Below are 57,671 nucleotides of genomic sequence, written 5' to 3' on the forward strand. Positions count from 1 at the left end.
TTTGAAATATGGCTGAATTTGTTGTTTACATTCTTTATTCTGAAAAATTTAAGAAAAATTATACTGGTTTTACTTCCAATTTAATCGAAAGATTTAAATCTCATAATGTTCTTGAAACAAAAGGTTACACTCTAAAATTTAGACCATGGAAAGTAATTTATGTTGAATTTTTCGATGCAAAAGCTGAAGCTATCAAAAAAGAAAAATATTTAAAAACTGGAATTGGAAGAGAATTTATTAAAAATTTGATTCTCAACAATTAACTCGTCGGGCTCATATCCGCCGCGGCGGACACAGGTTCGAGTCCTGTTCCCGCTACTAAGTAAAAGCTTCAGAGAAATCTGGAGCTTTTTTGTTTTTAAATACTTTGAAACAACTCTTCGTGATAACTCTCAGAAAATTGGATGATCGAATTTCTATAAAGGAATTTAAAACATCAAAAAATATATTTCTTGATAGTATTTTTACTATCTTCGAATTGTGTTTATAAAAACTTGTTCTATGAAATCATCGGAGTTACATCGCCAAATTAAGAAATGTGGTTGGATGTTTTTGAAGGCAGAAGGTAGCCACTACATCTACGAAAAAGATGGTAGAAAATACCCCGTACCATTTCATGGTGCAAAAGAAATTGGAGAAGGATTAAGAAAAAAAATGTTAAAGAAATGGGATTATAAATGATCACGGTTGATTTAGAATGTAACAGAATGCAAAATCAACTATCATTATTATTTTAAAGATAAAGAACAGAGACTGAAAATACTCTACTGAAGTACGGAAAACCGCAATAGAGAAAGAAACACATATCACACATATCACATACATTATACTTAAGTTTTATATATCATGAGAGCAATTAAAATAATAATCGAAAAAACGGATAATTTATTTTCTGCTTACGCAGTCAATGTTGAGGGAATTTACGCCGGAGGAGAAACTGTAGAGGAGGTCAAAAAATCAGTTTTAGATTCTATTCGTTTAATTAAAGAATATAATACATCCGAAAATATACCTACAGTTTTAAAAGGTGACTATGAAATAGTATATCAATTTGATACTGTAAGTTTATTAAGCTACTACAAAGGTGTCTTTACAAATTCAGCTTTAGAAAGAATAACTGGAATTAACCAAAAACAAATTCAACACTATGCAAGTGGTCATAGAAAGCCGAACGAAGCAACAACAAAAAAAATTGAGACAGCTTTACATAAATTAGGTGAAGAACTTTTAGCAGTAAAACTTTAATAATATTATCAACAAACGATTTTATAATAATCTTGAACAATCTGGTTAGATATTTCAATGCTTCCCGCTACTGAGTAAAAGCTTCAGAGAAATCTGGAGCTTTTTTGTTTTATACATCTCTAGATCATCAGTAAAAAGGTTCGGAAATTGTCCCGTTAGGCTACAAGCTGATAATTTTAAAAGAGCTGTCCGGCAAGACAGCTCTTTTTAGTCTACAAATTTTTATACTAATTCAAATTTAAAAAAAACGTAAGTTTTTCTTTTAGAGACTATTAAATTAAAGTAAGGAATTGCCGTTCTTATAATATTAATTAGAATCGTTTGGCTCTTTAGGCTGCATCACAACTTCTACTTTGTCAGCACTTGGCAATACATCTCCTGCGTATTTTTTAATGTCTTTTACAGAAATACTTCTTATTAAATTTTCATAAGCATCGCTGCTAACAAATTTATCTCCTGTTTTTAACTGATCTACAATTGTGTTCATCCAATAAGAATTTGATTTAATATTCTGCTGATTGCTTTTTATTAAGTCCTCTTTTATATCTGAGAGATCTTTATCTGACACATCATTTTTTGAAATAATCCCCAATTCATCATACACAATTTGAAGCAGTTTGCTATCTTTTTCAGGATTACAGTCAAAGCTTACAGCAAGAGAAAAAACAGGACTCGGGCTTTTAGATAATGAACTTTGTGTTTGTACGCCGTAACTTCCGCCTTCGTCTTCTCTGATTTTATCTAAATAACGTTTGTCTAATAATTGAGAAAGTATATACGCCATAATTTGATTTTTCTCAGAAAAGGCCACATTTCTGTTTTCCAGATGTACATAAATACTGGTTTTGGGAACGCTCATTTCTCTTATTAGTTTTTCTTTAGAGAATCCTTTTGCCATTCCTGTTTTATGATCGATAAACTTTTCCTGAGTTTTATTTCCTGCTATATTTCCCAAATATTTATTGATTACTTCCAGGTCATTTTCAGCAATATTTCCAACAAAAACAAATGTAAAATCTGAAGCGTTTGAAATACGTTCTTTGTAGATTTTAGCAGCGTCATCAAACTTTAGTTCTCCAAGGTTTTCTTTGCTTAAAAGGAAAGTTCTTTTGCTGTGATTGGTATCTAATAAAGCGATTGTATCGCCAAAAATTTTACTGTTATCATCTGTTACATTCTCTAGTGCATTGCTGTAATAATCGATGATTCGTTTGTAAGCCTGCGCTTCAAATCTTGGGTTTTTGAAGTATAAATAAGTCAGTTCTAAAAGTGTTTCTAAATCCTTTTTTACGGCACTTCCGCTAAAACCTTCGTAATGTTCTCCAATAAACGGACTCACTTTTACTGTTTTCCCTGAAAGTTGTTTTTGTAAATCGGTAACTTTAAAATCTCCTAATCCAGAGTTTTTGGCCAAAACTGTTGCAATTTGCGACGAGGCAAGGTCTTGTTGCGGCAATAATGAAATACCACCCGGACTGAACGCTGAAAAAAGAATCTGATCCTGTGCCAAAGTGGTTGGATAGATAATTATTTTGGCTCCATTATCTAAAATATATCCTTTTGCTTCTTTGATTCCTTTAATTTCAAATCTTTTGGCAATTGTTTTTGCCGTAAGTTTATCGGTCACCAAATCAGTATTAGCAATTGTTTCAGTATAAGGTTCTAACTTTTGCTCTTTTACTTTTTTCATTACCGCTATATAATCAGCTTCTGCTGGATAGGTACTATTTTCTTTTTCCGGTCCTGAAACGGTTAAAACCTGATTTTTTTCTGTCGGAAGTGCACGAAATACTTTATTGATTTCATTACCATCTACTTTTACCAGAGTCGTTTTTACAAATTCCACTTCGTCTTCTAAACTCATTACCGGCGAAGCTTCTAAAAAATAATTCTGCAATTGCGAAGCCCAGTTTTCATTACCAATTTTATCTTTGTTTTTTAACTGATTTTCATAACTGGTACGCATATTTTCTTTTACACGATCCAGTTCTTCTTTTGTAAAACCGTTTTGAATGGCACGCTCATATTCGGTAAACGCTTGTTGAAAAGCTTCTAACAACCGTCCGTTTTTAGGATTTACTGTTAAGGTAAAAAAAGAAGTCAAACGGGTTAAACCAGAATAACTTAAACCTGCACCAAGCAACGCCGTCTCATTATTGACTGTATATTCTCTAAAACGATTGTTCATCATTTGCAAAGCCAGTTGTTGCGCAATACTATTTTCAAATGCAGTAAAATCCTGAACTGCAGGTTTGCTCTTTTTAAAATTTAATGAGATTGATGTTTTCTGGGCTTCTTTGTCCAAAGCCAGTTTATACAACAATTTATCGTTGTCCGGAATTGCTTCATAAGTACGTTCTGCAGGATTGTGAGACATTGGAATTGAACCCATTATTTTCTTAACCTGTTGTTCTATTTTGGCAGGATCAATATCTCCTACGATGATTACAGCCTGATGGCTGGGCAGATACCATTTTTTATAATAATCCCTTAATTGTTTGTATTTGAAATTCTGGATAAGCTCCATATCGCCCAGCACATCTCTTTTCCCGTATTTTGAGCCGTTGTAAATAACAGGTTCCAATTGTGATCCAATTCTTAAATCGGCATTTCTTCTTGTACGCCATTCTTCATGAATTACGCCTCTTTCGGCATCAATTTCGGCATCCTTCAAAGATAAAAAACCAGACCAGTCGTGTAAAACGTATAAACAGGAATCTAATAAGGCAGGATTTTTAACCGGTACATTGCTTAAATTGTAAACCGTTTCGTCATGCGCTGTGTAGGCATTAATGTCACGACCAAAAGTAACACCGTGTTTTGCCAGCATATTAATGATGCCTTTTCCTTTAAAGTGTTCTGTTCCATTAAAAGCCATATGCTCTAAAAAGTGAGCCAGACCATTTTGATTGTCGTCTTCTAAAATCGCTCCGACATTTTGAACAAAATAAAAATCAGCTCTGTCTTTTGGCCATTCGTTATGCAGAATAAAATATTGCATTCCGTTGTTTAAAGTTCCGTTTACCACATCTTTCCGCAACGGAATTGTTGTTTTAAATTGTGCAGATAGCTGAGTTAAACCCAGTACCATAAAATGCACTAAAAATACTTTTACTTTCATGTTTATTGATTTCTAATGTTCTTTTTTTTGATTGATTTTTCTTGAATTTGGTATAAGAAATTCCTGCTGTCCATTTGAAGGCCTCATAAGAAACCCTCAAATAACAGTCTTTAGCATTATAATCATGTATCGGTTTTTATTACATCCAGTCAGGTTTTACTGAAGCCTTTAAGTAATAATCAAAATACTGCTGCATTTTGTTTGTCCAGTCTTTTTTGTTGGCAGTATCTTCAAGAGAATGTCCTTCTTTTTTATAATTGACCAATAAAGCAGGTTTACCCAAACGGCGAAGTGCAAAAAACAACGACTGACCTTCCTGATACGGCACAGCCCGGTCATTATCATTATGAAAAATAAGCACTGGCGTTTTGATGTTTTTAACGGAAAAAAGAGGGGAATTTTTGATGTATCCCTCTAAATTATCATACAAAGAACTGCTCATACGATATTGATCTGCTTCGTATTTAAACATCGTTGAGATTCCGTTTGATCTCATAACCGGATAATTGGAAGTAAAATTACTTACTCCGGAACCTACAATGGCACAACTGAAAATATCTGATTTAGTCAATAAAAAAGACGTCTCGTAACCGCCAAAACTATGTCCCTGAATACCAATTTTACCTTTTTCGGTAATACCTTTCGAAATTAAATAATCAATTCCGCTAATCACGTCGTTATATGTGCTGTTTCCTGGTTCTCCATATATATAATGTACGTCTGGCTGAAAAACAATATACCCTCTGCTTACATACGTTGGAATATTGATGTTTGATGTACTAACCTCCGGTGCCTGATAAGTATTAAAATCTTCGGTATGTTTTTCGTAAAAATGAACTAGTACCGGATATGTTTTTTTGCTATCGTAATTATCCGGAAGATAGAGATTTCCCTGATTTTCTTTTCCGCTAAAACTTTTCCAAGTCAGTACCTTTGAAGTTCCCCAGGCATATTCTTTTTGCTGCGGATTGATATCGGTAATTTTTTGCTGTGACCCAAAACTAGCATTTGCCCACCATAAATCGGGAAAAATTGTATAACTTTCTTTTGAAAATAATACGCTCGAATTATCTCCCGAAACTACTTCAACTCTTATATTATATTCCGGATTGGCAACTATTTTAGTAACGGTATTATTGGCAAATTTGTAAACTCCTTTCGATTTATTTACGATATCAAAACCTATTAATGTAATTGATTTTTTCTGGTCCAAATTGCCTATATAACCGCTTTCACTATATCGAAGTTCGACCTTATTTTTTCTTCCGTAACCCTGGGTAATACAATAAGGAGCTTTTTGATTGGTAAGATCAATGGCCCACATATCAAATTGATCGTATATAACGACAGAATTTCCATTGTTTAACCAGCCTGCTATTCCGAAAGCCGTATTAGAAGATTTCATATCTACATTATCATCAAAAACAGGGAAAGGAACTTGAGAACTTACGTTTTTAAACTGTTTTGACGTGCTATCAAAAACCATCCATTCTTTTTGTTTTTCATCATAAAAAACAGCGAAACTTCCCTGCGGATTCCATGCTATACCTCCAAAAACTCCTGTTAGTACTTTTGTAGCTTTTCCAGTCGAAGCATCGATCCAATAAATATCATTGCGTTCGTTAAAAGTCCAGTCTACTTCTACAGTATACGGTTTTTTATCAATAGCAAAAAGCACTTTAAAATCAGCCGATTCCGGAAATATTACCTGATCAAACTCTCCTTCGGAAGCCAATTTAATAACTTTATTATTTTTGATATCGTAAAGAAATTTTGGTTCACCGGGCAGTGTTTTTGAATTTCGTAACAATTCTTGCCTGCGCTCCATTGTTCCCTGATTAGATCTCCAAATCTCTACTCCTGATTTTGCTATTTGCGTGTTTTCAGGACGTTTGTTTCCAAAAACCTGTAACTGAATAAAATTAGTGTTTTCACTTAATCCGTATGCGGTTTTAGCAATCGAATATGCCGGATCATTTAATTTAACATCATCATAATTCAATATTGGTTTAACCGAATTGTTTTTCAAACTAAAATAATACACCTTATTAAAATCGGCGCTATTGGTGCCTTTCAAAGTAAAACTTCCTCCGTCTTCATTTCCATTTAATTGAAAATCTCCAAAATCAGCTGCTTTTCCGCTGTAAACGGTCTGTTGGTTTCCTCCGGGAATTCCGTGTTTTAAAAACACTTTATCTTTCTCTATCTGAACATAAACAATTGATTTGTTCTTTAAAAATCGAGATGATTTAATGTTATTTACAGAAATGCTGTCGTTGGTTTCTAAATTAAAACAAACCAAACGCTGCAGAAAAAAATCTCCTTTTTCAGCTTCTGGGCGTGTATAATACAAAATATCTGTTCCTTCTAAAGCATTGGTATAATGTTTTGTTTTCCAAAGCTTTTTTACGCCTGTTTTTAAGTTTTGCAAAAGTGTACTATCATTTTTGCTGTACTGAATCCAGTCTTTTTTTCCGATGAATTTTAAATCGCTGACATTATGCAGCACCAAACGTTTTCCTTTTGGAGTTTCCTGAATAATGATTTGCTTATCGTTTTCTTTTTCTTCATCCTGAAAAACGGTGCTGTACGCCATCCATTTTCCATTATACGATAACGATTTGCTGTTGATTCTTTTCCATGTTTGGTAAGCAGACTCGTCAACCGCTTTTTTTTGAGCAGATAAACTGTGTATACCCATTGAGAGTATACACAGTAAAATTATTTTTTTCATAATAATCTAAGGTTTCGAAAGTAATTTATTCTTTCTTTAAAGCATTAATAACTTCCGTCAGTTCATCTACAAGCTGTCCCGGATTTCCGGAATATCCTTCAGAAGCAAAACGGATCTGTCCATTTTTAATCACGACTTTTCTAGGAATACCGCTTGATTTAAAAATGGTTGCATATTTAGCAAACGATTCGTTATTCGTTCCGCCGTCTTTTTTAACCAAATCAAAATAAGTGTCCAGTTTTAAACCTTTTTCTTTTAAATAAGCCAATGCTTCTTTTTTATATCCTTCTTTGTTTTCCTGCGTACTTATAAAATAGATCTCAACCTGATTATCTTCTTTAAAATTTGTTACCAATTGCTGCATTGCCGGAAAAGCTTTTTTGCAGGGCCCGCACCAGGTTGCCCAAAAATCAATTACGATAATTTTACCACTGTTTAAATCCAATTGTTTTGCTTTTCCGTCTGCACTCTGCACTTTAATCACCGGAGCAGGAACAGGATTCATTAATGCAATTTTCTGCTCTGAATTATTTTCTTTTTTCAACTGCTCTAAATAAGCCGGAAAATCAGCCTCTTTTTTTCCTTCTTTTAAATACGCTTCTTTTAATTTTGTTGTTGAGTCTTCCGATAAAGCATTTACTCTTGCTGCATTTTTCAATACCTCAATAATTGGCTTGTTTAAAGTTTCCAATGCTCTCACATGAATATCATTGATACTTGCTTTTTCATAACGTTTTTCGAATGGCAGTAATTCAAAAGTTTCTAAAACTTCTTTATACTTTTTCAACATATCATACATACGAATCTGAATCACTAACTCATTATTAAGCTGTGTTTTTGCATTTTCTGTAGCTTGATTGGGTGACCAGTAAAGCCCCTGCATGTATGATAAATCATTTACTTTTTGCTGCATCTGTTTAATTATTGGCACTGCCATTGTTTCTATAACTGCGGGATCAACCACTTTTAAATACAAGGCTTTAGAGATATTTTGATGATACACATCATTTAGATTAGCAAAATTCATGGTTGGAATTAAAGCCAAAACACTTTTGTAATCTTTAGTCTCAAAATAATATCCAAATTGTGTCTTTACAATGTTATCATAAAAATACTTTTGAGAATCAGGCACATCAGAAGTGTATGGGAAATCAGCTAAAAATTGCGTTATAACTTTGTTTTTCTCTGCAGCATCTGCAATTGGCATAATTTTCTGAAAGGCTTTAAATCTTTGAAAAGCACCTTTTGGAAATTGTTTTTGAATTACGGTTTCAAGAGAATCTGCTTTTACCTGATCTTTTAGTTCAAACTTGTATAAATTGTGAACTTTTAGAAAAACTTCTTCTGGCTGACCGTTCATCTTCTTAACAAAATCTCCTAAAAAACGATGTCCTAATTCATCAAATTTCTCTGGTTTCTGAACTTTTAATACTTTAATATAAGTATCAATAAATTTTGGAAAATTGTTACCATGATCTGCAACTTCTTTTTTCAGCCAATATTCTGTGGCGTCTCCGGTAATGGTAAAATCTTTAAAATAACCGCCAAACTGCGAATTGAAATCTTTGTTTCTAAAAGTCGCCCAGGCCAGATCTGCTCCGGGCATTTTTACTTTTGGCTCTTTAAAAACAACCAGCATATTTCCTGTGTCCTGCTGTGTATCTGTAACAAGACCGTTATCAGTATTGCCATAAAATTTAAATGCCATAAAACCGCAATTTTTTGGAACGGTGTATTCTACATTCCATACAGTGCCGCTTTTTGTCATTTTAAGGTCTTCAATTTCCCATCTGTAATCATTAAAAACATAGGCATAACCATTGATTTCTTTGATATTTTCCAAAGGACCGCCTTTTGCATCATAGGTCATATTTAAAGCTGACCCCGGAATGGGGATATCAGCCATTCCGGTTAATCTCAACTTTGTTTCCTGACTTGTAACCTGTAAGGTAAAGGCGCAAAAAGCCAATACCAGTAATTTGATATTTGATATTTTTTTGAACATTTGTGTGTTTTTTATTTACCTAGTTCCGGATTTAAATCGATGTAATTTTGATTGATTGGGAATACATATCCATCACTATTAGGTTCAAGCGTATAGGTGACCGTTTTAAAAACTCTTGTATACGTTTTTTGATATACAGGGTCCAGATTCAATCTTCGCTGATCAAACCAGCGAAATCCTCTCCCAATCAATTCTTTTTGTCTTTCTGTTAAAGCTAAATCTAATGCTTCTTTCGGCGTTGCTGCAGCAACCTCATAAGCTGTTCCAGACTTGTATCGTTTTGCTCTTAAAATATTTAGATTATCAACTGCTTTTTGCGTTTGTCCTAATCTGGCATAACATTCGGCAGCAATTAAATACATTTCAGGAACGGATACTCCAATATTGATGCCTGTGGTCGGGCTATAATTTGCAATTGCAAAACCTCTGCCTGTGTATCTAGGAGAAAAGTTGGCACCATCTATAGTATAATAATTGTAACGAAGATCATTACTTTCAAAGCTGTTTAGTAAATCATTTGATAATGGAGCTCCTTTGTAGGTAAGTAATAGCGTTTTAGAAAATATGATCTCTGGATTCTGAGTTAAAACGGGATAACTATTACCAGAGGCAAACGTTTTTAAATCAATCAGACCGCTTTGCATTTCAAGTGCTTTCTGTGCATTATCCAAACTCAATTGGTACGATCCCATATACAGATATGTTCTGGCAAGCAATGCATAAACTGCTCTTTTTGATGGCAAAACATTATATTGAGGTGTGTCTTGAATATCATTATCCAAGGCACTTTTTAAATCAGAAAGAATCTGATCGTAAACCTGACCCACTGTACTTCTTTCTAAAGAAGAAAATAATTCAGGATTTAATAATAGCGGAACCGCCTTTTCCGAATTAGCAGACGCAGGATCAAACTGAGGACCATAAGTATTTACTAATTGCAAATAAGCAAAGGCTCTGTGCACAAAAGCTTCGGCATAAATTTCTTTCTTTTCTGCATCAGTTCCTTTTTCGCTGCTCCATACCCCATCAAGAATTACGTTACTGTTATAAACGGCTTTGTATAATGCTATATAGTCTGAGTCTCCCTGAGAAGGATCGTAGATTCTATCCTGCCATGTATAACTGTTTGCCCAAATTGTATTTACAGTATTTTGATAGGTTACAGGAAATTCGACATCGGCATTAGCTAAAAGGTAAATTCCTCCAGATGCTGTTATAGCGCTGTAATTATTAGCCAAGCCTCTGTAATCAGAGGTATATTTTAAAACTCTGTTGTTTTCAACCGGTTCTACTTCTACGTAATCTCGACAAGAGTGTAATAAAAGTACCGGAAGTAATATATATAGTGTGGATTTTAGAAATTTCATAAGTCTATTTTTTAAAATTAAAAACTGCAATTAAACTGTAAAGTATAGTTACGCTGTGGTGCAAGCGTATTATAGTTATTGTTTGACAGAAATTGCGGATCGATTCCTAAATCATTTTTAACCCATAACAAACCTAAATTTCTAGCCGCAAAATTGAAACTTAACGACTTAATAAAAGTTTTTTCTATCCATTTATTTGGAACATTATATCCTAATGAAATTTGCTGTAATCTTACGTTATCAGCCGGAAGCACGTTAATATCTGCCATTTGATAACGGTTCAAACTATTATAACTAATGTTTGCAAGTCCCGGAACATTTGTTGAAGCCTCATCGCCAGCCTGTCTCCATCTTTGTGCAACTAATTCGTCTTTAGCAACAGCTCCATACTGAAGTCCTGAATAAGAAGGATAGTTTTGTAGTACCGTATTTCTAAATATGTGACCTGCATAATATGTAATCTGAACGCCTAATCTGAAATTTTTATATGAAAAATCATTCATTAAGCCTCCAAAATAAGGAGCGAAAGTAGTTCCCATTTTTTTCAGATCGTCTTTATCAATATTGGAAATACCTTGTGATGAGCTTACAATTGTACCATCTTTTTTATAAACAGTAGATTGTCCTGCAGCATCTAAACCTGCCCAATGGTACGCGTAAATAGTTCCTATAGATTCTCCAAGCATTGCTCCCCCAGCTAAATACTGATTAGTTGTTGTCACTTTATAACGCGAATCTGTAACTTCATTAGTATTATATGCAAAATTAAAAGTACTGTTCCATTTAAAACCTGAGTTTACTATTAATCCGGACAAAGTAGCATCAATACCATGTCCTTTTAATGAAGCTGTATTATAATTCAGATACGACCATCCATAAGTTGGGTTAAATGGTACATTGGCTATAATATTATCTGTTTTCTTTTTATAAAATTCAAAAGAACCACGTAAGCGATTATTAAAGAAACCATAATCTAAACCAAAGTTTACTGTTTTTGTTGTCTCCCATGTAATTTCTGGATTTTCCGGGGTAGAAATAGAAGCAGTTGGTAAATTTGTATTATAATCTACTGACCCTACGCTTATAATAGGTTTTTTGCTACCAAATCCTGCTGTTGGTATACTTCCGCCTACTCCATAAGTAACTCTCAATGCCAGATCATTTAGCCAATTAACATTTCTTAAGAAAAATTCTTTATTAATGTCCCATTTTCCTCCTAAAGACCAAAAAGGTCTTGCTCTTTCACTTCTTGAAGCTCCAAGTATATTAGCATCATCAAAACGTGCACTTCCAGATATATGATATTTATTCATGAAATCATAAGAACCTAATCCATAATAAGATAATTTTCTTACATGCGATTTATTGATACTGGTGTCAGAACTACCTATCATGGTATCCCAATCATAAATAGTCGTATAATAGGATGTTGGATTTACTGCTATTGAAGAATTTGTATCTAAGTTATACCCATAATATCTTTGGCTGGATCCTTCTGCTTTTATATCACTGGTTTCAGCACCGGCCAAAAAGTGAAGGCTGTTATTTTCATTAAAGTTTTTATTGATATTGGTTTGAAAGCGCATGTTTATAGATTCACTATTTGATAGCGTATTGTTTAAATACGATCCCACTGGTATTCCGTAAACTAATTTACCATCTGAACCAACAGAAGTAGCCTCATTAATCATCTTTCGTGTATAATAACTGTCTAATTCATTTAGCGAATTGGTTTTATTTCCTATTGCGGTATACATACCAGAGACCTCAAAATTTAACCATTTTGTAGCTGTAGCTGTCAAACTAGCATTTAATCTTATATTGTTCCCTTTTGTTACTACATTAGAATAGTTTAACTCATCTAAATAATTATACGTCCATGGCAAATATCCCTTTGCTTCAAAACTTTGTGCCACTTCAGGTCTGAAAATAATATAACGGTCAATACCATTTCCGTTTTCATCAGCAATCATATCATACGGGCGCAAAGCAAAATCCGAAACATTAGATAATGCTTCATTTACTGTATTATTTACTTTAAAAGTTGAATTTACGTAGTTTACACCCGTATTTAATTTTAAAAAACTCTTAAGCTGAAACGTGTTATTAAGTGTCAGATTATAAGACTGAGACTCGTTACTTCTCATCGCTGCCTGATCTTTATTATACCCTAAAGAGAAATAATATGTGCTTTTATCTGTTCCTCCATTAATAGACAAATCATATTGTCTTGTCAGTGAATTTCTTAACAGATATCTATTAATCTGCCCCAAATTATCGTTTTGTGCCAACTGATCTAATAACTGATCTCGCTCTGACAAAGAAATTTGACCTCTTTGCTGTCTGAACATAATTTCCTGAGCTGCACTTGGATTTTTAGCTGCACCAGAACTAATTGTATTGTTAATATTATCTTCAACAAACCCGCCATTAACCAAGTCTTTCTCATAATCAATGTACTGAGCAGAATTCATAACACGAAGTTTGCTCAAATCCATTTTCTCACCGATAGTCGTAGTAGTATTGAAACTGATTACTGGTTCACCTCTTTTACCTTTTTTAGTAACTACCACAATCACACCATTAGCAGCGGCAGATCCCCAAATTGAAGCTGCTGCTGCATCTTTTAAAACAGTGATACTTTCTACATCATCCGGATTCATATAACTCAAAATAGAAGATCCCGGTACGCCTCTTTTACTAAAGGCAAAGGCTTCTGCCTGCGGAAAACCATCAACTACAATTAAAGGACTACCTGTACCACCATAATTATTAGTTCCTCTTACAGATATAGAACCTGTTCTAGGGTCAACCTTTACACCCGCCATTTTTCCCTCTATTCTTGATTGGATATCTACGGTTGGAACTTCAGCCAGTTCTTTGGCTCCAATCACTCCAAATGATCCTGTTGCTCTTTCTTTAGGTAAATCTGTATATCCGTTTGAAGCTACAACAATTAAATCTTTCAGTAATTCGACCTGAGGCTCCAATATTACGTTTAACACTTTTTTATCCTTAACTGCCAGCGTTTTTGTTTTATAACCTAAATACGAAAATCTAAGCGAGTCTGTTGCAATTACTTCTATTCTGTAATCTCCTTTTTCGCGGGTAATATCCCAAATTTGCGTACCTACCAATGAGACATTTACGCCCACTAAACGATTCCCCTTTTTATCCGTTACCGTTCCTTTAACCTCATAAGGTTCCAGTTCATTTAACGTAGTTTTAGGCTTTCTTTTCTTGATAACTATCTGTTTATCAATAACAGTATAATCTAATCCAGTATTAGCTAAAGCAGTATTTAAAATTTGCTCTACAGTTCCGTATTGATTAACACTTACTTTTTTTGTAGATGACATTAAATCATCATTGTAAAAAAACACATAATCACTCTTTTGCTGTATAGCAGAAAAAAGTGTTTGAAGGGAAGCGCCCTGAACTTTGACAGAGATTTCATTTTGCGCTTTCACAACATTTGCGTAGATACTGGTTAATCCTAAATACAGAACTAAAATGAATACTCTCATAAATAAAATAAAAGTAAGGTTGATGATTTTTTTAGGCAATACAAAGCCTATATCATGATTTTTATTCATAATTTTGTTTTAGTTTATCGATAATTGCATTTGCAATTAAAATTTTACATAAGCCAAGAGATGTTCCAGCATCTTTTGGTTTTTTTTGGTTTTGGGTTAGATTATTTTATTTTCAAATTCTTTTCTTATACCATAGGCCTTTCCTAATTTTTAGTCGTTAATACTTAGTTAATAGTTATCGCTCTGGTTTGAGCATTATAAACAAATTCAAAACCTGTAGTCGCTTCTAATGTTTTTACCACTTTATCTAAATCATCATTAAGCGTAAATGCTCCTGAATAAGTTTCTTTTTGATTTGCTTTTCTGTTCATTACAAAAGTCACATTATAATAACGGGTCAACTTCTCTAAAACCAACGAGAGTCTTTGCTCTGAAAATTCATAATATCCTTTTCTCCAAGAAAATAAAGGTTCAACATTCTGAACAGTAGTTTTAATTATCTGCTGTTTTTTATCTAAAGATGCAATCATCCCCGGTTTAAGAACTGCTTGAAGCGTATCAGTATTGAAAAAGCCTTTTTTCGCATAAGCTACCTGTACTTTTCCTCTTAGTAATGCTGTTGAAACTTTAGCATCTGCTGAATAACAACTCACATTAAACAAGGTTCCCAATACACGAACACTGTAATTATTGGCTGCTTTTACAAAAAATGGTTTTGCAGCATTATGTGCAACATCAAAAATTCCTTCACCTTCTAAAAACACTTCTCTGGTTTCTTTATTAAAAGTAGTTGGATAAATCAATTTAGATCCTGAGTTCAGCCAGACTAAAGTTCCATCAGCCAGACTTAGCTGCGCTCTTTTCCCGTAAGGAACCAAAACCGTATTGTATTGTGCATCTACAGATTTTGTTTGTTTTATCTGCTTATTATTTACATTGATTTTATTTCCTGATGCGTCATAAGCAATCGTTGTACTGTCATTGACTGTCACAGATTCCTGATTTGATAATACCAGTTTAACCTCATCACTTTTTTCAAAAGAAGAACCTTCTGTTGTATTGTTTTTTGCAAATTGCTCAATTGGACTTATTTCTTTTTCTTCTTGTCTAAAAAGAATAGTAATTCCTAAACCTATAAAAAGCACAGCGGCAACACTCCAGGAAAGTGTGCGGAGTCTTTTTCTTCGGGTACGCTGTTTTTCGAATGCAATACTTTCTGCAATTCTCGCTTTTAAATCAGCTTTATCTTCTTTTGGTAAAATTTTGAAATTTGGGTACAAAATATTTTTCTTTTAGATTCTCTATTAGCTATAAGAATCAAAAAGCAAAAACATAGACAAAAAAAATAATGTTTTTTTAAAGTTTTTTTAAAGTTTAGCCCGAAGTTCTTTTAAAGACCTGTAAATCAAAGTTCTACAGGATTCCATACTAATTCCTAAAGTAGACGAAATTTCCTCATAAGACAAGTCTTCGCTAAATCGAAGATGAAGAGCATAACGCTGTTTTTTGGTAAGTGAAGATAAAGCCAAGGCTAAACTGGCATTTTTATTTAAAGTCGTTTCACTGAAGATAAGTTCATCTTCAGCTGAATCTGTTTTATAATCACCTTCTGATACAATATCAAGACGCACCGTTTTGGTCTGCGATTTTAATTTTTTGAAAATATCATTTTGAAGTGATTTGAAAAGGTATGATTTTACAACGACATCTGTTGCAATTGTGGTACGGTAACGATGAAGATCGACAAAAATATCATGTATAGCATCCTGTACTAAAGCATCATCATTAGTGTATTGCATTCCAAATGTAAAAAGTGTATTTATATACCGATCATATAGTTTATGATAAGCGTGAACATCTCCCCTTTTTATTTGATGCCATAAATCAATATCTCTTTTTTCATTCTTCATTGAGATTTTCTTTGCTTAAAGGGTTTCTCAGCACAAAACTAAAGAATTTAAAAAAATATTAATAAAAAATTCATTTTTATTTCAAACTTTGCAACTTTTTCCGCAATAAGAAAAAATAATACTACATTTTAACACTCTAAACCCTAATCTGGAAATTTGTAATTCATTCTGTATACTAAACCTGAGGCTGTCCGAAAAAGTATCATCAATTGTTAATCTCAAACTTACATGTTTAGAAACTAAAATCGAAGTGCAATAAGGCGTCTAGTTGTAACTATTTTTGGAACCAACAAAACTTGCGTTTGAGATGTCTGCTACTATAAATAATAAGAATTGTTAAACAAATATCGAATCAAACATTTGCGTTTTTTGTATAGATTTTTGTTTTACATGGCTGATAGTTGAAGTTCTATTTGTAATTATTACTTTTAAAAAATCAAAAAAGCCTTTATTAATCTACAAAAATGAATCCGTTAATTCGAGCCCTAATCATCTTTCTATTGTCTATCTCTGCTCTTAGAGCTCAGTCTGACAATTTTGTTTTTTCTCCAATTAATGTTTTACAGGGTTTGAGTGATAATCAAATCCGTTATATTCTACAGCTTCCCGACGGAAGAATGGTTTTTAAAACAAGCGGTAATATCAATATATATGATGGAGTACATTTTAAATACATTCATCAGACTTTACCTAATCTTTATCCTTTAAATGGTTATGATGGTTTCTATCGAATTTATCAAGGTAAAGATTCACTTCTTTGGATAAAAGATACTCATAAACTGATGTGCGTTGATCTCCGTACAGAAAAATACTTATCCGGTTTGGACTCTTATTTTAAGAAAAAAGGATTCAAAAAAGGTATTGACGATCTTTTTATGGATTCTGGCCAGCATCTCTGGTTTCTATATTCCGGAAAGTTATATAAAGAAAATTCTTCCACTATAATAGACCTTTCTGCTAATAAAAACCGTTTACAGGATTTAATGTCCCGGAATAACAACTTGTATTTATTTTATGATAACGGAGAGGTTATTTGTTACGATTTAAAAACAAAAAGAAAGCTATATACCATCGCTGCTTATCCATCAGAACAACGGGCATTTTTTAAGAACACCTCGTTGGCAGTAAAGGGAAACAATGGTTTTTATCAATTGAGAAATGGAAATAAAGGTGGTTTTTTCTTTTTTGATACTCAAAAACGCATTTGGAAAAAAATACTTGAAACCAACTACACCCTCAATACATTAGTAGTAAATTCTAATGATACTGCCTACATCAGTTGTACCAATGGTATTTGGATAATTAATTGCAGAAACGGAGAAAAACGGTATATGCCTACCTTAAAAAAGGTGGATGGCAGTATTTTGAATACGGAAATAAGTACTCTTTTCTACGATAAACAAGGTGGATTATGGCTGGGAACTCTTAATCAGGGCCTACTCTATTATCATCCTTCACGGTATAAGTTCAAATATATCGGACGTTCTTATTTTCAAAAAAATGCCTCAAACGATATCATCGTACAATCATTTGCCCAGGACCAAAAGGGAAATGTATATATTAAATCTCAATCTGACATATACCAATATCATTCCTCTTCAAAAATGGATAAGGTACTAACAGTAGTCTCTCTTTCTTTGGTACCTAAAGAAATACTGGAAAAATTAAATCAAAATAATCAAACGGTTTCGATCACTGACATACGAGGCTGGAAATGGACAGGCACACAAGACGGGCTAAAGGTTTTTGACCCTAAAAAACAAAAAGAAAGATTTTTTTATACCAAGGATGGCTTGTCAAATAATTTCATTCACGCCCTTTTAGAAGATCATAGCAACAATATTTGGGTCACTACCAGTTACGGAATAACAAAATTGCAAATTGATCCCATAAGTAACCAAATTCATTTTACTAATTTCTATTCAGACTCAGGAACCTTAGAAGGAGAATATTCCGATGGCGCAGCATTTGAAGCGAAAGACGGGACTCTTTATTTTGGAGGGATTAATGGATTTAACATCCTGAATAAAAGTGGTATAAATTCAAAAAAAATACCTTTCAGCCCCCTTTTTACAAATCTTTTTTTACGCGGAGAAAGGGTGGAATCAGGTAAATTATATGACAGCCATGTCATTATGAATAAGACGGCTCCTTATACAAAAGAAATAAAACTTTCACACAATCAAAACTTTCTGACCTTTGAGTACTCTGCACTTAACTATCAAAATCCTTCTCAAACGTATTATCGTTATGAGCTTGAAGGTGTTGATAATACGTGGCGGGAAACGTCTATTGGCGGACAAAATGAAAATCCGGATTCGGACGGTATTCTAAAAACTTCCTATACCAATTTATCTCCTGGCAAATACAAGTTCAAGGTTATGGCTTCTAATAATAATCTTCAATGGAATGGCCTCGTTTCGGAATTAAATATAACCATTAATGCCCCCTGGTGGAAAACTCCCATTGCCTATATTTTGTTTACATCTCTTTTCATTGCCATAATAATTTCGGGACTCTATGGCTATATTTACAATACCCGAAAAAAAATGGAGCGCAATCATAGAGAGGATATTTTGTTGGTACGCATTCGAAACTTAATAGAACAATGCGATTTTCTTCAATCAGAAAAGGAAACTTATCTGATTGAAAAAAATGAAAATACAATAGGATCTGCAAATAAAATCAATGAAAACAACGCTGATAATGAGTTTTTAGCAAGAGCTTTAGAACAAGTGGAGAAAAACCTGGAGGTTTCAGACTATTCGGTCGAGCAGCTCAGTCGGGATCTTTGCATGGATCGTACGGGTTTGTATCGCAAATTAATTGCTTTGTTAGATAAATCACCTTCTTTATTTATTAGAAGTATTCGTTTGCAGCGAGCTGCTGTCCTAATTCTTGAAGGCAAACTCAATATTGCAGAGATTACCGAAAAAGTTGGTTTTAGCAGTTCCAGTTATTTCAGTAAATGTTTTCAGGAAATGTACGGCTGCCGTCCATCGGAATATGCCGAAAAAACTGGAAATTCAACCTGATTGCTATTTATTTCAACATCATTGTTGTTCCGTTTTATTTACAGCCAATACTTTTGCTAATGCAAAAAGGAAGTATTATAAATTTAATTAGCAACTATGAAACTTTATAAAAAAATCTGTTTTTTACTGGCCTTACTAATCTCTTTGGCTGCTACAAAAATGAAGGCTCAAAATATCGAGCAAACTAATCAGGGAGTAAAATTTTCTGCACAGGATTTAGACATTACTATCGAATTTTATTCAAACAATATCGTAAGGGTTTACAAAACCTCAAAGGGTTTTTCTTACAATAAAAAAAGCCTGTCTGTTGTAAAATCCCCCGAAACTACATCAGTAAAATTCGATCAAAAAGACAACCTTGTGGTCTTAAAGAGTACTTCAATCAAAATTGAGATAAATCCTAAAACGGGCGGTATTACCTTTTATGATATCTCTGGAAAATTGTTACTCAAGGATAAGGATTATGGTACACAATTTTCTCTGTTAGACGATGCCGGTACTCCTTCCTATACGGTTAGAGAAGGCTTTTTATTGGATAAAGAGGAGGCTATATATGGTGTTGGTCAAATTATGGACAATAAATTTAATCGTCGGAATTCATCGCATCATATGCAAAATGAAAATATGTCAACTTATTCTCCATATTTTATGTCGGTAAAAGGATATGGCGTTTTTTGGGATAATTATTCCATTTCAGATTTCAACGACAATCCACAAGAACTTTCTTTCGAAGGTATTGGTCATTGTTCTGATTATTATTTTATGTATGGTGAAAATGCAGATGGTGTTATTTCACAAGTTCGCAACCTAACAGGGAAAGCTCCTATGCTTCCTTTATGGGCGTATGGTTTTTTTCAAAGTAAAGAACGCTATCATACACAAGACGAGAGTCTAAATGTTTTAAAAAAATACCGTGAACTAAAAGTGCCTCTTGATGTGGTTATTCAGGACTGGCGTTATTGGCCTGAGGATAAAAAGACAGATAGCTTATGGAATTCGCAAAGTTTTGACAAAGAACGATTTCCAAACCCTAAAAAATGGGTAGATGAAATTCACAAACTAAATGCAAAACTACTAATCGTTACCTGGCCTGGATTTGGTCCCAAAACAGAACAGCGCAAAGAATTTGATAGTAAAAAAATGATCCTCAATTTTGATACTTGGCCTCCAAACAGTGGAGCTAGACCTTATGATGTTTTTAATCCAGAGGCTCTGAATATATATTGGCATTATCTCAACAAAGGAATATTTAGTTATATTGGAAATGATGGCTGGTGGCTAGATTCAACAGAACCAGACCACATTAATAAAAAAGAATCCGATTACCTGCTTCCAACGCATCTGGGTACTTATCGTAGTGTGAAAAACGCTTATAGTATGATGCACAACAAAGGAATTGCTACTAACCAGCGTATAACAGACGATAATAAACGTGTTGTAATACTCACTCGATCAGGATTTATTGGCCAACAGCTTTACGGTTCTAATAGCTGGAGTGGTGATGTAGCTTCTACATGGGAGATGCTTGAGAAACAAATTCCCGCTGCACTAAATTATACCCTGATGGGCATTCCTAATTGGAATAGTGATATAGGCGGTTTTTTTGCCGGAAGATGGAAAAATGGAGGTGGTAATCAAAACCCGGAATTTCAGGAACTATATGTCCGTTGGATGCAGTTTGGTGTCTTCTGTCCTATGATGCGTTCCCACGGTACTGATCTTCCTCGTGAAATTTGGAACTTTGGAGATCGTGGTAGCTGGTGCTTTGATGCACAAGAAAAAGCAATCAATTTACGCTATAAATTATTACCTTATATTTATGGAACATCCTGGGACGTTAGCCACAATAACGGAACATTTATGCGACCACTCGTGATGGATTTTGCAGCTGATACAAAAACACACGATATGGGTAATGAATATTTGTTTGGCCATTCTATACTTGTCTCTCCTGTAACTCAGTATAAAGCCAGAACCTGGCCTGTTTATTTACCAAAAGGAGGTGATTGGTATAATTTCTGGACAAATGAATATTATAAAGGCGGACAAACAATAACAACCGATGCTGCTGTAGATAAAGTTCCTCTTTACATAAAAGCGGGCGCCATAATTCCTTTCGGGCCAGAGGTACAATTTTCTACAGAAAAGAAATGGAATAATCTCGAAATTCGCATTTATCCCGGTGCTGATGGTGAATTTTTCTTATATGAAGATGAAAATGATAACTACAACTACGAAAAAGGAATGTATACAACTATCAAATTCAAATGGAATAATACCGCAAAAACACTTACTATTGAAGACAGGGAAGGTCATTTTTCTGGTATGATCAAAACGCGTAAGTTCAAAATTGTTATTGCTGATCGGAATCAGGCAACCGCTGATTTACCGGCAAAACCAATTAAGATTATTTCTTATAATGGAAAAAAAACATTTGTAAAACTGTAAAAAAACCTGTTTAGGTTCTGGTGAAAACTCAATATTTTTTTAAAAAATACCTGAATTTACTAAAAACAAATGAGGCTGTCCTAAAAAGCAGGGACAGCCTTTTTTATATACTTGTCAATTCTCTTTTCAGGCCAGAAAAAATTTCTGCTTTAGCGTTGGCGAGACAATGAGGTTGGGATTTATTTGTTTTAAACGCATTGAAAACGCTACGATTTGTTTTCATAATATAAGTAAGTACTCCATAAAATCAACTACCAGAGCATTCTGATGATACACGGTTAAAATAAAAATAAAATCAAATTGAAAGCTCCAAAATTTCAATCAATTTGCATTAAAATCAAGTGTTATCTTCTTTCCGTTTTTAAACTGAACTGTAATAACATCATTAGCCTTCGAAAGAGTTTTTACCGGAACCAATTCTTCATTCTTCCACTTTTCACCTGATTTTTTCCAAAGCATTAAAGTCGCATATACATTTGATTGAGCTGATTTAGTATCACTGCTGCAATTTATTACGGCACTTTCATTACTTTCCGGATGTAATCCTTTTGCATGTACTACCTCCGCCCTCTCCCAGCCTGAAAGCGTCACCATTGCCAATTGGTATTTTCCATTGTCGATAATGATGATTTCGTACCCTTCTGATTTCTTTTTAGTAACCACAATCTCTTTGCCTAATTTTGGCAAAGCGTAATGCCCCAAACGAATCGAAACAGGTTTATCACTGTTATTTTTGTCTACTCTTAAAATACCGTTTGCCAAAGGAATATCGGCCAAATTAAACCGGATATTTTCATCGGTTTCCAACACTGCATCCCGGTAATAAATATCGTTTTCAAATTTTTTAAAGGTGTATAATCGAAAGGCTTCCCATTTGTCCTCTTTATTTTTAATGGCATAATTCATCGCTACTTCTCCTTTTTCACCATCAGCCTGCCACGGAAAAGCACTGTTATAAGAAAGTCTGTTGTAATTTTCTGTCGACCTGAATTTCTGCCAGTCGTTTTTTACTTTTTCATGACACCATGCCCTTACCTCTGAAGCACCGATATTAGGGTAATCTGTAATTAAAATTTGTGAATCTCCCTGATATTTGTTGTACACTTCGTCTTTTTTGAATTTGGTATCCCAATCGCCATTGTTTTCTTTGGCGTGCCAGAAAGGATTATCATCGGGAACCAATAACCCTAAAAATGCTTTTCCCATCCAGTACACACTCCCGCGACAGCTGTATATTTGAACTGCGGGTTCAAAAGCACCATAAAATCCAAGTGTTGGTACTTTATCTTTCATAAAATCAGGATGGGTCAAAAATTGCTTGATTACTCCGGATGAAATTCTGCGCATCCATCCATAATTAGCATTAGGATCGTTTTGAAATCCCATCAACGGAAAAGGTACAATCGCACCGGTTCGGTAACTGATACTTCTTCCCCACATAATCATTTCGCCATTTTTGCTGAACAGGTTTGGGTAATTGTCTTTTAAATCACTAAAATTGGATTCAAACTCAGAGGCAATTTCCGGATAGTATTTCTTTCCGAAAAATTCTGACCAGATACAACCGTACATCTGAAAAGCCCACATGCTGTAATAATCAAAAGCGGGACTGTCGTTGTACCAGCCATTGCCACGGTAATGCTTTAAGGATTTTTCTAAATATTCTACCAATAATTTTTCATTCACGCGATATCCCTGCTGTTTAAAAAAACTTAATACAAAAATGTTGAAAAATTTCCAGTTCGAATCTACTGTTGGACCATCACCATAGCTGAGCATCGTTTTAGCCAGTTCGTCTTTTTGAGCTTGTGGCAACGGCTTCCATAAAACATCCGGATTGGTTAAAAGCGAAAGTGCAAGGGCTCCAAATTCAACTAAATTCTGACTTGGACCTCCATTGTTAGGACGCAACTTAATGAAAGATGTACTGACCGGATCAATTAATTTTCCTATTTGAAATCGATAGTAATCGGCAACTTTTATGTTATTGATAACTAAGGATGGATTTTCTTTTAATAATGGTGAAGCAATGAATAAAGTTCTGCAAAGCCCTTCCAGTTTCTCTGTTGGAACCTGATTTGGATTTGACGGATAACTTTTTCCTTCCTGTTTCGGAAATTGCATTGGATCATCCAGTTTATGAATATAGCTAAAAGCTCCTTCGAGTAAATAAAGTGCGGCATCCCTCCAGTGGTGTTTTGTCATTCCGGTTTGTGGACTAACATTAAAATCCGGATTTTTAATCTGAAATACAGCAGCACTATTTTCTTTTTGCTGAGAAAATAAAGGCCCACTGAAAATACTGGCTAAAAGTAACAATGTTTTTAACTGATTCATTTTTTAAAAGATTTTGTATACTGTACTTATCTGCTAATTTAATTCCTAACAACTGTTTCGAAACTATATTCTCCGGATTCTATCTGAAAGACAGCTTTATTGTTTTTTATATTCAAAAATTTTATTCCGCTTTTTTTGCCAGTTACAGTCACATCATTTTCTTTTAAAGCCGGCAAATAGAGTGTTGCACTTGTATTTGCGGGAACAACAAAACGGAACTCATATTTACCATTTTTCTTTTCCCAACTGCTTTCAATGCGACCGTACATCGAATCGTAATAGCCATTGGCAAAAGTCATTTTTCCGGTTGAATCAGGTTCTGGCTGTAGCACAAAATGTTTAAATCCAGGTGAATTATCATCTCTTACAATTCCTAACGAATAATTATACATCCATGCTCCTACGGCACCAAAAGCATAATGATTAAAAGAATTCATTCGGTTATTTCCTCCAAATCCGTCTTTATGGGTGTACGAATTTAAGCGTTCCCAAATAGTAGTTGCTCCCTGACTAACTGGATACAGCCATGAAGGATAAGAAGTTTGCTGTAATAATTGGTAGGCAACATTTGAATAACCATTATCAGAAAGTGCTTTATTTACCCATGCAGTCCCAATAAACCCGGTCATTAATGAATAGGGCGGACAAACAACACCCTGATCTGTTTTGTTTTCTCTTTTCATGGAAGCTATAAACTGTTTTATAGCCAGATCTGAATTTTTTTTATTGAAAATATTAAAAGCAAAAGGCAACGCATAAGATGTTTGTGTATCTACTATTTTGCCTCTAAATGAAGTCTTTCCTGTTGCCGCATCAATGTAGGTCATATTAAAAAAATCTTTTCGTTTCTTATAGTATTCTGAAAAATGCAGTTCATCTTCCTTTTTATCCATTAGAGCCGCTACCTTGATCATAATTTCTAAATCATAAATAAAATAGGCCTCCCAAAATAGTGTTTTTTCATTTTTAGAATCCTCTAAGCTAAGCCAATCCCCTAAAGAACTCCAGGTATTTCGTTCTTTTTCTTTTAAAACCCCCGTTTGGTTATCAATATCGTCTATAAGATAATTGGCGTAACTTTTCATAGCATCATAATGTTCTTCTAATAAGCTGAGATCTCCATATTGCAGGTAGTTTTCCCAGGCGACTGTAATTCCTGCACTTCCCCATAATGTTTCGCCAAAACCTACGCCTATAGGAGCTACATCCGGAAATCGTCCCTCTTTTGTCTGGATATCTCTCATCGCAAGCATATGTCTCCTGAGAAATTGTTCTACATCTGCTAAATGAACTGCAGTCCGGGAAAAGACCGAAATATCACCACTCCATCCTAGTCGTTCGTTGCGTTGAGGACAATCCGTAGGAATAGATAAAAAATTCCCATACATCGACCAGGTAATATTTTCCCATAATTTATTTACCAACGGATTTGAGGTTTGATAATGAGAAGATAGTTCGTGAACAGAACTTAACACTGTTCCTTTAACATGGTCCAACTGTAAAGGCTTGTCTATTCCTGATATTGCTACATAACGATAACCATGAAATGTAAATCGCGGGTTTATAGTTTCGCTGCCTCCTTTAGTTATGTAAATGTCCTGTGACATAGCTGCCCTGACATTTTCCAGCATCAGTAAATTTTCATTGCCTTTATATTCTGGCAAATCAGGATACAAAACTTCGGCATAACGCAATACAATTTTTTTTCCTTTTTCTACATTGTTCATTGTAATTTTGGGAACACCTACCATGTTTTGTCCCATGTCGTAAACAAATACACCCGGACGAACTTCTTTAACGGATTGAGCCGTTAATTCTTTTATCGGTTGAACCGTATTTCCAAATTGCCCCACCAATTGAGCATCCGAAAAATTATTAAAGTTGGGTAAATTAGCCGTTCCTTCTAAACTTACAAATCCATTAGTTTCAACAGCTACAGCCTGATGCCAGTTGGATGCATCATATTGGGCTGTGTCCCACCCTTCAATTGCTTTTTCTTTTCCTGCATCATATACTTCACCCTGAAAAAAACTACTGTACTTTACAGGCCCATCATTAAAATACTGCCAGGTTTCAGGACTACTGGTGGTGATTTTTTCGCTGCCATCGGAGTAGGTAACTACCAGTTTAGCCAGCATCGATTGACGATCACCAAAGAAATTCCAGTTTTCACCAACAAACGTACTACCTCCACTCCACCAGCCTTCACCAAGAACTGCTCCTAATGCATTATTTCCGTTCTGAATACAGGAAGTAACATCATAGGTTTGGTACAAATGGGTTTTGTTGTATTGTGTCAGTCCCGGATTAAAATAATCGTTTCCTACTTTTTTTCCGTTTAAATATATATCATAAATTCCCCGTGCTGTTACATACAATCGTGCTTTACTTATTTTAGTAGAATCGATTTCAAATACGGTTCGCAACATTGGCATTGAATGCTGACTTGGATTGGCTAACACAAAAAAACCATTGTTTCCTCCCGTTACGGTATAGCTATTATCTTTAATACTTATTTCTTTATGTGCCGAAAATATACTTGGGGTATGACCATTCTCAGAAAAGATCACATTAGAAGGGCTTCGGTAATTCTTAATTTCTATGTTTGAAAATTGCGCTTTTTCTCCTTTTCGAACTAAAAAACCAATATCACCCACTACCGGAAAGGCTATAAAATCGCCGCCGGCTCCCAGCGGATTTAAATTAACATCGGCGACCAGATTCTCTTTTGAATTTCCATCAATATAAATCTTGGTTACTCCCAAACAGCTTTGAACACTTATAGTATGTGGATTGTACCTGTTTCCTTTATTAAGGATCGTATTCGAAATAGAAAAACTTTTAAAGGAAAGGTCTTTTTTATCATTTGGATCATAACCTACCCTGTAAATATTCAGTTTTGCATTTTGATCTGAATTTAAACGCCCAAGATTTAATTCAATCTCAATGTAACTTTCGTCTTTTTTATTTTCAAGTTTATATTGATTTTTATTCCGGTCCATTAAACGCAGATCATTCGCGCCATAAACTAACGATGCTTTTGTTGATTTTGATTTTTCATCCAGGTGAATTGTACTATTGATACAAAAAACAGGAAGATATTGGGAATACAAAACCATATCATTAGGATTACCACCAATCCATTTTGCTCCAGACCAGGCGGTTGATTTATCTAAATCTGAATTGGTCACCATTTTGGGGTTCATCAAACCTGTTTCAAACCATGAATGTGCAGCATATTTTTTTCCTTTTTGATTCCAGACATTAACCGTCCAGTTGTACAGAGTTGCTGATTTGAAATTTTCACCTTTATATTTAATATTAATAGATGTACCACTATTAACTTTACCGGTATTCCAAACCTCTTGTCCGACATGATTGGTTACAATAATTTGATAGGCCGTTTGATAACAGCCTATGTTTGAACCTGAATTTTGCATTTGCCAGCTAAAAACTGGCTGAGATACATCAAGACCAATTGGAGTTACAGCATTTTCTACCTTAAGATTACTAATTTGAATATTTGCATCACTAAGTAACGCCTTATTTTCTTTTTGCTGAGGGTATAAAGACGAACTGAAAATAGCGACGAAAAGCAATAGTGTTTTTATTTGATTCATCTTTTACTTAATGATTGTATTTTAATGACACCTTTCTTTAATCCCGGAGCAGTAACTTCAAGATTAATAGTACCTGATTCACCATTACTTTTAATAATGACCAAAGCACGACCATTCCATGTTTTACGCGTGTTGGAAACATATAAATCCGTATCTTTTAAATTAGCATTATCAACTCCCGCAATAGCTCCGGCACCTGTAACCCTAAATGTAAGCTGGTTGTCTGCATTTGGATTTAAAATACCTTTATCATCTATAATTTCAACAGTTACATAAACTAAATCCTGACCATCAGCTTTTATGTTTTTTCGGTCAGCTATCAGTTTAATTGTAGTTGGCTGAGTGGCTGTTTTCAATGAAACAGACTCAACTTCTTTATCGTTTTCTAAGCCCACAGCCTTTAGTTCTCCCTTTTGATATGGAATCGTAAAAGTTGCTTTGAATTCCTGTGCTTTGCCTGTTTCCTTTTCGCCAAGACTTTTTCCATTCAGGTACAATCTTACTTTCGGGTATTTTGAATAGACTTCAATCTCAATATTCTTTCCTTCGTGATTAGACCATGTCCAGCTTTCCCATGTTGGCCAGACTGCCCATGATGTCAATTTTATTGGGTCGCTTTCAGGATTTGGCTCTCGAACAGCCATGTATATTTTTTCATTATCGTTGTATAGCATACTTCTGTAATGCGAGATTGGTTTTCGCCAGCCTATTAAATCAATATCCCCACAATAAGCACCATGCCACGGATAAAAATTTCCTGTCCAATGCTCTCCTTCCGGTTCTCCCGGATATACATAACGCCCAATACCTGATTCTCCTAAATAATCCATTGCTGTCCATACAAAATCGCCCAGGATGTAATTGTGTTTCTGAACTAAATCCCAGTTGATAAAAGCATCTTTAGGATACGATTCAGTTTGCACAATAATACGTGAAGGCACTCTTTTGTGGTCTTCTTCGGCATGATGCAACTGATAATTGTATCCGGCTACATCATGGGCAGCCATCAAAGGATCAAAAATATCCCAACCCTGATCCCAGGTCGTCATGGCAGAGGTTACAGGACGTATGGCATCTATGTTTCGAACTGCACTTGCAAGCATTTTTGCCGTTTCAACGGCTTCGGGTTTGGTTCTTTCAATGATTTCATTACCAATACTCCACATAATAATGGAAGGATGATTTCGATCTCTTAATACCATCGATTCTACATCATGTTTCCACCATTTATCAAATAAACTGGCGTAATCATGGGTGTTTTTTTTCTCTCTCCATCCGTCAAAAACTTCATCAATTACCAGCATACCTAATCGGTCGCAAGCGTCTAAAAAAGCTTCTGAAGGCGGATTGTGTGACGTTCTCAAGGCATTAAATCCTGCTTTTTTCAATAATGCTACTTTTCTTTCTTCGGCACGGTCATAGGCTGCTGCTCCCAAAGCCCCATTGTCATGATGCACGCAGCCACCGTTTAATTTTATCTTTTTTCCGTTTAATAAAAATCCGTTTTCAGGACTAAAATCGATTGTTCTGATTCCGAAATTGGTGGTTACAGCATCAAAAGTTTTTAATTCTTTTTTGATTACTGTTTTAACCTGATATAGATTTGGTACGTCAAAAGACCATAATTTTGGATTTTCTACTGTTACGATCTGAGTCACTTCTTTTTCTTCGTTTGGCTGTACTTCTATTTTAATTTCAGCATTGGCAGTACTTTTACCTTTTTCATCTGCAATACTATTTGAAAGCAAAACAGAGTGTACATTTAAAGTTTCATTTTTTAAAATCGTTTTGACCTGAACCGTAGCCTTGTTGTTTTTTACCTCTAAAATACTGATACCAACACCCCATTTTTTAATATGAACGGCGTTTCTGACCATCAGCCACACATTCCGATAAATACCAGAACCACTATACCATCTGCAGTTTTTTTGCTGTGAATTATCAACTTTGACAGCAATCGTATTTTGCTGTCCGTAATCTAAATGAGATGTAAGATCGAATTCAAAAGAAGTATAGCCATACGGCTGAACACCTACTGATTTTCCATTGATAAAAACCTCGGCATTACTATAAACTCCTTCAAAATAAATAGTAATCTTTTGATTTTTCCAGGCAGCAGGTACTGAAAATGATTTTCTGTACCAACCGGTTCCCATCGGATAAAAACCACCATCTCCTTCACTTGGATTGTTTTTTTCTGATTTCCCCTCAATACTCCAATCATGCGGTAAATCTAACTTTCTCCAGTTATGGTCATCAAGATTTACCGTACTGTTTTCCGGAGTATTTCCTAAAGCAAATTTCCAGTCGGCGTTGAAACGTTGTTTTCGTTCAAAATCCGCTTTTTGCGCTAAACCCTTTGAGATGCAGCCTATGAAAAGTAAACTAGTTAACAGTAATGTCTTTATATTTTCTTTCATTGATCGTTTTTTAATATTTCAATAATTATAAGTGTCTAAACAACACTTTCAAATATATAACTATTACTTATAAATCTCTACTACACATTGGGTGAAATCATTCCAAAACGTCAATTCGAGTCTTTTTTGTGTAGGAAAACAGAACAAAAAAATGGATCAAGAACCGTTTTCAATGAAATTTTTTCTGTTCCCGATACAATTTCGGTCTAAAACTAACCGAACTCACGAAAAATTATCATCGAAAAGCAATTGCACTCAATGCGTTTTTACAACAAAGTCGCAGATAAAACTTACAAGTACCGAATATATTAATTTCATTTTATTTCTTTTTTTGATAAACTCTGATGTAATCGATTATGTATTTTGATGGTAAGCTGTCTGATGTGTATTCCCCACCATTCATGCCTCCAACTGCCAGATTGACCAACAGATAATGTGGCTGCTGGAAAGGTTTGATTTCTTGTTTTTTGTACTTCATTGATTCAGAAACACTGATTTCGTTCAATAGCTGATCATCCACATATAATCTGATCCATTGGTCATTCCAGTCCATCCTCCATACATGAAATCTATTTGCCCAGTCTTTATCTTTAAAATCGGTCAGCATTTTTACTGAACTGTCCCATACAGTCGTTGGTTCATCTGATTCCCAGCAGGCATTCGCTAATACTTTTCCTGTGTAATATTCCATAATATCAATTTCGCCATTTATGGGCCAGTTCCCTTCTATGCCCAAAGTCCAAAATGCCGGCCACATTCCTTTTCCTGTCGGAATCTTAGCCCGCATTTCGAATCGGCCATATTGCCAGGAGTGTTTCCCACGCGTCATTAAACTGGAAGATGTAACTTTTATGGAATCTCTTTTTTTTGCCCAGTCGCTATGTGTTGTAGCATCAAAATCCGGATTGACCCGGTTCTCTTTTCTGGCCTCAATAATTAAAAATCCTGCTTTACAATACGCATTTTCTTTTTGATACCATTGATCTTCCTGATTCCTTACAAAGCCGGTTTCATAGTTCCAGTTCTTTTCATCGGGAATGCCATCTTTAGTAAATTCATCGTTCCATACTAATTTGTATTTTTCATGTTTTACTACTTTTTCTTTGTTTGAAATAAAAACAGAACTTAACATTAGTACACTTGCTGTAATTCCTAAATAACCGATACTCAATTTCATTTTTATATATTTTAAAAGTCAATTGCCTCCTGCTTTTTCCTGAGAAACTGAGGTCAAAGGATAAAATGGCTTTAGCCTAAATAATCAATAGTACTATTTGGCTAAAGCCTTTTATTTAATTCAATTTATGATTCTGCTGCTAAAATTCAATAATGTTATTTTTTAATATGCCTTTGTTCAGATAGTAAATGGGGGACCGCTCAAAATCCCCCATTAACACCACAAGAAACAAAACCAAACTAACTTTATTTTTTAATAATCCTGATTGTTTTATCCGGGTAAGAATGCAGTTTTACAAAATATAATCCTGCACTGTTATGTTCCAGATTGAGGTGAATTTTTCCGTTTTCAACCGCATAATCCGATTCGGAAATTATCTTACCGTCTACTGTATAAATTGTAATTTTTTGTGCATTATCAGCTTCAGGAAAATTAATATCCAAAGGTCCTGAAGTAGGATTTGGGAAAGCTGTTATGTTTTCTGACAATACTTCATAATGTTTGTTTGTGGACAAGGTAGTATCAATACTGCCATAAAATTCAAGTTCAGCTATATTGCCGTAACCCGTTGGCGTGTACCAGTAGATGTATCTGTATTTTGGAGTGGCCAAACCGCTGTCGGTTGCAAATAGAGCATTGGCAGGCGTTTGCGTAATTACATGTAAAACCTCATATACATTAAGATAATCCTCGCTGTTAGAACCTCTAATCTCACTTCCGGGCATACGATTCCCAAATCCGTTTCGGGGAACATACCGGATATCTGTTAAACTGGCTTTTTTATCAGCTCCAAAATCATATCCTAAATAGCCAATTGCCGTTGGGCCATCCACGAAAGTACTGATATCTTCATCAAAAGCCTTTTCGATTGTCAATCCACTGTTGTTATAAGATCCCTGATGACCGATAATACTTCCTGTAATTTTTTGTCCTGGTGCAGGTACAGCACTTAAAATACCGGAATCCGGTCCTTCTCCCAGAGTGTTGTATGCAGCAATTTTATAGAAGTAAGGATTTCCATTTACAACTGACAGATCCTGATATTCATTTGCCGTAATCGTTGCAATAACCGTAAAAGGGCCTGAGGCTGAAGTGGCTCTTTTTACATAAAAACCAGCATCATACATAAAGTCCCATTTCAAATTTACCCTTGTATCACCGTATGCTAAAGTTGCATTTTGAACCGCAGACGGAATCGCAAATGCCATTGTTTTGACCTGTAAAGGCGAAGAATACGGACTTTCACCGCCATTGTTTACAGCTGAGAGTTTATAGAAATAGTCTTTATTCTCCTGTAAATTGGTATCATCAAAAGTAGTTTCTTTTAGATATACTGCTACATTTTCATACGTACCATTGATGGTTTCGGATCTTTTAATGGTGTAGGATTCTGCTCCTGCAACAGCCGGCCATTTTAAATTGATAATGGATTTCGATAATGCTTTTCCTTCAATATTTGCAGGTGTAGCAGCAATAGGTGACTGTTCAAAAACCAGTACAGCTGAGTATGCTGATTCCGTATTGTCTTTACCAACCACTTTGATTCGGTATTCAGCTTTTGAATGCACTACATCAATCTTCTTTATAACGTTATAATCTGTTGTTTCAAAAAAAACCGAAAAGTCATTTTCGCCAGTTAATTTTCGCTCCAGAATATATTTATTTACTAAATCAGAATTAGTACCCGTCCAGTTTACAGTAATATTTTGATAGTCTGAAGACAATTGATAGCTCAAAGTTTCAACTTTTGTTTTCCATGTTGAAATATATTCTCTATTCGAACTAAAAGCTTTTGCGGAAGCATTATTGGCATAATATTCACCAGCCGGAGTTAAAACCACATAACTGTTAGCGGTACTTGAAATTACAGGTGCGGTTTGAAGCCACACATAATTTTGCCAGTTTGGATTTCTGGTTTTAAAGGCATCGTCAATCGTAACATACATCGCTCTTGCATCCTGAACCCAGTTGTAGATAGAATAACGTTCTACATAATCAGTAGTTTCAAGTACGGTTAATATAGCAGCCAGATCATTTTTATGTTTAATAGCATTTGCATCTGTCAATAAAGTTGGTCCATCAGGGAAATTATTTCCTGTCCAGTTAGCTCCTATATTCCATTCTGTAATCCAAAGCGGTCTTTTGTACCGGTCATAGATGTTCTGCAGGTCACTTTTCCACTGAGCAGCAGTTTTGTACCAATAACAGTGGATGGCTACATAATCGATTCGGTAATTATTGGCTTCAGCCTGCGCCATAAAAGTGCCCATCCACGGATTGAATGGATCAGACGTTGCCGGAGAACCCAATCTTAGTCCTGATTTCATAAGCGCTGGCCAAGAAGCTATCGCTGCCTCAACGGTCATATTAGACTGATCAGGACGATCTGGTTCATTGAATCCTAAAAGATGCGTATAGCCCTCTTTTGTGTAAGCAGGCGTAAATGAAGGCCAGAAATTAGTTTGTCTGATCGGTACATATTCAATATTTGGTGTAGAGCTCATTCCGGTATTCCAGTTGTAATACCAGGTAATATTGGTGGCATCCATTGCTTCTGTGCTTCCGCCTGCCAGTCCTTTTTTGTTGACTTCATGCCATTTCATTGTTCTGATGAACGAAATTGTACCCTTTAGATTCACAGGTAAAACAGCAATTTCCAGATCCTGATTTTCTGCGATGTAAACCCTGCTATATCCGCTTCCGTCTGCATTTGAAGCAAAAGTGGCCATATAGCCTTTTTTCAGTTTGAATGATTTGATGGCGTTATCCAACGAACTTAAATTATCATGAGGCGTTACAGCAGCATATTGCTGAGAAGTACCTCCAAAATTTTCTGCTGTAAAAACTTCCAAAGGCATTTCGTTTACTGAATAAGGGGCTACTACAGCACCACTTCCATAATTGGTTACCTGAACATTTGATCCATTACCCGCCGGAACACCATTTAAAGAAATGTACTGCAAATAAGAACTGATAACCTCGCTTGGTTTTTTATTTTCAAAGTACAATCGGGCATTTGCCGAATTTAAATTGACCGTTGTATTGATTAACGGATTGTAAGCATTTTTTAAATATAAAGAAGCAGACCCGTTTAAAACCACGCTTGATTTTGCATAAGCCCCCACATTTATAGTGCTTGCAATTTCGGAAATTATAGCAGAAGGGCTAATCTCTTTTTCAGGAGCATAGGCTGTATTTTCAAAAGTTACCGAACTCACAACCATATCAACCGCACCGGCAGCATAATTTTTACCAATTACAATATTGGCTATTTGCCGGGTCTGAATTTTCAAATCGGCTATCCCAAAGAGTGCTTTATCACCGGTTATACTTATGTAATAGGTACCTGCTGCCTGAGACTGGAAAGTCAAATCGCCTTTTTTCAGTTTATTAATATCTCCAGTTGCAAAACTTTTAGTCGAAAGTACTGTTCCTGCTCCGTTTGCCTGTGTAGAAACCGAAACATTCATCTGAGAACCGGGAGCTAAATTTGAAATGTACTCATATAACCATGAAAACTGATAATCCTTAGAAGCTTCCAGCTGCACTGGAAAAGAGTAAACTGAATTTTCCTGAGCACCATCCCATCTTATATACATTAACCTTCCGGAATAATTTGTTCCATCAGAATCTAAAGCATGTCCCGAAGTTACATCCATATAACGTACTCCACCGGCAGCATTTGCCGTATTAAAAATTGAGGAGGAAACAGAATTTGTCCACCCATAAAGAGCAGGTGTTCCGGTATTATCATTGGCAAAACCATCCCAGGTATTGATTAAATTAGAAGATTTAAGTTTTAAATCCCCAATCGCCATAAGTCCGGATCCTGCAGTGATGGTGATATAAAATGTCCCGTCAGCAGTTGCTATAAAAGAAAAATCGCCTTTTCTTAATTTAGTGGCATTTCCGGTTACAAATGTTTTAGAAGCAATCACTCCGGTTCCGTTTGCTGTTGCTGAAACAGCTACATTGATAGGTGTTCCTGGAGCAGAATTCGATACATATTCATAAATCCATGAAAATTCATATTTAATGTCTTTTTCTAATTTTACAGGATAACTGTAAGTTGAAGTCGAGTATGCACTGTTATCCCAGCGAATGTACATGATCCTTCCGTTGTAGGCGGTATTATCGGATTCAAATGTATGTCCGGAAGTTACATCCAGATATCTGACACCACTTGTTGAATTAGCTGTATTCCATGGAAGACTTGCCGAAGTATTCGCCCAGCCGTAATCATTTGGTTTTCCTGAATTATTTCCTGTAACTCCTGCCCATCTTCCTAACAGGTTATCTGACCCGTAAACCGTTTGTGCTACGGAATTGTCAATCACAAAATCCAATGCTTTTGACGCTAAGAAATGACCGTCCTGATATATATTTACAAGACCATTTTTTACCGCATATCGGTAGGTTTGCTCCTGGACATTATCGACAGAAGTGCTTAAATTTTCTATTGCTGATAAAACTGTGGAATGATTAAACGTAGTTTTATCTAATGAAGTTCGAAATCCAAGTCCGGTAGTGTTTTTAACCTCGACATCCAATCCCCTGCCCTGAGCAGCATTGATTTTTGCTCTTACCTCAAGAGTAAACTCGGTTTGATTGGACAACGGAAATGATAGCACATCCGAAGCTGCATTATTACTAAATGTTTTTGAACCGCTTAACGAAGTGGCTAAATTATTCTTTACGGGCAGGTTTGGAACCTGAGCCTGAGCCCTGAAAAAAATGACCGACAGCCCGAAAAATAAAAAGGTGTATAATTTTTTCATACGAAATCTATTTAAAAATTGTTTTAAATTTTTGTTTTACTCTTTTAGTTAGTGACAAATTAATTTGGCGCAGCAACCAAAAGTCTACTGCAATTATTAACCGGTAAAAATGTATGATTCATGTGAATTGTAACCGGATTGAAGCAAAACTGAAAAGAGAAAAACATCTTTCAGTCTAAAATCCAGGTTCATAAAGACCGCCAGCATTATCCTGTTACAGATAATGCTTTAGTGGTCCATATTTTAAAACTATTAATTGAGGGGCAAAATTTATTTTTTAAAATGAATGTAAAGTTGTTTCAAGTCTAAATGTTAGGTCATTCTGGGCTATTCACTTTGTGGTATTTTTACATTCAGATTGCATTTTTAGTATACTACAATACGCTTTCGTCTGCGACAGCATCCTGCCATTTATCCCAGACTTTTGCATTGGCATCGTAACCATCATAACCGTAGTTCTGACTTAGTTTACCTTTAATATTAGCCGTTATATCACCGTTTGGAATAGGCCAGTAGTTATTACGTTTGTCCATAGTATAAAACTTAGTACCATTTGGCACTACTATTCCGCTTGGAAATTTATTGTAAAGGGTATAATGTACAATACGCTGATACCAGTAACTGCCTCCGGATGTATCAGTACCAGATTGCTTATCCCAATTACTTAAGCTGTACGTATTGCCCCATTCATCTGGTTTTCCACTTATAGCTAAGCAATGCGAAATACGTTTTAACTCTACATTTCTCCATTCTTCGAGATAAAGTTCCCTTCCTCTTTCTGCACAAATATCCCCAATGGTTACCTGACTGTACATTTGAGTAGCTCCGGCTCTGGCTCTGATAATATTTACATCCTGTGCTGCTCCGGTCACATTGCCCTGATAAAAACGCGCTTCGGCTCTTAATAGATATGTTTCGGCTAATCGATACAAATACCAATGTGCTTTACTTCCGGTACTGGCTCCCTGAAAATCAGTTGCATTTGCATTGGTTTCATTGACAACATCATGCAGGTAAATTTTATATAACGGAAAATCAAACCATTCACGCAGTGTATCTTTTGATAACAGAACATTTCCCTCTTTCATTCTAAAATTTTGCTGGTAGTAGGCCGAATTCTTATCACTGTATTTAAGATCTTCCATATTAACCCAGTTCCCCACGGTATTGTTATGTCTAAGATCCTGCTTGTCCTCAATACCATTTACAACCCACATTGGGTGCTGCGAATAATAAGATGCACTGATAGTAGCAATTCCCCGCCCAAGTGCTCTTGCATAGTCGTATTTGACCTGATAATTCGCATTGTTTGAGGCAAAACGAGCTGCTGCTTGTTTACCATCTGGAGTGGTCAGGGTTCCTGAATTCCAGTTTGGTCCAAAAATTCGCATAGAAGCAAAAGGTAAAAATGATTGTACTCCTCCGTTTGGCATTACCAGGATAGCTTCTTTATTAGCAGCGATGACTTTATTTTCAGGTCTGTGTAAATCCCAGATAACATTTCTGGTAATGGTCCAGGTTTGTGGATTTCCTCCCGGATCAAAAGTTCCAAAATTGCTTTGCATTAAAGAATACCCGGATTGATTGATCAGAATATTGGCTTGTGCTTCAGCTTCAGCAAATTTGCCTGATGCCAGATAACATTTAATCAATAACTGACGGCACGCCCCTTTATTTACCACACCAATATAAGGCAGTTTTGACTGTTCCGGAACCCATTCTACAGCCTTTTCCATATCTGCTGTAATCATTTCAATGATAGCTTCTTTCTTAGTCGAATAATAAGTTTGCTTTGGGATTTCCAAAATTTTTGTAATTAAGGGTACATCTCCAAATTGATATACCAGATTTAAATAACGGTATGCTCTGTGAAAATAGGCCTGACCGATATACTTATTCTTAACTTCCTGAGTTAAACTTGTCACCTTATCAATATAGGTCAATATAGTATTGGCATGTTTAATACCAGTATAAGCTTCACCCCAATAAAATCCAAGGTAAAAATCATCATTTGGATCTGTTTTAAAACTTCCGGTAGGCACTATAGTATTGGCAAAGTCAGAAATTGTACTGGTATTATCCGTTTTTCCATATTTTGCCATATCCGAGAAAACGTATTCTGTACCAATAGGCACACTATTACCGGCACTTCTAAAATGGATATAATTATTACGGAGTTGTTTATCAGCACTTGCCAAAACTGCCTGCAATCCGGATTCTGTCGTAAATGTCGTTTCAGGTTCGTAAAACGAAAGAGGGTCCGGCTCCAGAAAATCCTTTGAACAAGAAACCAAAAGAGCAGTCACTGCTACTAGAGGTACAAGTGCTGAGATTTTATTTTTTATATATTTTTTCATTGTTGAGTAATTTTTAAAGTGAAACGTTAAAACCTAAATTAAACATTCGTGTAGCCAGTCCACCTGTTTCCGGGTCACCATAATATTTCCATTCGCCTGAAGCGGCCCATGTAGCCACGTTCTGACACGAAGCATAAATTTTGAAGTTTCTAAGATGCAGGCGATCTAAAAGATCTTTAGGAAGTGTATAAGCCAGCGAAATATTATCTAAACGAATGAAACTACGATCGTATAATTTTGCTGTCCCAGCTCCTGCAGGTCCTCTGGCATCAAGTCGCGCCCAGTCATTTGTAGGATTATCAATTGTCCAATACGGGTTTACAAACGGATTGTAGTTATTGGTATACAAACTACCATCATTATACGTATTCATATAACGTCCGTCAAGCGATTTGTGTCCCATGTAAGAATACATGTTAATGGCCAGATTCCAATTTTTATAAATTCTGAATTCATTACGTAACGACCAGTTAACCGGAGGATCTGTTTGTCCTAAAAACTGTTTGTCTTTTTCGTTATAAGTGGGTTTTCCGTTAACATCATCGGCAGTATAACTGTTTTCGACTTTGGGATCACCAGGGCGTTGTCCGTATTTTGCTGCTTCTTCAAACTCTTCTTTTTGCCAGATCCCGATTACTTTATAATCCCAGATTTGAGAAATAGGCCGTCCTATAAACCATTTATTAGTCTTATCATCAGATTCTTTAGTTCCAATAACATTTCCATTGGCATCTTTAACGTCTTCCATATTGCCATATAAGGCGTTAATGGTATTTTTGTTATATGAAAAAGCAACGCTGGTAGTCCATTCAAAATTTGGATTTTTTATATTTATAGTCGAAAGGCTTATCTCAATTCCTTTATTTTCAACCTCTCCAAGATTCGTGGCAATTGATCCAAATCCTGTAAAAGGAGCCAGACGTTTATTCATAATCATATCATGTGTAATCATTCTGTATACATCTATGGTACCTGTAATTTGGTCATTTAAGAAACCAAGGTCAAGACCAATATTTGTTGCTTCTGTTTTTTCCCACTGTAAATGTGGGCTTGCCATACGGTCAATTCCTAAATATTTCATATCAACAATGTTTCCGGAAGCATCAATATAACCCATTGTTGCACCTGTACCGGAAGTTAAGTTTGCTAAAGCTATATAAGGATCGCCCAGCGTTCTGTTTCCGTTTTTACCCCAGGATAAGCGTAATTTACCGGTACTCATGGGAGCCCAATTGAACCCGTTTTCTTTATTGAAGCTCCATCCAAGTGCCACAGAAGGAAAAACTCCATACGGATCAGTAGATCCAAATGCTGAATATCCATCACGGCGTATCGTTCCTGTAACCATATAACGATCATTAAACGAATAGAAAAGTCTCGCCATTAATGCATCAGCTGTTTGATGGGTGTCGTTTGATGAAAACGAACTGTTGGCAAGTGTTGCATTAGCAATATTATGAAACCCTAATGCATCAGAAGGAAGAATATTATTTGCATCTATACGATCTGACCATGTTTTAAGTTCTTCAGCTTCCTGAACAAAAGTTGCTATAATATGGTGTTTTTTAGCAAATGTATAATCCCATGCTATTGTATTATTCAGGTTCCATGTAAAATTTTTACCGTTTTCCCTGTCTACTCCTATAGTAGCAGCATTCCAGCCTTTATGGCCTGATGACTGAAAATATCGATTGTAAAAAAATTGATAGCGTGGCGCAACATTAAATGAATACGTAATACCAAAAGGCAAACTTACCTTAGTATTGAAAATAGTATTCAATACTGTATACCCTTTTTCGAGTTCTATAAATTGTCGATCGTAGTAATAATTGTACCCCCCAATAGTTTGTCCCATTGGTTGTCTTTCATAATCGCCGTTTGCATCTTTAAAGTTTGAAAACGGGCTGTTTCTCAACATATTTGCATCCCAGTAATTAGTGCCTGTTCCTACAGCTATATCTCCGTCTGTACGATCCTGAAAATTAACATTTGCCCCAAATTCAAGCCAGCTCGTAATTTTGGCATCTACTTTCATATTGGCACGAACTGCCTCATAATCATTACCCTGAATAGCACCCTCAGACGTTAAATACCCCAAAGACATATAATAATTTACGTTATCACTGGCTCCGGAAACACTTAAATTATGGTCATGATTGATTCCAGTCCTGAAAGTACTGTCATACCAATTGTGTGTTTTTCCTTCTGTAAAATTTTTTAAAAGCATAGGGTCTGTAATTCCTAAACGGAGTCCCCATACTTCATTCAGGCTTTTTCCTTGCGTTTGCCCTACAGGCTGATATGCTAACCATTGTGCCTGAGTTATACCATACTGCTCTAATTGGTCAGGATTTGTATAATAGCCTGCTTTACCTGCAGCTGTACCTGTTATCCATGCCTCATAATTTCCTGTTGCTGTATTTTGACCATACGTTTTAGCAGTTTCCCAATCCTGACGGTATTTTATATAACCTTCAGGAGAATATACATCGCGATAGGCACTTTCATTAACAATTGTCGAGTTGGTCGTAACATTTATGACAGGCTTGCCTTTTTTTCCTTTTTTGGTTGTAATAACAATAACCCCTGCTGCCGCTTTAGAGCCAAAAATAGCTGTTGCGGATGCATCTTTTAAGATATCGATCTGACCTATATCATCCGGGTTAATTTCTGAAAGTTCTCCATAAAACTGCATTCCGTCTAAAATAATAAGCGGTGAATTATGCCCGGCACCATCAGGATTGTAAACAGAGGTTTGTCCACGAATCTGCAAAGATCCTCCTCCTTTTGCATCAGCTGAATATCCCACTTTCAGACCAGGAACACCTCTCAATAAATCCTGAACAGTCAGCGGATTTTGATTTGCCAAAGCTTCCGGTTTAATCTGAACAATTGAACCTGTTAAATCCTTTTTCTTCATTTTACCATATCCCACTACTACAACTTCCTCTAAAGAAGCGGCACTCTCTTTCAATTCTATAATGACATTAGATTTGTCTTTTACGATAATTTCCTGAGTTACATAACCTACAAAGGAAACGACCAAAACAGAATTTTGGTCACCTGCAAGACTAAATTTTCCGTCAAAATCTGTTATCGTGCTTATTTTTGTTCCCTTTATTAAAATAGAAGCACCCGGCAAAGGCAAACCATTCTGGTCTTTAACCTGACCGTTTATATTGCTTTGCTGTTGTAATTTTTCTAATTTCATAGCACTACCGAAATTGGTAGTGTACGCCTGCGCCTGTGTCAAAGAAACCAGTACACAGAATAGTGTAAGTTTCATTTTAAAATCAAATTTGGATACGTAATCAGGAGCCTTAATCTGCCTAATAAAATTTGTCATCTTTGGTTGTAATTTTGGTTAATTGATAGTTAAGTAAGTTTGTAATTATAGGAGCATCCCCTACTATTTCTCAATAATATTTATTTTCGACTATAACTTACTCTGCAAATCTAACATAACACTTTCCAGTAAAAGGGGGTAATTACAACATTATAAAAGGGTCAAATCAGTATATTATAATTTAAATTCGATTTTTTTACAGCTCTAGTAAAAAAATAACCTTTAAAATATGTAATACATAATTATGAGGTAATCTAAAACGATTTTTTAAGTATATGTTCCAAAAGTCTGAACATAAAAACACTTTATAATAAACGTATAAAATGAAAAAAGACTATCCGCAAAGATAGCCTTTAGTATAAGAATCTAATTAAATCATTTTACAAAACGGGACATTTCTGATGCTGCCAGTAAAAAAGCACCGACACCAAAATCTGCAGTAGATTTTTTATCTACTACCTGCCCCGGAATCGCTTTTTCGCCAATAGGCTGGACATAGCCTACCGTACCGTCTTCCTGAAGCGCATACTGGGTTAAGTAATTCCATGATTTTTCGACAACAGGAAGATACGTTTTCTTGTCTAAGATTCCGTTATTGATTCCCCATAAAAATCCGTAAGTAAAAAATGCCGTTCCACTAGTTTCAGATCCCGGGGCATGTTCAGGATCCAAAATACTTCTTGTCCAATACCCCTCAGTTTGTTGGGCTTCTGCCAAAGCTTTGGCCATATCCTTAAAGCGATTGATGTATTCCTCTCTATGTTTAGCCGATTTTGGCAAATCCTGAATAATTTTAGCATAACCGGCAAAAATCCAACCGTCTCCTCTGGCCCAAAAATCCTTTTTACCATTTGTGCTTTTGTGTTTTGGAAAAATGTATTTAGCATCACGATAGTATAATTTTGCTTCATTATCATACATAATACCATCAGCATACATCAAATAAGAATGTAGTTTTTCCAGATACATTTCGTTTCCCGTAACCTTGTACAATTTTGTCATGACCGGCATTACCATATAAAGTCCATCAACCCACCACCAATAATCATTTGCTGAAGTACTCATTTCGTACTCCATCACTTCGCGGGCACGGGCAATTTTACTGGAATCGTTTTTTCCTGTAAAATTGTATAAATCGATATACGTCTGAAAACAAATTTGCCAGTCACCAAACAAAACATGTTTATCTGTTTCTCCATAATTGTATTTCCATTCTGATTTATCATTTGATTTGGCTCCCATCCATTGATTTTTACCGGCCCATGCAAGCGAATAATCCAGGTATTTTTTATTTTTAGTCACTTTGTAAGCTTCCATGTTTCCGGTATGATAGGCTGATACATGCCAAAAAGCATTTCCTGGTTCAGGATGTGTTTCCTGCCAGTGCTTGTTTACTTTATCGATAATCGAAAACACTTCTTTTTTTGATTCTTTTATTGCAGCTGTCTTTTGGGCTGTGCTTTTACAACTTAATAATGAAACAGTGGTCAGTGCAATGAAAAATGCATTTTTTAAATTTATCATTATATAAAAATTTGGTTTTAAATCTGTTAGTGATTTTTCTAATGAATTACCCTGATTATTTTTCAGCATGATCAATTGGGATTTCCTGACCGGACCACACTTTCTTTTGTGTCCAGGGTTGATAAGCGTCGCTCCAAAATGCATCTGTTTCTGGCAAACCGAGAACTAAGAACGCTTGTGAACACAAATATAAACTTCCTGTGGAGATATATCCTTCGCCAATATTGTTCTGATGACCATATAATCCTACCTGAAGCCATCCCTGTTTATCAAAAGTACCTTCTGCATTGATCTGATTATGAATCATAGCATACAAAGCCGAACGAACCTGAGCAGGAGTTACGCCTTTTGGCAGTTCTTTCCAAAGTGCCATTTGCGACAACAATTGAAATGCACCAAAGCGATAAGCCAGAGATCTTCCAATTGGAGGATATGTTCCGTCCGGTGAAATCAGTCTTTCCTGAACTGCAGCATAACGCCTGGCCCTTTTTAGCTCTGTATTAAAATCGTTTTTGTAATCGTTGTTTTTATCTTTCAGTACATTATAGATATCCAATTGCATCGGATGAATTACAAAACTGTTGTAATAATCCCAGTGAAAATCAGGTCCGTCGCCATATGTTCCATCTCCTAAATACCATTTTTTATGCTGTTCTAGAGCATAACCGAGTCGTTTTTGGTCTTCGTCCTGATCAAATTTAATAATAGCAGCTTCTACCATTCCGGCAAAAAGCAACCAATTGCTCTGATACGGTTCGATTTTTCTGGAGGATTTTAATGCCTTGACTACATTCTCTTTTGTGATTGCATCTAATGGTTCCCAAAGCTGTTTTGGCGCACGAAGCAGTGCCTGTGCAAAAAATGCAGCATCGACCAAAGGCTGCTTGTCATTTACAAAATTCATAAAATCAGGACTGCCGGGATCTGTTGCATTGTGAATGGATTTCTGAGCCAGATCAATATATTTGGCTCTTAATTTTCCTTCTGGAGTCTGGTCAGAACCTAATTCCAGCCAAGGTGCCATTCCGGAAAGCAATCGGCCAAAAGCTTCCAGATACGTCACATGTGTTCTGGCATCCCAGGCTCCCGGAGATCTTTCGACCGGCATTTTTGCTTTCAATTCATTTTTGCTTAATGCTTCTAAAACCGGATCTCCAATTTTAACCAATGAAGACACAAAAAACTGGCGTACTTTTTTAGGCGAATCTTTTTCCAGTTTTTTTGATTGTGCTTGTAAGGCACTAATGGTTGCAAAGTATACAAACCCTGACAAAATAGCCTTTTTCAAATAATTATTCATAACTCGTTGCGTATAATTAATTCATAACACATAGGAGAAACCTAGCTTTTGCTATCTTAAAAAAGGCATTTCTCTTATTTAAAAAAAAGAGCTGGCTATATGGAAGAAATATGCTTCTTTTTACCCTCTTTGTTAAATAATATAAAATCTATGTATCTGTTGTGTTAGTTAAATTTTATTTGTGTGCTTTAATCAGCTCGATTTCCAGAAGCTTTCATTCAAAATGTATTTGTTGTCCTTTACGTTTAGATATTTCTTCCTAAACTCTGAAGGATTTAAATTATAAAATTGCTGAAAGTGCTTCCTGAAATATTTAATATCACCAAAACCGGCAATGGCAGCTGCCTCGCTTATCTGTAAATCGGTTGTAATTAATAAGGTGGCTACTTTTCGCAGTCGTACGTTTCGGGTAAACTCTGAAACGGATTTTCCTGTAATTTTTTTGATTTTTTTATAAACCAAAGAATAACTCATTCCTAAATGTTCTGACAAATCATTTACATTAAAGTTCTCCACATCCAGATTCGCATCAATGATGTCTACAATTTTATCGATTAGTTTTTTATCTTCGTCAGACAGCTTTAAACTGGCCGTTTTTTTTGTCACCGAATTCAGCAGGTAATGCTGCTCGCTGTCACGTCTTGCAAATATTCCGCTGATTCGGGCTAATAAATAATCATTATCAAATGGTTTTGTAATGTAATCATCTGCGCCAACTTCGGCACCTTTTAGCTTTACATCTTCTGAGGTTCCTGCTGTGAGCAGTATGACCGGAATATGTTTTAACTCATCATCGGTTTTGATGTGTCTGCAAAAAGCAACTCCATTCATTTCTCTCATTACGACATCAGAAATAATTAAATCGGGCATTACTTTTTTAATTATGATTAAGGCTGCTTCTGCATTTTCGGCCAGCGTAATATGATATTTTGGCGTTAAAATCTTTTTTAAATAATTCCTGATCTGGACGTTATCATCTACGACAAGAATGCTTTTTGCATCCTTAATTAAATCTTTCACATTTTCAGGTTCTTCAACTGTTTGCAATACATTTTCAGGCATTGCGGTATCTTCTAAAGCTTCTTCTAAAAATAAGGTTCTGTCACTCAAATCCTCCCGGATTTCAACATCTCCAAAATGCTCTTTTCCGAGTAATAATTTGATTTCAAAAACAGATCCTCCATTTTCATGATCCCGACAGCTCACTTTTCCGTGATGTTGTGTAATGAACTGTTTTACCAGATAAAGACCAATTCCAAACCCTTTGCGATTATTTCTGACGTTTTTATTGGACTGATAAAACAGATTAAAAATTTTCTCCTTATCAGCATCCGAAACTCCTTCACCGTTATCGATAACACTGATGACGACCTCGTTTTCCAGACGTCTCAAATTGACGATAACCGCTCCATTTTCTTTTTCGGTAAATTTTAAAGCATTTGAAATCAGATTAAACAATGCCGTTTCTATTTTTTCCCGATCTACGTAGACCAATACTTTTTCTTCGGATATACTAAAACTGTAATCGATTTTTTTTGTTTTGGCATGGTGTACAAAACAGCTAAAAACCTCTTTGCACAATTCTACAATATCAATTTGACCTATTTTGAGTTTTCCGGTTTCGGTTTCGGTTTTTCTAAAAAGAAGCAACTGATCAACCAGACTTAACAGTCTTCTCGAATTACTGTACACCATTTCTATCGCAGCCGGATCTATCTGCTGGTCTGTACCATAAATTATTTCCTTTAACGGATTAATAATCATGGTTAAAGGCGACCTGAATTCATGTGAAATATTAGTAAAAAACGTTAATTTCTTCTCATTCAGTTCTTTTTCCTGCTTCGCCAAATCCTGAGAAAGCCTTACTTCGTATTTGAGTTTTTCCTGTTGACGCTGGTACTTATCCACTACATAAATAATCAATCCGATAAGAAGAAAATAGGCAAAATAAGCAAAACCACTTCTGTACCACGGCGGTAATATAGTAACCGGTAACGAAATGGATTTTGTATTCCAGATTCCTTCAGCATTGGTCGATTTAATTTTCAGTACATAATCACCTTCTGTTATCCTGGAATAATTTGCATTCCGGATATTATCAACATAATGCCACTGTGAGTCCCATCCCTCTAAAAAATAAGCATACGATATTTTTTCCGGCAAACTGTATTCTAATGCGGCAAATTCGATATTGAGCATCGATTCATCATACGGTAATTTTAATTTATCAATTCCGAAAGCGGAGAAACCAGACTGCTCATAAACTTTGTTATTTACTTTTATGGAAGTTATAATCAGCTTTGGAAAGTCATGCTTCTGGTTTGTTATTTTGGTATTGATAATATTAAAGCCTTTTATGCCACCAAATACAATTTCGCCTGAAGAAAGTTTCAGGGCAGCATTGTAATTGAACTGATTGCTCTGAAGCCCATCAGTATCATAATAACTTATTATTTTTCCGTTAGTTGCATTGTACACAAAGATTCCGTTATAAGTACTGCACCAATACGTTTCCTGATTATCCTTAACAATATTTAAAACAGAATTATTTGGAAGCTTATTTCTCTGAGTCAAAAAACTGCTTTTAAAAGTCTGTGGATTAAAAAGCATCAGGCCTCCCCCTTCTGTACCCACAAGCATTTTTGTGTCAGAATGCAAAACTATGGAGCGTACCGGATATTTTACATCAAGCTCTTTTCGTTTCATTGTTTTCAGATTGAGCTGATACATTTTTGAAAAATTTCCTATCCAGAGATTACCATTTTTATCTTCTGCCATCGAAATTATTCCTCTAATTCCGGCATCCACAAAATCAAAATGATCCGTTGCTTCATTATAACGGTACAATCCTTCATCGTCCGGAGAACCTGCCCATAAAACGTTATTTTTACTTCGAAAGAGTACCCAGATATTCTTTTGGATGCCATTCAGTTTAGGATTAAAAAGTTGGTATTTTTTAAAGCTTCGGGTTTGGGAATTCAACAGACAGATTCCTCCTCCGTAAGTTCCAAACCAGGTTCCTTTAGAGTCTTTTACAATTGCTGAAACAAAATTGTTCGACAACGAATTGGGGTTGTTTGCGTCATAGGAATAATTGGTAAATGTATTATTGTTTCTGTTCCATAAGCTTACACCGCCACCATCTGTCCCTATCCAGAGATTTTCATTATCCTTCTCTGATAATGAAAGTATAAAATCACTTGGGAGTGTATTTTTTAATTTTTCATTTTTTGAAATTGTCGTAAAAGGACTTTTTCTTTCTTCGATTGTATTTACCCCCCCCCTTAGAGTACCAATCCAAACCCGGTTTTTATCATCATTGTATAAAGATGAAATCGCATTACTATTGAGTTTTTCTTCATTCAGGTCTGTATTTAATAAAGAAAAATTACCGGTCGCATAATTGTATTTTATGATACCGTTACCATTTGTAGCGATCCACAATTCTTTTGATTCCGGCTTGCACATTAAATCTGAAACAGGATACTGAATTTCCTGATTTTTGTAGAGATGCTGTGTCTGATTTATAACGTCGTATTTTAGTAATCCGTCTTCAGCCCCTATCCAAATATTTGAAAATTTATCATATAAAATACAGCCGCTGCCTAAAACAGCCGGCAGCACTACTGAAAGTTTCCCCGCTGGAGCATCCATGGTTACGAGCCCAACGCCGGCAACAGTACACCACAATTTACCGGATGGGTCAAAATCAATTTCCTGAACGTGATAATCCCATAGCAATTTTCCTTTTGCATAAAGCGGAACCTGAGTAATTTCTTCTTTATTTCCACCATAATAAAGTAAACCTTTACCTGCGGTCGCAAGATAGATTTTAGATTTGTAATCCCGAATCTGATTGACAACAAAATCTATTTGTTCACTTTTAGAAGTTTTTGCATTGATGTATTTCCTTGTGCTGAACTGATTCGTCAAATAATCATAAATACTTATACCGCCTTTAGTTCCAATCCAGATTTCATTTTTAGTCCCGCAAATCGAATTAATCCTGTTATTAACCAACGACTTAAAATCAAAAGGTTCGTTTCTGAAGTTTAAGAAATTATAGCCATCATACCGGCTGATCCCATCATAAGTCCCAAACCACATTAGACCCCGTTTGTCTTTATAAACAGAGGTTACAGCATTATTGGCAAGTCCGTTTTTGATTCCGATGTAACCAATGTTATATTTTTCCTGTCCGTGTTTTGAAATAGCCGTTTTTACAGCCTGTGGTTTCGCTGTAAAGCAAACTAAAAAAATTAAAAACAAAAGAGCTTTATTTCTCAAAATATTAGGGTATTTAAAGCTAAATATAGCATGTTTTATAATAACGAATGCATCCTGAACGGAGTCGAAGGCTATTTATCTTTAAAGAGCTTCGGCTCTGTTCAGCCGGACACTTTTTTTTTAAAATTACACCCACCAAATTAAATATATTTTTAAAAACTAAAAAAATCAGAAAACCTATGAACAACTCATAGGTTTTCTTTATACACAAACATAAACAAAAACGTCAAATTAATTGATTAATGAAATGATATAAGAATAACTGTATTGCTTATCCAGTAATCGGTATGGATCGTGTGGCAGTCGTCCCCAGCTATCATCGCCCCCCAAACCTCTTTGCTTGTAATCTAAATGCAGGTAAACTGCTTCTTTTGAGTCCAGATCCAAATCTGAAGGATGGCGCTGAGCTTTTGTTTTTCCGGGATCCAAATCTTCTGTTGGAATATTCAGTGCACTAAAACCAAGTGTCTGCAATCCTTCAATTTTTATTCCCTGTCCCTTATTATTTTTTAAAGTCAGCCAGCGAACATCTGTTTTATATCCAGCTTCCTGAGGACGAATATAATTTCTTGTATACTGATTGACTACTTTATCTGCATATTCTCCAAGAAACGAAGCTGAATTTCTGTCCGAATAATTTTCCCATGGTCCTCTTCCATAATAATCCAGATGATCAAAGGCTCCATTTAGTTTTAGACGCATTCCAAAACGCGGCAATTCAGGCAAATCTTTTCCAGCCATATCAATAGCAGCAGTTACTTTTATTGAACCATTATTCTGAATCAGATAATTTACGGTGTAAGGGGCATCTGCCTGTGCTAATTTATAAGTCACTTTTACAGACAAACCTTCTGCCGTATTTTTATCCAGATTGACACTCACAACTGTCGGATTTTTAGATGCTTCTTTCCAAATCTCTAATTTATGCTGCATACCGCTTCCAAAATCATTATCTGTTGGCGCGCGCCAGAAATAAGGTTTCGGGAAATTAGTAATAATAACGTTTTCAACTTCTTTGAGATTGTATTTCAGAATTTCACCTTTTTGCAAATCAAATTCTCCCGTACTACTTTCTGATTCAAAAAAAAGCACATTGTTTTTAACGGAATGTTTTAGTATTGCTTTATTTTGTGCAATAGCCTTATTTGCAAAATAATCCCCTTTTCCCACTTTAAATTGCTCTCTGGCAAATTCATGGCCTTTGGCAACCAAAGGTTCATCTTCTTTTGAAACCGCAAAAACATTTAAGAAATATTCAGCATTGTTGTCTGTAATACCAAAATCTAAAACTGTTTTTTTAGTTTCGCCCGGATTAGCACTTAAATTAAATGCTCCGGTTTTTGTTATGGCTCCGTCTTTAACCAGCTGCCATTTAAAAGTATAATTTGACAGGTTTATAAAATTAAAAAGATTGGTAACCGCTAGTTCATTTTCATTATTAAATTGAAAATGAATATTTTGGTACACTTTTTTGACCTCTAAAAAGCCCGGGTGAGGGATTCGATCTGCACTGACCAAACCATTGGCGCAAAAATTTTCATCGTTATGCAAATTGGCACCGCCCAGATCGCCTCCGTACGCCCAAAAAACCTTTCCTTTTTCTGTTTTTGATTTTATTCCCTGATCTACCCAATCCCAGATAAAACCTCCCTGCATGCGTTTACTGCTATTGATAATGTCCCAGTATTCCTGAAAATTACCACTGCTGTTTCCCATTGCATGTGAATATTCACACATAATATAAGGACGGGTTTTATCTGATTCTGCATAATTTTTCATGCTTTTGATTCCAGGATACATGGGTGCCACAATATCTGTATTTCTGTTTTCCCCTGCCTGTTCAAACTGCACCGGACGAGTGGAGTCTGTTTGTTTTAACCAATCGTAAGCATCATAAAAAACAGGTCCGTTTCCGCACTCATTCCCTAAAGACCATACAATGATTGATGGATGATTTTTGTCTGTTTCAAACATTCTTTTTATTCGGTCCAGATGCGCCGGCACCCATTCCGGCAAATAAGCAGGATGTTTTGTTTTATCAAAGTTGCTTTGCCACTCTGCTCCCATTCCGTGTGTTTCAATATTCGCTTCATCGACTACATAAAAACCGTATTCATCACATAAATCATAAATATGGGGATCATGTGGGTAATGGCTCATCCTGATCGCATTGATATTGTGTTCTTTCATTAGCTGAAGGTCTTTCAGCGTAGTTTTTTCATTCGGAACATGCCCTGACACCTCATCATGTTCGTGAATATTGACTCCTTTTACCATCACCACTTTGCCGTTTACCAATAGTCGTGCATCTTTGATCTCTACTTTTCTGAAGCCTGTTTTTTTAGAAATAATTTCAAGGATTTTTCCTTTATCATCCAATAATGTAATGGTGTACCTGTACAGATTTGGCGTTTCGGCATTCCATTGTTTTACATTTTGAATTGTTGTTGCAAAACTGATTTTTTGCTCTTTTGGGTTTAACTTTTTACTTTCAGCATAAACTGTATTTCCTTCTTTGTCAAATAATTCTGCTTTTACAGACGGGTTTTTGATTTTATTCTTTTCGAAATATTTTAAAGTCACATCCAGATTGAAAACGCCGTTTTTATATTGATCGTCTAATTCGCTTTTTACAAAATAATCCCAAACAGTCGTTTTTGGCATTGCCTGGAGGTAAACATCACGCTCAATACCAGTCAGCCTCCAGAAATCCTGATCTTCTAAATAACTACCGTCGTGCCAGCGAAAAACCTGAACGGCAATTAAGTTCTCTCCTTTCTTTAAAAAAGGAGTAATATTAAACTCGGCCGGAGTTTTGGATGCTTTGGTCATACCGACTTCTTTTCCGTTCAGAAATACTCTTGCATAACCTGAAATAGAACCAAAATGAAGGATTATTTCTTTATCATTCCACGAATCGGCTACCGTAAAAGTGCGTCTGTAACTCCCTACCGGATTATAATCTCCACCGATAAAAGGTGGGTTTTTAGGAAAAGGATACACAATATTGGTATAAATAGGAATGTCGTAGCCCTGCAATTCCCAATTCGAAGGAACCTGAATGTTTTTCCAGTCTGCATCATTAAAGTTTGTTGTATAAAAATCGGCTGGTCTTTGAGACGGATTTTGAACAATATTGAATTTCCAGCTTCCGTTCAGACTCTGATATAATGCTGATTTTAGAGGATTGTTCGCTTTTAGCTCAGCTTCATTACTGAATAAAAGAAAAGAAGTTCTTCCCGCTTCTTTTCCCCGATCAACTATTTGTGGGTTTTCCCATTCATTATGCTGCGCGTGATTATTTTGCAGACTCAGAAATAAAGCAAGTGCTAATACAATTTTTTTCATTTATAAAATCAGTTTTTTTAAGTTTATCGCTTCAGATTCTGTTTTAAATTAGTTCACTCCAGAAACAAAAAGCAGGTTCACAAATTTAAATATCACCACATATTGCAGGAGGGACAATACAATAAAATGAAAGGGGTATATCAATATAATGATGTGTCTACAGCTGTAATATATGACATTTCCTTTAATTTGATAGTTGGCATTAAAAAAACAATTGAAAACAAAAAAAGAAAATTCTTTCAAAATAAGAATTTCTAAAATAATTTTAAAATTGATCAAAAATTATCATTTAATTAAAAACTTCATTAATTTTTGTTATCCAAAAAACAACCTATTATTAATCAAACAAATACATTTTAAAAATCTAATCCATTTTAGATTGATTATTTCTAAACCTGACATCCCTAAAATAATTAAACCGTTTTTTTGAAAAAAATATTTGATCTATTTTAAAATTAATTGCATTTTTGCACCCGAATTATATAGCAGGCCCGTTCGTCTATCGGTTAGGACGCATGGTTTTCATCCATGTAAGAGCGGTTCGATTCCGCTACGGGCTACTTACTACAGGAAACACAATATCTAGTGTTTCCTTTTTTTTTTAAAATTTCTGTAACATAAGTCTTCGCCATTATTAGAAATTAGAAAAGCATATTTATGCATTTTATAGCTCTTTTCTAATAGCCGAAATTGATTTAAACACATTGATGTAATTCGTTTTTTGATGATAATTTTTCGTCATTTTCGAATAATTTTTCGATAGAAAATGGTATCTGGAGCAGAAAAATTATCATTGAAAACAGTTCTTGGTACATTTTTCATCCTATTTCTATAAAAAAAAAGACTGAACTGACGTTTTTGAATCATTACACCCATCGGGTTATTACTATTATTTTTTATAATTAAATTAAATAACAAATTCCCGGCAATATGCTTTGGGACAGCCCGAGAAATGCCAATACTCAATTTAAATACAATAGCAAAGAAGGATTATAGCGCTGTAAATTTTACGACAATTCAAGGGTTATACTTATTAGGGCTGTAATAATATCGTGTTTCATTTTACAACAAGTTTGTTTCACATTATAACTTGCATCACATTTTTTATATTTTTTATAAGTAAAATTATTACAACAATATACCTTTATCTGAAATTTATACTACAAATTTAAATCCAAAAACACCCAATTATTTTACATGACTGTCTGGTTAACAACCTGACATGAAACTCATTTATGTCATTTTTTGACTTTATGTATAGGAAGTTAAGAGTTAATAATCCGGACATAAATATTATGTACCCCCTAACAAGATTAAATAAATAAAAAAATAGGGTTTTACAAAAACGCTATTTAAATAATGACAACTATAAAACTTTATTAAGATGATTTTTGAAGTAATTCAGATAATTACGGAACAAGTAAACAACTATCTCGACGAAATTGGGCTGGATAAATCTGTTGTTGCAGAAAACATTGCCTTTTTAGAGTCCCAAAATGAAGATATAGCTACAGCCTTAAAAGATAGTGTAGCACTTACACTAATAAATTTAGATGAAGAATCGACTTTAAAAAACTTCCCAAATCATGCTATTGAAAATGCGAAAACAATTTATAAAAACAGTATCATTAATTTAAATCTGTATTTACTTTTTAGCGCTAACAGAGATAAATACCTCAATTCACTTAATGATATTTCAAAAATCATAACATTTTTTCAGGGAAAGCGACTTTTTACTCAAGCTAACACGATTTATAACAGAAACAATATTGCCATGAGCAATGTAGACAACTTTAGATTTACTATTGAACTTTATACCCCCACTTTTGAAGAGTTAAACTACATCTGGGGAACATTAGGAGGCAAACAACTTCCATCAGCTTTATACAAAGTAAGCATGATACAAATCGAGCGCGATATTACACAAAACGAAGGACAGCTTATCAGCAAAGTAAAAGGTGTAACCAAAACAAAAGAGCCATCATGAGTTTTAATCTTACATACGGATTATTATTTGAAGTAACACTTTATCACAATTATTTCCTTAATAGTGGTGAAGACACCTATGAAGGCATGTCGGATGCAAATAAGAAAAAAATGCTGCAAAAATTCGACAGCGATTCATTTGCAACTCTAACACCAACTGTAGAAACCAACACACGGTTAAGAAATTACAAAATGGTGTTCAAGCCAACCAGAACGGGATTTCGGATATACATTAAAGTAAAGGAAGATGATGAAATTGATCCGTTTATAAGTGTTCCTGCTGATTTGAAACTAGACTTTATAATTTCCATCAACGATTATCAGTTTGAGAATTACACCAATCTTGAATTTGTCCTAAAGCAAATGTTTTTATTCAGCAACACGAAGCCTGAAACTGAGCCGGTAACGTTTAAATACATCCCAAATTTTAATGATAATGTCCTGATTTCAAATAATTATTTAATATCCGAAAAAACAACAGCTATTTTCTTGTCTGAACTTCATACACAGGAAAGACAAGATGTTTTTGGAATCATCTCGTTGACAATGAAAGGCGATAATAATCCTAAAGACATTATAGATGTTGCAGGTAAAATGCTAAGTCCGAATTTTAAGATTCATTTTGATAATAGAAAAACGCTTTGGAAATACATCGACAGGAAAGCAATAACCGAAATCACAACCAAAACCCCAAAACCTCTAACCTACTCTGGTTTTGTTGAACTTGACCCTGTCAATGATTTTATGCCCTCGCAATCCATAAACAGTACATACCCAAATCCATCTGTAAAAGCAATAACAAAAATTAATAGTGATTACTATTCGGAAATATTCATTTAAATAATTAAAAAACAAATCAATTATGGCAACAACTTACAAAACGCCTGGAGTATATGTTGAGGAAATCGTAAAGTTTCCTCCGTCTATTGCTCAGGTAGAAACAGCGATTCCTGCTTTTATTGGCTATACCGAAAAAGCGACAAAGAAAACTGCGGGTGATTTAATTAATGATCCTACCAGAATCACCTCTTTGCTTGACTATGAGAACTATTTTGGTTCAGCCTATCCCGAAAAAACCATATCTGTAAATATAACCGATGTAGAAATTGGGGGTAAACTACAACGAGATATTGTAGTAAACCAACCCAGTTCTCCCAGCACTTTTTTAATGTATTATGCATTACAAATGTATTTTGCAAATGGCGGCGGGCCATGTTATATTGTTTCCGTAAACACTTATGAAAAGGAAGATGGTACTAAAAACCTGATCTCTTTTTCAGAATTAGATGGTGGTCTTGCTTTATTAAAAAGTGAAGATGAACCTACACTTATTCTATTTCCGGATGCTGCTGGATTAGCCAGTGATAATGACTTCTATGCATTATACAAAAGTGCATTAACACAATGTCATGATATGCAGGACCGATTCGCCATTATAGACACTTATCGAGATGTGGAATATGTAAATGACGATACTGATCTTGTTTCACCAATAGACGAAATAAGACTTAAATTGAATCAGGAAAAAGATTATTTAAAATATGGAGCGGTATATTTTCCCTATTTAAAAACCATTCTCGATTATAAATATGATGAAAACGCTATATTGATTAATCATATTTCATATAAAAAAGATGCTGTGCCAATAGCTCTTGGAGAGCTTAATGATGCCAATACTGCATTAACTCCAATTATAGCTGCTTTAAGGACTATAAGCGATTCTGCTGATGCCGATGCGACAAATGACAACATAGTGGGTGCCATTCCATCTATTTTAAAATATACGCAAGACCCTTTAGGCTACAATAATAACAATGCTGACTTTACTGTGGCAAAAACAATTCCTGCTTTTACAACTTTATTAGATGCCTTAATTGTTCAGCTAAATAATTTGGTTGAAATCAAAAAAAACATTAAAAATGCAGCCAATTCAGCTATTGCATCTGTGGAAGAATTGGCAACAGCAGATGATAATATCATTGTAGTGCTAACCGCTTTTACTGGCGGGTTTGAAGGTACCAATAAAATTGAAAGTGTCTTAAAAAACATAATCGATCTTACTGCAAAAATCAAAAATGCCGATACTAATGCAAAAGTATTAAGTTTAGTAAAAACAAATGCTACTAATATTATTACTGAAGTAAAAAAACTATTAGACTATACTCCAGTTTTAGGATTGCCTGACAACACCCTGGCAATCAGTACCGATGTATTTGCAAACATGACTACACAAGTTACTGCAATAATCACAGAGGTTTCAAATATAAATGTAGCAGGAATAGACGTTAATAATGGTGCAATGAATGGTCGGTATCTGGCTGATATTGAACCTTTAGAAAATGCATCATACAATATCATCAAGTCTGAAATCTCAAATCTTCCTATCACATTACCGCCAAGTTCAGCATTAGCAGGAGTCTATGCAAGAGTAGATAATGACCGCGGAGTTTGGAAAGCACCGGCAAATGTAGGCTTAAACTATGTGATCAAACCAACAATTAAAATAACAAATGGCGATCAGGACAACTTGAATGTTGACACCGTTGCAGGTAAATCAATCAACGCCATCAGAAGTTTTACTGGCAAGGGAACCTTGGTGTGGGGGGCAAGAACCCTGGCTGGAAATGATAATGAATGGCGTTATATACCTGTTCGACGTTTCTTTAATATGGCCGAAGAATCTATTAAAAAAGCAACCGAACAGTTTGTATTCGAACCTAACGATGCCAATACATGGATAAGGGTTAGAGCAATGATTGAGAATTTCTTAATTCTTCAATGGAGAGCCGGAGCATTGGCCGGAGCAAAACCCGAACAGGCTTTTTATGTAAGGGTTGGACTGGGACAAACCATGTCGGCTTTAGATATTCTGGAAGGCCTAATGATTGTAGAAATCGGAATGGCAGTAGTTCGACCGGCAGAATTTATCATTTTGCGTTTCTCTCACAAAATGCAGGAATCTTAATTAATATCAACATTAAAAAAATATAAATCATGAGTTATCCACTACCAAAGTTTCATTTCTCAGTTGACTGGAAAGGAACAAAAATTGGCTTTACAGAAGTTTCCGGATTGGATGTAGAAACTGAAGTTGTCGAATACCGTCAGGGAGCAAGTCCTGAATACAGCAAAATTAAAATGCCGGGCATGCAAAAGTTCTCCAACATCACATTGAAAAGGGGAACATTTGCAAGTGATAATGAATACTATGCCTGGTGGAATACGGTAAAACTAAACACCATTGAAAGAAGGGATATCACCATCAAATTACTCAACGAAGATCACCAGCCCGTGATTATCTGGAAAGTAAAAAATGCATGGCCAACAAAAATACAATCAACTGATCTAAAAGCAGATGGAAACGAAGTTGCTATCGAATCTATGGAATTGGCCCATGAAGGTTTATCTATCCAAAATGATTAGTCATGGCTAACTATTATCCACCTGTCGGTTTTCATTTTTTAGTTGAATTTGAAGGTCTTGGTTCGAAAGAAAAAGACCATCAGTTTCAATCGGTTTCCGGTTTGTCTGTTGACATTGAAACCGAAGAAATTGCCGAAGGAGGAGAAAACAGATTCAAGCACAAACTTCCAGTAAAGACAAAATATCCAAACCTGACTTTAAAAAGAGGAATACTGATTGATTCTGCAGTTATCAACTGGTGCCGAAATGCCATCGAAAACTTTTCTTTTAAACCTGTAAACCTAACCGTCAAATTGCTCAATGAGAAACACCAGCCTTTGGTTTCCTGGAACGTAGTTCACGCCTACCCCGTAAAATGGGCTGTTGA

At 35.3% G+C, this 57,671-nt stretch carries 28 protein-coding genes and 1 tRNA gene (1 of these 29 running past the window's edge); 11 read left to right on the forward strand and 18 right to left on the reverse strand.

The genetic code is table 11. The features are described 5' to 3' along the window. Positions 1–8 precede the first annotated feature (8 nt). From DMB65_RS18245 to DMB65_RS18255, 3 genes are all read left to right on the forward strand, one after another. Positions 9–263, forward strand: a complete 255-nt coding sequence (locus DMB65_RS18245) for a GIY-YIG nuclease family protein (RefSeq protein WP_110308068.1) — start codon at positions 9–11, stop codon at positions 261–263. Positions 264–501: 238 nt separating this feature from the next. Next, entirely contained in the window at positions 502–681 is a 180-nt protein-coding gene (locus DMB65_RS18250) for a type II toxin-antitoxin system HicA family toxin (protein WP_110308070.1), read from the forward strand. 165 nt (positions 682–846) lie between these two features. Further along, on the forward strand, positions 847–1,245 hold the full coding sequence (locus DMB65_RS18255; protein ID WP_110308071.1) for a helix-turn-helix transcriptional regulator: 399 nt from the start codon (positions 847–849) through the stop codon (positions 1,243–1,245). A gap of 307 nt (positions 1,246–1,552) precedes the next feature. Here DMB65_RS18255 and DMB65_RS18260 read toward each other — a convergent pair whose 3' ends face one another. The 7 genes from DMB65_RS18260 to DMB65_RS18290 form a co-directional block, all read right to left on the reverse strand. After that, positions 1,553–4,366 (reverse strand): M16 family metallopeptidase, encoded by a 2,814-nt coding sequence (locus DMB65_RS18260; protein WP_110308072.1) that lies wholly within the window; start codon positions 4,364–4,366, stop codon positions 1,553–1,555. A 139-nt stretch (positions 4,367–4,505) separates the two neighbouring features. Beyond that, a complete protein-coding gene (locus DMB65_RS18265) occupies positions 4,506–7,100 on the reverse strand; it encodes an alpha/beta hydrolase family protein (RefSeq protein ID WP_110308073.1) in 2,595 nt (864 codons plus the stop codon). A gap of 25 nt (positions 7,101–7,125) precedes the next feature. After that, positions 7,126–9,105, reverse strand: a complete 1,980-nt coding sequence (locus DMB65_RS18270; RefSeq protein WP_110308074.1) for a TlpA family protein disulfide reductase — start codon at positions 9,103–9,105, stop codon at positions 7,126–7,128. Positions 9,106–9,116: 11 nt separating this feature from the next. Next, positions 9,117–10,472 carry a RagB/SusD family nutrient uptake outer membrane protein gene (locus tag DMB65_RS18275; protein ID WP_123955361.1) on the reverse strand — a complete coding sequence of 452 codons (1,356 nt, stop codon included), beginning with the start codon at positions 10,470–10,472 and terminating at the stop codon, positions 9,117–9,119. A 17-nt stretch (positions 10,473–10,489) separates the two neighbouring features. Continuing rightward, complete coding sequence (locus DMB65_RS18280; RefSeq protein ID WP_110308076.1) at positions 10,490–14,068, reverse strand: SusC/RagA family TonB-linked outer membrane protein; 3,579 nt, start codon at positions 14,066–14,068, stop codon at positions 10,490–10,492. Positions 14,069–14,232: 164 nt separating this feature from the next. Beyond that, positions 14,233–15,288, reverse strand: a complete 1,056-nt coding sequence (locus DMB65_RS18285; RefSeq protein WP_110308077.1) for a FecR family protein — start codon at positions 15,286–15,288, stop codon at positions 14,233–14,235. Positions 15,289–15,375: 87 nt separating this feature from the next. After that, positions 15,376–15,918, reverse strand: a complete 543-nt coding sequence (locus tag DMB65_RS18290; RefSeq protein ID WP_110308078.1) for an RNA polymerase sigma factor — start codon at positions 15,916–15,918, stop codon at positions 15,376–15,378. Positions 15,919–16,382: 464 nt separating this feature from the next. Here DMB65_RS18290 and DMB65_RS18295 point away from each other — a divergent pair, with 464 nt between their 5' ends. Then, the gene (locus DMB65_RS18295) at positions 16,383–18,953 is read left to right on the forward strand and encodes a ligand-binding sensor domain-containing protein (RefSeq protein WP_110308079.1); all 2,571 of its coding nucleotides are present in this window, start codon (positions 16,383–16,385) and stop codon (positions 18,951–18,953) included. A gap of 96 nt (positions 18,954–19,049) precedes the next feature. Beyond that, positions 19,050–21,401 carry a glycoside hydrolase family 31 protein gene (locus tag DMB65_RS18300; protein ID WP_110308080.1) on the forward strand — a complete coding sequence of 784 codons (2,352 nt, stop codon included), beginning with the start codon at positions 19,050–19,052 and terminating at the stop codon, positions 21,399–21,401. A gap of 321 nt (positions 21,402–21,722) precedes the next feature. On the opposite strand, the gene DMB65_RS18305 is transcribed toward DMB65_RS18300, so the two are convergent. The 11 genes from DMB65_RS18305 to DMB65_RS18355 all read right to left on the reverse strand — a co-directional run bounded on the left by DMB65_RS18305 (position 21,723) and on the right by DMB65_RS18355 (position 51,895). Beyond that, positions 21,723–23,738, reverse strand: coding sequence for a DUF2264 domain-containing protein (locus tag DMB65_RS18305; RefSeq protein WP_110308081.1), 2,016 nt, complete (start codon positions 23,736–23,738; stop codon positions 21,723–21,725). Between the two features lie 38 nt (positions 23,739–23,776). After that, positions 23,777–27,358: a family 78 glycoside hydrolase catalytic domain gene (locus DMB65_RS18310; protein ID WP_110308082.1), complete on the reverse strand. Its 3,582-nt coding sequence runs from the start codon at positions 27,356–27,358 to the stop codon at positions 23,777–23,779. Next, entirely contained in the window at positions 27,355–29,778 is a 2,424-nt protein-coding gene (locus DMB65_RS18315) for a sugar-binding domain-containing protein (RefSeq protein WP_110308083.1), read from the reverse strand. Before DMB65_RS18315 ends, DMB65_RS18310 begins: the two co-directional genes overlap by 4 nt. A 319-nt stretch (positions 29,779–30,097) precedes the next feature. Continuing rightward, positions 30,098–30,955 carry a glycoside hydrolase family 16 protein gene (locus tag DMB65_RS18320; protein WP_230470714.1) on the reverse strand — a complete coding sequence of 286 codons (858 nt, stop codon included), beginning with the start codon at positions 30,953–30,955 and terminating at the stop codon, positions 30,098–30,100. A gap of 245 nt (positions 30,956–31,200) precedes the next feature. Beyond that, positions 31,201–35,733, reverse strand: coding sequence for a glycosyl hydrolase (locus DMB65_RS18325; protein WP_110308084.1), 4,533 nt, complete (start codon positions 35,731–35,733; stop codon positions 31,201–31,203). Between the two features lie 374 nt (positions 35,734–36,107). After that, a complete protein-coding gene (locus DMB65_RS18330; RefSeq protein ID WP_110308085.1) occupies positions 36,108–38,090 on the reverse strand; it encodes a RagB/SusD family nutrient uptake outer membrane protein in 1,983 nt (660 codons plus the stop codon). 13 nt (positions 38,091–38,103) lie between these two features. Beyond that, the gene (locus tag DMB65_RS18335) at positions 38,104–41,376 is read right to left on the reverse strand and encodes a SusC/RagA family TonB-linked outer membrane protein (protein WP_230470715.1); all 3,273 of its coding nucleotides are present in this window, start codon (positions 41,374–41,376) and stop codon (positions 38,104–38,106) included. Between the two features lie 435 nt (positions 41,377–41,811). Continuing rightward, positions 41,812–42,960, reverse strand: a complete 1,149-nt coding sequence (locus tag DMB65_RS18340) for a glycoside hydrolase family 88/105 protein (RefSeq protein ID WP_110308114.1) — start codon at positions 42,958–42,960, stop codon at positions 41,812–41,814. 55 nt (positions 42,961–43,015) lie between these two features. Further along, positions 43,016–44,260, reverse strand: coding sequence for a DUF2264 domain-containing protein (locus DMB65_RS18345; RefSeq protein ID WP_110308087.1), 1,245 nt, complete (start codon positions 44,258–44,260; stop codon positions 43,016–43,018). Positions 44,261–44,452: 192 nt separating this feature from the next. After that, positions 44,453–48,547 carry a hybrid sensor histidine kinase/response regulator transcription factor gene (locus tag DMB65_RS18350; RefSeq protein WP_110308088.1) on the reverse strand — a complete coding sequence of 1,365 codons (4,095 nt, stop codon included), beginning with the start codon at positions 48,545–48,547 and terminating at the stop codon, positions 44,453–44,455. Between the two features lie 231 nt (positions 48,548–48,778). Beyond that, entirely contained in the window at positions 48,779–51,895 is a 3,117-nt protein-coding gene (locus DMB65_RS18355; RefSeq protein WP_110308089.1) for a glycoside hydrolase family 2 TIM barrel-domain containing protein, read from the reverse strand. 488 nt (positions 51,896–52,383) lie between these two features. Here DMB65_RS18355 and DMB65_RS18365 point away from each other — a divergent pair. The 6 genes from DMB65_RS18365 to DMB65_RS18395 form a co-directional block, all read left to right on the forward strand. Then, positions 52,384–52,455: transfer RNA gene (locus DMB65_RS18365), tRNA-Glu, on the forward strand. Positions 52,456–53,279: 824 nt separating this feature from the next. Then, positions 53,280–53,882 (forward strand): DUF4255 domain-containing protein, encoded by a 603-nt coding sequence (locus DMB65_RS18375; RefSeq protein WP_110308092.1) that lies wholly within the window; start codon positions 53,280–53,282, stop codon positions 53,880–53,882. Further along, a complete protein-coding gene (locus tag DMB65_RS18380) occupies positions 53,879–54,721 on the forward strand; it encodes a hypothetical protein (RefSeq protein ID WP_110308093.1) in 843 nt (280 codons plus the stop codon). Before DMB65_RS18375 ends, DMB65_RS18380 begins: the two co-directional genes overlap by 4 nt. A gap of 22 nt (positions 54,722–54,743) precedes the next feature. Next, the gene (locus DMB65_RS18385) at positions 54,744–56,846 is read left to right on the forward strand and encodes a phage tail sheath C-terminal domain-containing protein (protein WP_110308094.1); all 2,103 of its coding nucleotides are present in this window, start codon (positions 54,744–54,746) and stop codon (positions 56,844–56,846) included. A gap of 29 nt (positions 56,847–56,875) precedes the next feature. Next, positions 56,876–57,304 (forward strand): phage tail protein, encoded by a 429-nt coding sequence (locus DMB65_RS18390; RefSeq protein WP_110308095.1) that lies wholly within the window; start codon positions 56,876–56,878, stop codon positions 57,302–57,304. Positions 57,305–57,306: 2 nt separating this feature from the next. After that, on the forward strand, positions 57,307–57,671 hold the 5' portion of the coding sequence (locus DMB65_RS18395; protein WP_110308096.1) for a phage tail protein. The gene runs 82 nt beyond the window's last position; 365 of the gene's 447 nt are visible here — the first part of the coding sequence; its start codon is at positions 57,307–57,309; the stop codon falls past the right edge of the window.

The sequence above is a fragment of the Flavobacterium cheongpyeongense genome (assembly GCF_003202435.1).
Classification (GTDB): Bacteria; Bacteroidota; Bacteroidia; order Flavobacteriales; family Flavobacteriaceae; genus Flavobacterium; species Flavobacterium cheongpyeongense.

What these genes read in the sequence shown, in the direction of transcription:
- DMB65_RS18245 (WP_110308068.1), top strand. Translation starts at nt 9, where the DNA reads ATGGCTGAATTTGTTGTTTACATTCTTTATTCTGAAAAATTTAAGAAA.
- DMB65_RS18250 (WP_110308070.1), top strand. Translation starts at nt 502, where the DNA reads ATGAAATCATCGGAGTTACATCGCCAAATTAAGAAATGTGGTTGGATG.
- DMB65_RS18255 (WP_110308071.1), top strand. Translation starts at nt 847, where the DNA reads ATGAGAGCAATTAAAATAATAATCGAAAAAACGGATAATTTATTTTCT.
- DMB65_RS18260 (WP_110308072.1), bottom strand. Translation starts at nt 4,366, where the DNA reads ATGAAAGTAAAAGTATTTTTAGTGCATTTTATGGTACTGGGTTTAACT.
- DMB65_RS18265 (WP_110308073.1), bottom strand. Translation starts at nt 7,100, where the DNA reads ATGAAAAAAATAATTTTACTGTGTATACTCTCAATGGGTATACACAGT.
- DMB65_RS18270 (WP_110308074.1), bottom strand. Translation starts at nt 9,105, where the DNA reads ATGTTCAAAAAAATATCAAATATCAAATTACTGGTATTGGCTTTTTGC.
- DMB65_RS18275 (WP_123955361.1), bottom strand. Translation starts at nt 10,472, where the DNA reads ATGAAATTTCTAAAATCCACACTATATATATTACTTCCGGTACTTTTA.
- DMB65_RS18280 (WP_110308076.1), bottom strand. Translation starts at nt 14,068, where the DNA reads ATGAATAAAAATCATGATATAGGCTTTGTATTGCCTAAAAAAATCATC.
- DMB65_RS18290 (WP_110308078.1), bottom strand. Translation starts at nt 15,918, where the DNA reads ATGAAGAATGAAAAAAGAGATATTGATTTATGGCATCAAATAAAAAGG.
- DMB65_RS18295 (WP_110308079.1), top strand. Translation starts at nt 16,383, where the DNA reads ATGAATCCGTTAATTCGAGCCCTAATCATCTTTCTATTGTCTATCTCT.
- DMB65_RS18300 (WP_110308080.1), top strand. Translation starts at nt 19,050, where the DNA reads ATGAAACTTTATAAAAAAATCTGTTTTTTACTGGCCTTACTAATCTCT.
- DMB65_RS18305 (WP_110308081.1), bottom strand. Translation starts at nt 23,738, where the DNA reads ATGAATCAGTTAAAAACATTGTTACTTTTAGCCAGTATTTTCAGTGGG.
- DMB65_RS18310 (WP_110308082.1), bottom strand. Translation starts at nt 27,358, where the DNA reads ATGAATCAAATAAAAACACTATTGCTTTTCGTCGCTATTTTCAGTTCG.
- DMB65_RS18315 (WP_110308083.1), bottom strand. Translation starts at nt 29,778, where the DNA reads ATGAAAGAAAATATAAAGACATTACTGTTAACTAGTTTACTTTTCATA.
- DMB65_RS18320 (WP_230470714.1), bottom strand. Translation starts at nt 30,955, where the DNA reads ATGAAATTGAGTATCGGTTATTTAGGAATTACAGCAAGTGTACTAATG.
- DMB65_RS18325 (WP_110308084.1), bottom strand. Translation starts at nt 35,733, where the DNA reads ATGAAAAAATTATACACCTTTTTATTTTTCGGGCTGTCGGTCATTTTT.
- DMB65_RS18330 (WP_110308085.1), bottom strand. Translation starts at nt 38,090, where the DNA reads ATGAAAAAATATATAAAAAATAAAATCTCAGCACTTGTACCTCTAGTA.
- DMB65_RS18335 (WP_230470715.1), bottom strand. Translation starts at nt 41,376, where the DNA reads ATGAAACTTACACTATTCTGTGTACTGGTTTCTTTGACACAGGCGCAG.
- DMB65_RS18340 (WP_110308114.1), bottom strand. Translation starts at nt 42,960, where the DNA reads ATGATAAATTTAAAAAATGCATTTTTCATTGCACTGACCACTGTTTCA.
- DMB65_RS18345 (WP_110308087.1), bottom strand. Translation starts at nt 44,260, where the DNA reads ATGAATAATTATTTGAAAAAGGCTATTTTGTCAGGGTTTGTATACTTT.
- DMB65_RS18355 (WP_110308089.1), bottom strand. Translation starts at nt 51,895, where the DNA reads ATGAAAAAAATTGTATTAGCACTTGCTTTATTTCTGAGTCTGCAAAAT.
- DMB65_RS18375 (WP_110308092.1), top strand. Translation starts at nt 53,280, where the DNA reads ATGATTTTTGAAGTAATTCAGATAATTACGGAACAAGTAAACAACTAT.
- DMB65_RS18380 (WP_110308093.1), top strand. Translation starts at nt 53,879, where the DNA reads ATGAGTTTTAATCTTACATACGGATTATTATTTGAAGTAACACTTTAT.
- DMB65_RS18385 (WP_110308094.1), top strand. Translation starts at nt 54,744, where the DNA reads ATGGCAACAACTTACAAAACGCCTGGAGTATATGTTGAGGAAATCGTA.
- DMB65_RS18390 (WP_110308095.1), top strand. Translation starts at nt 56,876, where the DNA reads ATGAGTTATCCACTACCAAAGTTTCATTTCTCAGTTGACTGGAAAGGA.